Below are 57,079 nucleotides of genomic sequence, written 5' to 3' on the forward strand. Positions count from 1 at the left end.
TCCGCTGTAAAAAAGGGCCTGACAGGGATAAAAGTGACACAAAAATACCAACGAAAAAGCCGGTGATTTTTTGTGCGCTCGCGCAATGTCACACAACTGTAAGGCTGGCAGCGGATATACCACAGTTATACACAAGTCTATCCAGCCATTCTGTTAATAACGGCCGACCTGTGGAAATCACCCCAGAATCAGTGGTGTTTTTTTACCCATTAAAAGACCCCCTATGGAAACAGAGGCCTGAAAGTGGATATCCCGGAGTTATGCACAGGTCTATCCATGGATTCTGTTGGTAAGATTTTTTATGAAGAATAGTTCTAGAGTTTGTCTTTATTTGATACTGAAGTTAACGCCTATCCTTAAAGGAAGTTGACGCCACTAGAGACTCGTTTGTGTCCTTGTTCAAGATAATCATATTTATAGTTCTTCGAAGCGGATAATTTTGGTTTGCCGAGTTCTGGGCTCGTTAAAGTTTGAGGTCTCTTGATGAAAATAGTATTCGCTTGTTTGCTGGCTAGTCTGTTTGCAGGGGTTGGAGCCTCTAATGCAAGTACGCTGATTGTAGGCAATAAATATGAAGGTACAGTCAGCTTTATAGACCTAGAGAATGGCCAGGAAATAAAACGGCGGGAAACGGGGGGCGCACCTCATGAAATGATTCTTTCTCCCGATAAGAGCAAGGCAGTAGTGGTTTCCTATCTTGAAGACGGCTATGTAGGTGAGGAATTAAATGTTTTTGATGTGGCAACAGGCAGGCGCATTAGTGTCATCAAGATAAGCCCGCATATGGGTCCCCATGGTATTGCCTGGTTGGGCGAAAGTAACAATGTGATTGTCACAACAGAAGAAACCAATGATGTTATTAAAGTTGATATTTCATCGGGAAAAGTAATTGGATCTGTTTCAACAGATCAGATAGGCAGCCATTTATTGGCTCTATCACCGGATAGCAAAACCGCTTATGTCACCAGTCGCGGCTCTGATACTTTTAGTGTTATCGATACAGAGTCAATGAACCTGAAAACCACTCTTCCTGCCGGTGAGGGACCAGAGGCAGTTTGGGTCAGCCCCGATGGTAAGGAGTTATGGATAGGAAACAATCAGTCGGAAAATATTTTTATCTACGACACTGGTAGCCTCAAGAGGAAGGAGACCTTGGATGTAGGCTACTTACCTATTCGGATCCGCTTTAATCCGGATGGGAAGTTAGTCGCTGTGGCTGACCTACAGGGACATAGGATACTGATCTATGATGCTGCGACACGGAAAGAGATCAAGGCAATTGACGTGGGTGCTGTAGGTGCCCGTGAGCCCGCTTCTCTACTATTTTCTCCAGATGGGAAATTCCTATTTGCGGGATCTCAAAGAGATGGCAAGGTAGTAGAGATAGACACTGAGGATTGGTCTGTTGGAAGGATATTCAGGGCCGGGCAGGGAGCGGATGGTTTGGAGTGGAGCCCGGTAAAGACCAAGTCGCAATAAGACTAGCGGCGCAAATACTTAGTTTGTTCTGGGCCTGCTGTCTTAGAGCTCTCCCCTTAAGTGTTGCCTAAAGGGCTACAGTATAGATTTTGAGATCTTGGACTTTGCCATCAATAGTATAATAGTTGGCAACTGTATCAGTGTGGATCCCGCCAGCCCGCTTAGCTATGGCGATGCTCGCTTTATTTTCAGAGAGGCACTGAATACCCAGCTGCTGAATACCCTGACTATTTTTTAGATGCGCACATATTTTTTCTACTACTCTCGTCATAACGCCTCGGCCCTGGCAGTGGGCGGAGAGCCAGTATCCGATTTCGGCGTATTGCTTTTGGGGGTTTACCTCTTTAATACCAAAAATGCCTGAAATTTTTCCTTCAACGATAATTTTATACCAGGCAGCTCCGGTATTATTACTGTAAATACGTTGACGAAGATATTCCCTGGTGCTGGATAGATCCTTTATTGACTCTACCCAGTAGAGATATTTCGCCAACAGGGAACGATTTTGTTCAATAAGTAAATGGATTTCCTGCGCATCTCCATCTGTGAGGGGTTTGAGGAGAATATTTTTTGTTACAGAGATTTGCATAGTTACCAACTTTAACTAAATAAGCTGAATTTACCTACTTTGATAAGCGGTTAGGTAAATTCACCCAGGCCCTGCTGTCAGGCGCGATGATAAAGAGAATACGCATTCTCTTCAAAAGCATACGAAAATTTCTCCCCAGGTTATGATTTATACCACCGTAATGATAAGAGATTTAATCTTTTCCCTAAATGTGAATTAAAGCAAGTTCCACTACAGCCCTGGAATCAATTAGGTAATCGATAATTTACAGGCTGGTAATTGCCGGAAACCCAGTGGTGATGCTGCAAATTATATTTCCAGCATAAAAGTAACCGGGCCGTCATTCAGCAGGGAAACCTGCATATCTGCGGCGAAAACACCGCTGGCTACAGGAGAAAACTGGGACTTTGCGCGTTTGACGAAGTAATCATACAGAGCCTTGGCTTGCTGGGGGCTGGCGCCTCGGCTGAAGCTGGGACGCAAGCCGCGGTCAGTTTCGGCCACCAGGGTAAATTGACTGACAACCAGTAAACCACCACCGGCCTGCTGGACATTCAGGTTCATACGTCCATTTTCATCAGAAAAAACTCGGTAATTCAGTACCTTATTCAGTAATTTGTCCGCGCTCTCATGACCATCTTTTTCCTCTATGCCCAACAGAAGCAGCAATCCATTGTCGATAGCTCCCACTGACTTTCCAGCCACATTTACACGGGCGTGGCTAACCCGCTGGATCAATCCTTTCATCTCAGAACTCTTTGTCTCTATGGAACCTTGTGAGTAAATGGCCTAGATTAGCGGACTGGCTAACGTAGAGAAACCGAGAATACGGTATGAGGAAACAGTTAATAGCGCTCCTGGCTGGAGCCTTGACCACAGCGGCTAGTGTGCAGGCGGCAGACAATTACCCAAAGAGTAAAGCCGTCGAACATGTGGATGAATACTTCGGTGTCGAGGTGGCAGACCCCTATCGTTGGATGGAGGACATGTCCAACAAAGAGGTTAAAGAGTGGGTTAAGGCCCAAAATGAGCATGCTCTGCCGCGTCTGAAGGATTTACCTGGTTGGCAGAAGATCAATGACCGCCTTACGGAACTGTGGCGCTATGAGCGATATGGCGTGCCCTATAAGAAAGGTGACAGTTACTATTACGACTATAACAACGGTGACTGGGACCAGAATATTTTCTACCGCACCCCAGAGCTTGCCCAGGACGGCAAGCCAATGCTGGACCCGCGCAGCCTGAGCGAGGATGGCACTATTGCAGCCAAACGCCTCAAAGTCAGTCCAAAGGGCCGATACCTGGCTTACGGTATCTCTGATGGTGGGACTGACTGGACCGACTATCGTATTCGCGATCTTGAGACAGGCAAGGACTTGGGGGAGCAGCTGACCGGTATCAAGTTTAGTGATACCAGTTGGGCTCCGGATGAGTCTGGTTTTTACTATAGCCGCTACCCGTTCAACAAGGATGGCACTGCAGATGATAGCAAGCAGGTAGCAGTCTATTTTCACCGCCTGGGGGATGCTCAGAAGCAAGACCAGTTGATATACCAAATTACGGATCATCCCACCCGCAACCCTGGAGCAGCGGTAAGTGACGATGGGAACTACCTGTTATTCGGTATCTTCGATGGCTATGACTCCAACGGCTTCTACTATCGCGACTTGCGCGATAAAAGTGGCAAGGTCGTCAAGCTGCTGGATGACTGGGATGGTCTGTACCAGTATCTTGGCAATAAGGGGAGCACTTTCTTTTTTGAGACCAGCGCGGGAGCACCACTGGGGCGTGTGATCGCTATCGACCTGAATAGGCCGCAACGCAAGAACTGGCGTGACCTGGTGCCGGAAACAAACAGTGCCCTGCAGAGTGCCAGCTATATCGGCGATCGCTTCGTACTTCATTACCTGGAAGACGCCAAGTCGCGGGTATTGGTGACCGATACCAACGGCAAGAAACAGTACGAGCTGAAGCTACCCGGTGTGGGTTCCGTGAAGGGCTTTTACGGCGAGCCGGATGAAGTGGAGACCTTTTATTCCTTCTCCAATTTTATAACCCCGCCGAGCATTTACCACCTGAATGTGCAGACTGGTGAAACCAAGTTGTTCAAGCGGCCGAAATACGCGACAGATTTCTCTGGCTTAACCGTGAGCCAGCATTTCTATAAAAGCAAAGACGGCACCCGCGTACCTTTATTCCTGGTGCATAAGAAGGGCATGAAACGCGATGGCTCCAACCCTACGCTGCTGTATGGTTATGGTGGTTTCAACTCCGCTCAGTTGCCACGCTTCTACAATCGCTTTGTGGGCTGGCTGGATATGGGCGGTACCCTGGCACTGGCCAACTTGCGCGGTGGTAGTGAGTACGGCAATGCCTGGCATCAAGCGGGCACCAAAACCCAAAAGCAAAATGTATTCGATGACTTTATTGCCGCAGCTGAGTGGCTGATTGAGGAAAAAGTTACCTCTCCAGAGAAACTGGGTATCAGTGGCCGCTCCAACGGTGGACTGCTTGCGGGTGCGACTCTAGTGCAGCGCCCAGACCTGTTTGCTGCGGCATTACCTGTGGTGGGTGTACTCGATATGCTGCGCTATCATACGGCTTCCGCCAATGCGCGTCAGTGGTCAAGCGACTATGGCTTGAGTGAAAATCGTGAGGAATTTAAAGCGTTGCACGCTTACTCTCCAGTGCACAATACCCGCAGGGGTACCTGCTATCCAGCCACTTTGATTACCACTGCCGATCGCGATGATCGAGTGGTGCCCTGGCATAGCTACAAGTTTGCTGCCGCCCTGCAGAGGGACCAGGGCTGTAATAAACCTGTATGGCTCGCGGTGGAGACCCGGGCGGGGCACGGCGCAGGCAAACCGATATGGATGCAGGTGGAAGACTTTGCTAATCAGTGGAGCTTCCTCGCCTACCAGCTCGGTATGAAAATCGAGTAATCTTTCCAATTAATCCGACATAAACGATACCGAGGCCATTTATTGAGGCTCCCGGTATTAAAGAAAAGTTGGATGAATTTCTGGGGTCGTATCACTGAAGGATTGGGTGTGCGGCCCGCTCTGCCGGAGCAGCGGTACCGCCAGCCGGTTTGCCCTTCCGGAGGGTGGCGGTTTCGGCAGAGAACATCACTGGGTATGAATAACGATAACTAATCATCCGGTGGATTTATGAAACATGCGTTTGTAACCGGGGGCAGTGGCTTCCTCGGTGCCAATCTGGTGGAGCAGCTGGTTGACGATGGCTGGCGGGTGACCGCCATGCACCGGCGAACCTCAAATACGGATATGTTGCGCTCTATGGGGGCGGAATTGGTAGAGGCCTCGTTGGAAGACCTCGACTCTCTTCGCTCGGCTATCCCGGACAGTGTCGATGCTCTGTTCCATATGGCTGCTAACACCAGTATGTGGCGCGGTGGCAATGTCCAGCAATGGAGAGACAATGTCGAGGGTTCAGCAAATATTGCTAAAGTGGCTAGGGAAAAAAATGTAGGGCGTATGGTAGTCACCAGCTCTATTTCTGCCTACGGCTACCACAAAGATAAGATCACGGAGGAGAGTGCAAAACTGGCCGATGATCCTCGTCATCATTACTTATATACCAAGAAGCGAGAGGAAATTGCCGTACGCAAGGAAATTGATCAGGGGCTTGATGCGGTATTTCTCAATCCCTGTGCAATTGTGGGTAAATACGATACTTCCAGTTGGGCTCAGACTTTTTTTCTGATAGATAAAAACCAGTTACCGGGAGTGCCTCCTGGTTGGGGTTCTTTTTGCCATGCTGGCGCTGTAGCGCGGGCACATATTAATGCAGTGGAAAAGGGTCGCTGCGGAGAAAATTATATTCTCGCTGGTACTGACGCGAGCTTCCTGGAATTTTTCGGAAAAATAGCCGAGTTGTTACACAAGCCTGTGCCCAAGCGTACTACTCCCGCCTTTGTTATTCAGTCTATTGCCTGGTTTTCTGATCTCTGGTCGCGAGTGAGCGGCAATGAGCCGGTCATTACCCCGGAAAAGGCTACCCTGGTTACACGCCGGGTTGTAGCCAGCAGCTCCAAGGCAGAACGCGAACTCGATTATCAATCACAGGTGGCATTGGATACTATGTTATGCGAATGTCGTGATTGGTTAGTACAGCAAAATTTATTGGAGTCAAAGTGAATCGCGGTAATATTATTTTTATTTTGGTCGCCTTATTACTGGTTCTGCAATTAATTCAGTATTACTTTTTCTCGGGCGCCCATTAGCGCCCCACCTCTGTATCTACCAAACGCCAGTATCCAATGATTTATCTCCCGATTTTTGGTTTTTTTGTATTAATGGCAATTTTTTAGGAGTCGATAATGGAGGAGAAGCGCTGCGGTTGGTGTCTGTCAACGCCATTGTATCAGCAATACCATGACGAGGAGTGGGGGCGCCCGGTTACAGATGATAAAACCCTGTTCGAATTCCTATTGTTGGAAGGTGCCCAGGCCGGACTTTCCTGGATTACAGTTTTGAATAAAAGGGAAAATTACCGCCGCTTGTTTGATGATTTCGATGTGGGAAAAATCGCGCGCTATACACCCAAAAAAGTGGAAAAGTTACTACTGGATCCGGGCATTATTCGCAACCGCCTGAAAGTGGAGTCCGCAGTAAAAAATGCTCGCGCCACCCTGGCTTTGCGAGAAAAGGGGCAATCCCTATCGGAGTTCCTGTGGCAATTTACTGATGGCCGCGTCATAGTGAATCGTCCGGCCTCCCTCAAGCAGGTACCTGCCAGTACGGTAGAATCTGATGCTATGAGCAAAGCGCTAAAAAAAGCCGGTTTCAGTTTCGTAGGCTCTACCATTATGTATGCCCATATGCAGGCAACAGGAATGGTGAACGATCACCTGCAATCCTGCCCCGCCCACCAACGCTGTGTAAACGAGGCGGAGGGTGCGGGGCTTTTGTAGGGGGATAACAGCAGGGGGTGAGTGCGCCACGCTCACCAGGAAGGCGCCCATGAATCCGGATAATCTGGTTACAGAATACTGGCCCCTGGCGATCACCGGCCTTCTGCGCCTGGGGGCCGCTTTATTGGTGATTGCGTTGACTCTGGTTGCGGTGCACTTGGTCCGCCGTGCCATTGAGCGCCTCCCCAGTCGCCTCGATGCCACCCTGGTGCCGGTGTTGCGAAATATCACCACCTGGGCGATTTATATTGTTGGAGCGCTGGTGGTACTGGATATCTTTGGTATCAACACCACCAGCCTAATCGCCCTGCTCGGCGCCACTGGGTTGGCAGTGGGATTTGCGCTAAAAGATACCCTTCAGAATATTGCCGCAGGATTTATCCTGTTGGGGCTCCGTCCATTCCGTGTGGGTGATGTCATTCAATTCGAGCAGACTCTGGGAACCGTGCGTGAGGTAGGCTTCTTCACTACCGAGCTGGATACCCCAGACGGCCTGCATGTCAGTGTGCCCAACAGCGTGATCTGGGGGCGGGTACTTACTAACTTCAGCCATAACAAGACCCGCCGTATTGAGATAGTGGCGAGTATCGCTTATGGGGATGATATAGAGGCGGGTTTGGAAGTGTTGCGTAAGCTGGTAGAGCAGGAGCCTCGAATTCTCGCTAAACCGGAACCCAGTTATATGGTGCGTGCATTGGCCGATAGTTCTGTGGACCTGCAGTTGCGAGCCTGGACTGGAACTGACCAGTACTGGAGTGTTTACTGGGAGCTGATGGAGCGCCTTAAGCCGGCGCTGGAAGAGGCTGGATTAACAATTCCCTTTCCCCAGAGAGAGCTGCGAATACTGCGAGAGGATGTGTCCAGGAGCAAGAGTCGTCCCGCGAATTCGCGGGGCGCTAACACGGGACCTGGATAACGCCTTTTACTGGGGTGAAATAACCTCTTCTCCCACGGCTCAACGCACAGATATGGCGTTTGAAAGAGCCTGAATCGACAGTTCAAAGATTTCGTGTCAAAGTTAGCGGCGTTTTTTTGTACAACTTTTGACCGAGATAGGAAAATGCCGATTAAGCTGAACAACCCTTTGATCCCCAGCCTGATGGCTGTCGCTATCCTCGCGGGCTGTCAGGGCGATAAGGCCGCTCAGGCAGGAGCGAATGCCGACAAAGCTCAAAGTGCCGTTGCCGAAGCCCCTGTAGCCGTTGATGCGGTGGCTGAGACCAAGCGCCTGACGGAGTGGCTGGATGCGCGCTATGAAGAGCAGCTGCAGTTCAGTCCCATGCAGTTATCCTATCTCGGCCGCAAGGAGCAGTACGACCAGATCGACGATATGAGCGAAGCCGCCGAGGCGCGCCAGCTGGCCTGGAAGGAAAAGGCCGTTGCGGAACTCAAGAAGAATTTTGACTACGAAAAGCTCAGCCAGGAGGGGAAAACTTCCTACGATATCTGGATCTACCAGTTCGAGCAGGCCAAAGCCGCCGAGCCCTTTAAGCGCCACGGTTATATTTTTGAACAGATGGGCGGCGTACAGTCCCAACTGCCAAACTTCCTGCTGAACTTCCACAAGGTGGACAATATTGAGGACATGCAGGCGTATATCGCCCGTATCGGCGGCATTTCCCGCGCTATCAACCAGTTACGTGAGCGCGCAGAACAGTCCTCTAAAGAGGGTATCCGTCCGCCGCGCTTCGCTTACGAGGGTGCGATAGAGCAGTCCAGCAAGCTGATCGACGGTGCCCCCTTCTCCGATGGTGAGGACGCCCCCCTGTGGGCCGGTGCCAAGGGCAAGATTGCTGAGTTGCTCGAAGCCGGTAAGATTGACCAGAAGCAGGCTGATAAGCTGACGGACAATGCTCGCAAGGCTTTGGAAAGTGAGTTCCTGCCCGCTTATGAAAATCTGATCGCCTGGTTGAAGAAAGATGTGCAGAAGGCTTCCGCGGAGCCCCAGGGTGCCAGCAGCCTGCCGAACGGTATGGCCTACTACAACCAGCGTCTGGCAAATACCACCACTACCAGCCTGACCGCCGATGAAATCCACAGTATTGGCCTCAAGGAAGTAGCGCGCATCCGCAGCGAGATGGAGACCATCAAGAAGCAGGTGGGCTTCGAGGGCAACCTGCAGGAATTCTTCACCTTTATCCGTGAAGATGGTCAGTTTTACTACCCTAATACCGACGAAGGCCGCCAGGGTTACCTGGATGACTCCACGGCTTTTCTCGACAATATCACCAAGAAACTGCCGGAATACTTCGGCTTGCTGCCTAAGGCCGAGCTGGTGGTTAAGCGGGTGGAATCCTTCCGAGAGCAGGATGGTGGTGCCCAGCACTATTACCCGGGCACTCCAGACGGCTCACGTCCGGGCATCTACTATGCGCACCTTTCCGATATGAGTGCCTACTCTACCACCGATATGGAGACGGTGGCATACCATGAGGGCAACCCCGGCCATCACATGCAGATTTCCATCGCCCAAGAGCTTGAGGGTATCCCACAGTTCCGCACCCAGGCGCACTTTACTGTATACGTAGAGGGCTGGGCGCTTTACTCAGAGAAGTTGGCCAAGGAAATGGGTGCTTTCGAGGACCCCTACAACCTGTTTGGCCACCTGACCGCCGAGATGTGGCGCGCTATCCGACTGGTAGTGGATACCGGTATGCACGCCAAGGGCTGGAGCGAAGAGCAAGCTGTAGAGTATTTCCTGGAAAACTCCGCAATACCCGAAACAGCTGTACGCTCTGAAGTGCGTCGCTATCTGGTATGGCCAGGCCAGGCTACCGCTTACAAAATTGGTATGTTGAAGATCCAGGAGTTGCGTAAGCAGGCTGAAGAGCAATTGGGCGATAAGTTCGATATCCGCGGTTTCCACGATACCGTTCTGAGTGGCGGCGCCTTACCGGTACCGGTTCTGGAAAGCCGTGTAGCTGCCTGGGTGGAGTCAGTTAAGCGCGCTTAATAGATACTGCTAGCAGCAAAAAAGCCGGGCTATGCCCGGCTTTTTTGTGTGTTCTCATCTGATAATCGTTTACTAATGGAAGGGGGTAAACCTTAGTTTTCCTTCGTTTGGGGTTTGGGGTTTGGGGAGTTTTTAATGGATACAAATATTTACAGCGCACCAGAGGCTGAATTACATACAGAGTTCACGGAGGAATTTGATTTCTACGTAGTGTCCAGCGCTAAATTTTGGGTGATGAACCTTGGCACTATGGGGCTGTATTCTGTCTACTGGTTTTATCGACAATGGAGGGAATACAAGCGCGCAAGTGGTGAAAGCTTATGGCCTGTTATGCGTGCGATTTTTTCAATATTTTTTACCCATTCACTTTTTATTAAAATACAGAGCCACTTAGAAGAGGCAGAAATAGAATATAAATGGCGCCCTAAACTGATGGCTGCGATTTATATAGTTCTTGCGATTCTGGGCTCAATTATCGATAGAATTTCGTATCTTTCTGATGAATTCTCTTTGATTGATATTTTTAGTCCGGCGTTATTGCCTCTGACGGTTTGGCCTCTCTTTGAGGGACAGAAGGCAGCAAATACTCTCAGTGGTGATATCTCGGGCAAAGTAAATGCAAAACTAACGCCGTTGAATTTTTTGTGGTTAGGAGTAGGGGCCTTATTGTGGGCCATAGTGGTTTTTGGAGCTTACATTGTCATCAGTGGCGAATAAAAGGAGTTTAGAGGTGAGAAGAATCGTTATTTTAGTGTGTGCCTTAGTAGTGCAGTTTTTTACCACTAATCTGTGGGCTGAAGTGACCTCAACTGAAATTACTGTGCGAGCCAAGGCCAAAGATGCCAAATTTATTGGCTCCTCAATCGGGGGGGCTATGGTGATTATCCGTGAGGCGGATACCGGAGAAATCCTGGCCAAGGGGCTTACCCAGGGCAGTACCGGTGATACCGGCAAGATCATGAAGACACCACGCGAACGTTATGCTCCTATCGCCGGGGGAGCTGCGCATTTTACTGCTGCGCTGGATATCAGTGAACCGGTATTTCTTACTGTAGAAGTGCTGGCCCCTTACATTAAGAAGCAGGCTCGTGTGGTAGCACAAACACAGACTTGGCTTGTGCCAGGCAAACCTATCAGTGGTGAAGGCTTGGTCGTGGAGATACCGGGTATGGTAGTGGACTTGCTCAGTCCACAGACTCACCTCTACACCGGCCTGGATAAGAGCCCATTCGAAATACGCGCTAATGTAGTGATGATGTGCGGCTGCTCCCTTACGGATGGTGGTCTGTGGGATGGTAGCAAGATAGAGGTTACTGCCCTGGTAAAGAGGGATGGTCGGAAATTCGCTACGGTTCCGCTGAAAATCCAGGACACCATGAATACCTTCAGTGCGCCTTTTGCCACCGATTTACCCGGCGTCTACGAAATATTGGTTTACGCCTATGATGCAAGGACCGGGAATACCGGTGTCGATAGGAGTAGTTTTATCGTGAAATAAAGCAATTGGTAGGGAGGCGCTACGAGTATGAAAGGCAGGGAGGAGAAATCTAAACAATCCCGTCGCGCACTGCTCGAAGAACACCGCCCCGAGCGAATTCACGCCCGCCTGGGTAAGGAGCCCAGGTCCCAGAGAGTGTCGGATTTTGTCCTCGGGGCTATCGATGGTTGTGTTACCACCTTTGCGATAGTTGCAGGCGCTTTTGGTGCTGGATTCACTGAGTCGGTGGTGTTGGTAATGGGCTTTGCCAATCTGATCGCTGATGGATTTAGTATGGCGGTTAGTAACTACGAGGCAGTGAGTGTAGAGCGGGATCAGGCAGCGGCGGCTGCCCGCACGGAACGCCAACATATTGATTTGGTGCCGGAGGGAGAGCGAGAGGAGATCCGCCAGATTTTTCAGCGCAAGGGCTTCCAAGGGCAGGTGTTGGATGAGGTTGTCGCAACTATCACTGCCAATCGCCAGCTGTGGATTGATACCATGTTGGCGGAAGAGTACGGCATTAGTCGCTCGGCACGAAGGCCCCTTGGCTCTGCGATAGTGACCTTTCTGGCCTTTATTGGTGTGGGCGCAGTCCCGTTACTTCCCTATCTTATCCGTCCGCTGGAAACCTCTGAGCAGTTCTATAGCAGTGCCGCTTTGGCTGCTTGCACTTTTTTTGCCATAGGCCTTTGTAAGGGGCTGGTGTTCTCACAGCGGGTACTGGCAGCGGGCGCCAAGACACTGGTGTTTGGTGGGGGTGCGGCCCTGCTAGCCCTGGCAGTCGGTTTTTTCCTGCGAGATATCATCAGCTGAGAGGTATCGTTCTCAGGCGGCCACTACCCGGTTGCGGCCACTGTTCTTGGCTCGATACATGCGTTTATCGGCTTCAGCCAGTAATTGGTTGTGAGGGCTGCCAGTACTGCTGCCTTCAACCAGGCCGAAGCTGATAGAGACTTTCACTGACTGTACATAGCGACGGCTAAGGGCCTCTACCTTTCGCCGCAATTTTTCCGCCAATACGCTGCCACCACGTACGTCGGTATTGGGTAGCAGCAGCAGGAACTCCTCACCCCCCCAGCGTGCCACAATATCCTCTGTACGAGTATTGTCCCGAAGGATCTTGGCTACATCCTGTAAAATACGATCGCCAAAAGCATGTCCATGGGTATCGTTAATCGCTTTAAAGTTGTCCAGATCGCCAATCAGGATCACATACCGGTCACGCAACTCCTTGTTACGGCGCTCCATATCGTGGATAGCACGATAGGCCTCACGGCGATTGGCGAGGCCGGTTAGGGTATCGGTGGAGGCGTTTTTCTCCAGCTCTCCGGTTAATTTTTCCAGCAATTGTTGGGTGTGATGGCGACTGCTGTCGAGTAGTGCTGTCAGTGCCGTGAGAGCACCAAAAACGGCGATAAAGCGCGCGCGGTAGGCGGTATCATATTTGGCGGTAAGGCCTGGAAAATCTGGGTAGAAAAGGACAGTGGCTGTAACTATGCCAATGGCGATGAGTGCGGCGGTACCGGTCTTGTAACCGTATAGATTGATAAAGCCAGGTACCAGCATTACCGCCCACATCAAACCGGTATTATTTACTCCGCCGGATAACAGCAAATAAAAATAGAGCACTAACAACAGGATACCTACCAGGAGAGGCGTCTTCTCACTGGGACCCATTACATTGATTGTCACATAGGAAAACAGGATTACTACTGCCGCTGCAGAGAGGGTGATGGCCTGAAGGATATCGGCTGCTGTCAGTGCAATGACTGCCATGGCTCCCGTTACTGCCATGGCAAATATCAGCATATAGGAAGATGCCATGATACGACGACGCAAATCTATACGTTCCAATTCCTCCACTGGTGAGACCAGTGCGGGATTATGTTGGTTATACCCTGGAATCATAATTATCTCGATTGCTCTTCAGGCTGAGGCTTTCTGCTGGCGATAAAGCGCCAGGTAGCGTCACTATATTCATCGGGGAGTGAAGCAGCGCTGAGTATAGGAGGATTCGTTCACCGACCAAAGTAGCAAGCTACAGTATCTGTAAACCAAACTTTAGAACTGAGAAACTGTGACACAAATTATTCTGACTTGGGGCGATATTCTGACATTGCGCGGGGATGCACTTGTGTGTCCTGCACATAAACATCTTATTTGCGGTCGAGGGCTCTCTGCCCAGGTTTTTGCTCTGGGAGGTAAAGATCTCGAGCTGCAGTGTAAAAAACAACCGGAATGTACAGTGGGGGAGGCGCGTATCACCGATGCTTTCCATATGCCGGTAGATTATTTGCTTCACACTGTTACTCCACAGTGGAGCAGTGGTGATCAATGGGGGGCTCAAGCGATTAAGCAGCTCCGCTACTGTTATGAAAGTGTATTGAGCTTGGCGGGGAAAAAAGGTTTAAAATATATTCTCTTTCCGGCATTGGGTGCCGGCACCAACCGCTTTCCCCATGCAATTGCCGCGCATGAAGCCCTGGAAGTTCTTAATGAATATTCCAGTCAGTTTGATCAACTTACTGTTTGCCTGCACTCTCCCGCTGCCCTCGGAGAGTGGAAACGGGTTGAGCGGCGTTTCTTCACCGTGTGAATTAATCAAACATTATTAATGTACGATGGTGCCAGTAAGCAGGTAGCTAGAGTATTCGCTGAAAACGATGAAAGAGGCCTCAGCTCCTAAGTATACTTTTCATCGCTTTTATGGTTGTAAGTAAAGGTATTGAAATGTCGCCTGGGGAGGGCATATTTCTCTTACTGATAAAACGAATCTGGAATATGACAGTAGGAAAGCTCATCCACAGGGATTTTTCATTCACAGAGAAATTGTGAAAGGGATCTGTCAGTTTGAAAAATCGTCCAAAAAATTTTGTGCCTCCATATCCAGCCTGGGAACTGAATCTTCCGCCGACTTCCCGATATGTACAGTGCCAAGTTGCCTTACAGTTTGTTGGTGGCCATCGGGACGATTCACTATTTCAGCTATTGACTGAATCTCTGTCCAATACCCGAGACCTAATGCACTATGAGCGGGCAGGTCACATTGATGCTTGGGGTGCGTATAACGATATTGCGATTGCCTACTGGTCCTGTGAAGAGTCCATGATGACTTGGTTGAGGGAAGGTTTTACTGATTTGCAGGGGGTAGTTCGGGGCAAATCGGGGTCATGGTATGAGGCATTGACGGCTCCACGTACTCATTTCGAGGTTTCTGCCTCTACACCTGAAGCTGACTGGGGGATCTTTCGCCACTTTGATACTTGTGATCAGCATGATCATGCCTACTGGGGTGCGATGCGGGATCGAATAAGCGCTGCAGAAAATAGTGGGCTTCCAGGCCAATTACAAAGCTTACAGTTGCTACCTGCCGCAGAGCGATCGGACAAGGAAATATTCCTGCCCGGTAATTTATGTATGATTCGCACGGTACAGGGCTATTCTGCTGCCAGCCCTGAAGAACGGAATGCCTACCAAAAATCTCTGCGTCAGAAATATGAACAGGGAATAAACTACTTGAATAAACATCCGGTTCAGTCGCGTTGTCTCAGTGCTCGACTGTTAAGTGATGAGCAGCCGGCACCGGGTAGACCAGATACTGAAACAATTGCCTGGTTTGCCTCCTTAAAAGACCTTGAAAACTGGGTGCACCATCACTCCACTCATAAGGCTATCTACGCCTCCGCACAGCAATATGCGAATCGATTTTCTCCTGGAATGCAATTGCTGCTGAGCCACGAAGTAGCCGTAGTGCCTCCTGGTAAGGGGCGGGCCGCTTACACGGATTGTCATCCCGATACAGGGTTGCGACGTTTTTTAAGGTAATAAAATAATTGACGCTGAATTTAGTAGCTTGGGATAGAAGGTGACTGGGGTGTGCTCAATGTGATTTTTTATAAGGCTTAAGATTGATCCCTATAAAATCGATGATATAGCTCAAAAAGTGTATAAATACTTAAACCTCGTGAATATCTTGATGAGGAAAACCGTTGCCTGCAAGAGTCGGTCGAAGAGCGCTCAGCGCTTATTGAGTTCGGTTGTGGCAATTGTCGTCACCTTAAGATTTTGGAGGCCGTCTCGAGTTTTTATCTGGGAATAGATTTTGACCCTGGTCACATTAAAAGTGCATGGAATCTTAGCAAGAATAAAAATTCTCAGATTTTTACTTGCTGAATAATGAGTCCTATCTATCGGAGTGCAGATATTCAATTTAAGCTCTAAAATTTTTTATTATTGGAATTTACTAATGAGCTTGCCTTTGTAAAAAATATGATAGAAATGAGTGACGAGGATATATATCTAGACTTAAATTGGATATGCAAAGTAAATACTACTTGCTGATATGTGAAACAAATTAAGGTGAGTATGTGATGTTTAGATCCTTCAGGTACAAAGGCATGGAGATTAGGTATTACGCTGCAAAACAGTGAATATCTGATATACCGTAGTTGGAGAGCTGTGGTAACGAAAGCTTTCATGGGTGGCTTACTTGGAGTTTTTGTCTATATGAGGTACATCCATTGCCTGCACCGCTGGAGAAAGACTGGGCCCCCAGTCCGTAGAAGACATGGGGATCTGTGAAGTAGATGGTGCCTTCTTCGTCATTCTAGGCAAAGGCGTATTGCACATGGGCCAGTTTGGAGAAATCCACATTGTCGTGGGTGATGGAGGAATCGGCCCAATACTCCCAGTTGGCCCAATAGGCCGAAATACGTTTGATCTCCTGAGCATTGATATTGACGGTTAAAGCGAGTGCCGTGGCAAGCGTTACTACTTTTTTAAGCATTGCGACATCCCTCCAATATCCCTATTCGTTCCTGAGATTGCAGAGAAGAAATATGACAATGACCTCCCAAGAGCCTTGGTGATGATGAAACCAAGTATTTTAGAAGTGAGTTTTATAGTTGAGGAAATTGGAAAAAATTGGGGGATAAAAGTTCCGAATGAAGCTAGGACAAGCGCTGAAATTAGATAATTTTTCTCGATAATTTGTGCAAGGAAAGTGAAGAAGCAAAAAAGTAAACTACTTATTTCAAGATAAAATCAGTTTCTACGACATTGAGGGCAATATGGTGAGCTCTTAAAATGATTCAAGAATTAATTTTTATGATGTGAGCAAAAAAATAACAATAGTATTGATTGGGGTTATGCACAGGGGCAATTTTCCAGGTAAAAATTTAAGTGCTGGTGAAAAATAAATAGCAATAAACACTGCCTATCCGAATAAAGAATTTTTTCGAGGTTGCTTAAATTTCCAGCGCAGGCTTGTCTTCAAGAGTAAAAATAAAAAGGGCCCTATCAGGGCCCTTTTTATGCTGAAGAGAATACCTGTTATTTCTTCGCACGCTTGCGCATGTTTTCCTGAAGGATTTTTTTGCGTATACGGATATGGTTGGGGGTTACCTCAACTAGCTCATCCTCTTCGATAAACTCCAGCGCCTGCTCCAGAGTGTGGCGAATGGGCGGAGTCAGGGTCAGGGCTTCATCGGTGCCGGCAGCGCGGATATTGGTGAGCTGCTTGCCTTTGGTGGGGTTGACCACCAGATCGTTGCCGCGAGAGTGGATACCGATAACCTGGCCTTCGTAAATATCTTCGCCGTGGCCGAGGAACAGGCGTCCGCGATCCTGCAGGGCAAACAGGGCGTAGGCCAGCGTCTTGCCATTGACCATGGAGACCAGTACGCCGTTGATGCGCTTGGCCACTTCACCCTGTTTTACCGGGCCGTAGTGGTCGAAAATACTGGTCATGATGCCCGAGCCGCTGGTCAGGGTCAGGAACTGGTTGCGGAAACCGATCATGCCGCGTGAAGGTACAATAAAGGTCAGGCGCACACGTCCTTTGCCGTCCGGCTCCATATTGGTGAGCTCAGCCTTGCGCAGTCCCAGCTCTTCCATAATCGGGCCCTGGTGTTGGTCTTCAACGTCGATCACCACTTCTTCGTAGGGCTCATGGATTTCACCGTCTACTTCTTTCTGAACCACTTCCGGGCGGGAGACTCCCAGCTCGAAGCCTTCACGGCGCATAGTTTCGATCAGCACTGACAGGTGCAATTCTCCGCGGCCGGATACTCGGAATTTGTCCGGGGAATCGCCTTGTTCCACGCGCAGGGCTACATTGTGGATCAGTTCCTGGTCCAGGCGTTCCTTGATATTGCGTGAGGTGACGAACTTGCCGTCCTGGCCGGCAAAGGGAGAGTCATTCACCTGGAAGGTCATACTCACGGTGGGTTCATCCACGCTCAGGGCGGGTAGGGCTTCCGGGGTTTCCGGGTCGCACAGGGTATCGGAGATATTCAGTTCGCCCACACCGGTGATACATACGATGTCGCCAGCACTGGCCTGCTCAACCTCTGTGCGCTCCAGGCCCAGGTAGCCCATAACCTGTAGAACCTTGGCTTTGCGGGAGTTGCCGTCGCGGTCCAGTACCAGTATCTGTTGGTTGGGGGTCAGAGTGCCGCGGGTAATGCGGCCTACGCCGATAACGCCCACGTAGCTGGAATAATCCAGGGCCGAAATCTGCATCTGGAAGGCGCCTTTGGGGTCTACCCTGGGCGGCTCTACCTTGTCCACAATCATCTGGAACAGCGGCGTCATATCGTCGGCCAGGTCGGTATCGTCGAGGCCGGCAATACCGTTGAGGGCGGAGGCGTAGACAACCGGGAAGTCCAGCTGCTCATCGGTGGCGCCAAGGCTGTCGAACAGGTCGAATACCTGGTCCATCACCCAGTCGGGGCGCGCGCCAGGGCGGTCAATTTTGTTGATGACGACAATAGGGTTCAGACCCTGCTCGAACGCTTTCTGGGTTACGAAGCGTGTCTGTGGCATTGGGCCGTCCACTGCATCAACCAGCAGTAGTACCGAGTCCACCATAGAGAGTACACGCTCTACCTCACCACCAAAGTCGGCGTGTCCTGGGGTATCGACGATGTTGATGCGGTAGTCATTCCACCGGATGGCGGTGTTCTTGGCGAGGATAGTAATACCGCGTTCTTTTTCCTGGTCGTTGGAATCCATAACCCGCTCGGCGCCTTCATCGCGACGGTCGAGAGTGCCGGATTGGGACAGCAGCTTGTCCACCAGGGTGGTTTTGCCGTGGTCTACGTGGGCGATAATCGCAATATTGCGCAGATTCTCTATCACTGGGGGCCTCTGGGCGTTAAATCTTGGTAAATCGGGGCGGGGGCCTGCGGGGTTTCTACAGCAGCATTCCGGCCAAAGGCGGCGATTATAGGGGGGGCGCATGACAATTGGGAGTGATTTTGAGTAAAAAATCACCGCCCACTGTGGAAGTGTCGGCTTGAGGGGGTAAGAGGGGAGCGCGGATAGCGGGGCTGTCCGCGCCCGGGAATTATTTCTTGATGCTTTCCGGCCTGTGGGGGATCTGTGGGCGCAACACGCCCACGTTGCGGTATCCCTCATCCATCAGGTGGGAGGCGTGCAAGCGGCTCATGACACCACGGGCGCAGTAGAGCAGGTATTCGCGCTCCTGGTCCAGTTGAGCGAAGCCGTTATTCAGACGGTAGAAGGGGATAGTCTGTACTTCACAGCCCTCAAGTTCCAGCGGGTCCATTTCCTCTTCATCCGGGTGGCGAATATCGATTATCACCGCATTACCGGGCTCTTCGCGAATCTCAACTTCAGGTGCCTGTCCGTCTACTTCTTCAATCACTTCATCGATATTTTGAATAGAGCGATTGCTGATAGCACGATCAAGGACGGTAAAATCAAAGCGGTTCTCTTCGGATTCCACTTTCTCGATTTTTGCGCGTGTGGTGGGTTTTACTGAAATCACACCGCAGTATTCGGGCATATTCGCGGCAAATTCCTCTGTGCCGATCTCCCGAGAGGTGCGGATAATGTCGGTTTTATCGGAGGTGATCAGTGGGCGCAGCACCAGGGTATCGGTGACGCTATCGATTACTGCCAGGTTTTTCAGGGTCTGGCTGGATACCTGGGCAATAGCTTCACCAGTCACCACCGCGTCCACCTCCAGTTCCTTGGCGATTACACTGGCAGCGCGCAGCATCATGCGTTTGAGGATTACACCCATATGGGAATCGTCGACGCGTTCGAGGATTTCCGCTACCACCTCGTCGAATGGCACAGTGACAAAGCGCACCCGGTGGGATGCGCCATATTTATTCCACAGGTAATAGGCGACCTCCTTAACGCCCAGCTCGTGCTGGCGTCCGCCGAGGTTGAAGAACAGGAAGTGGGTGCGGATACCACGCTTCATGGTCAGGTAGCTGGCCACGGTGGAATCGAAGCCACCGGATACCAATGAAAGGACTGGGTCCTGGGTTCCCAGGGGGAAGCCGCCGAGACCGGGGTGCTGTTCCTCAATCACATTGAGCTTGTCGTGGCGAATTTCCAATTTCACCGTGATATCGGGGTTCTTCAGCTTCACTCCAGCCGCTTCGGTATTTTTGTTGAGGCCACCGCCCACATACTGCTCAACATCCAGGGACTGGAAATCGTGCTTGCCGGTGCGTTTTACCCGCACACAAAAAGTCTTACCCTTCAGGGCCGGGCCCCATACAGAGAAAGTCTTTTCATACATATCGTGCAGATCGCCCAGTGGAAACTGGCGTACACGGGAGAAGTTAGCGATACCGGGGGTGTGGGAAAGAACTTCCTCAATTCGGTCGCCCAGGTGTGCTACAGCGTCCGGGGCGATCACATCGATCTTTTCCCAGTCCTTGCGCACCTGGATACGGTCGTCCAGCTGACGCAGCAGGCGCTGTAGGTTGTCCTTGAGCTGGCGCGACATACGTTTGCGCACAGGGTTGCTCTTAATGGTGATCTCGGGGAAAAACTTGACGACAAAGTGCATGGGAATCCGTCGGGTACCGCATGTTGATAGAAGGTGCGGCATTATAAACTAGCCGGAGGCAACTTGGTTGTGCACCGTTACCGGGCGATACTGGGGTAAAGTTGCGTCATTATGGTGCGCTTTTCTGTGGCCGCTCGGCCACAATGCATTTATCCTGCCCCAGTCGGCCCAAAGCTGCCGACCGCACCGGCGCCAACCGCCGCAGCGATGCAGTTGCCCTAATTTGGCACACTCCTTGCTTTATTTCACGCCAGGTAAAGAGTGAATGCCGGCAGCAAAGGCATAGCGACCAATTACTTTTCAAGACCTGGAGGACAGCAATGTCAGCGAAAACGCTCGGTTTGATTAATGAGAGTGAAGCAAAATGGGTGGACCTGCGCTTCACCGATACCAAGGGTAAAGAGCAACACGTTTCCATCCCCGTATCGGAAATTGACGGAGAGTTCTTCGAAGAAGGCAAGATGTTTGATGGTTCCTCCATCGCCGGCTGGAAGGGCATTAATGAATCCGACATGATCCTGATGCCGGATGACGAGACGGCTTTCCTCGATCCCTTCACCGATGAGAGCACCGTTATTATTCGCTGTAATATCGTAGACCCGGTCACCGGTCAGGGCTACGAGCGCGATCCGCGCTCCATCGCAATGCGCGCCGAGGAATACCTGAAGTCCACAGGTCTGGGTGACACCGCGCTATTTGGCCCAGAGCCCGAGTTCTTCGTATTTGACGATATCACTTGGGGTGCCGAAATGGGCGGCGCCTTTTACAAAATCAATTCCGAAGAAGCGGCTTGGTCCTCCGGTCATAACTTCAGTGAGGGCAATATCGGCCACCGTCCTGGTGTGAAGGGCGGCTATTTCCCCGTTCCTCCGGTTGATTCCCTTCACGATGTGCGTGCCGCAATGTGTTCCGCTATGGAGCAAATGGGGCTACAGGTGGAAGTACATCACCACGAGGTAGGCACTGCCGGTCAGTGTGAGATTGGTGTTGCAGCCAACACTCTGACCAAGAAAGCGGATGAGGTTCAGATTCTTAAGTATGCCGTACATAATGTAGCGCACGCCTACGGCAAGACCGCAACCTTTATGCCCAAGCCCCTTGTTGGCGATAATGGCTCCGGTATGCATGTGCACCAGTCCTTCACCAAGGATGGCGTAAACCAGTTTGCCGGCGATGCTTACGCGGGTCTGTCTGAGGCTGCTCTCTACTACATCGGTGGTATTGTGAAGCACGCGCGCGCCCTGAACGCGATTTGTAACGCGTCTACTAACTCCTATAAGCGTCTGGTACCGGGCTTTGAGGCGCCGGTTATCCTGGCCTACTCTGCGCGCAACCGCTCCGCTTCCATCCGTATTCCTTACGTAACATCGCCTAAAGGCAAGCGTATCGAGACGCGCTTCCCGGATCCGACTGCCAACCCTTACCTGGCGTTTGCTGCCTTGCTGATGGCAGGTCTAGATGGTATCAAGAACAAGATTCATCCCGGAGATGCCGCCGATAAGGATCTGTACGATCTGCCCCCGGAAGAGCTGGCCGAGTACCCCACCGTAGCTGCCAGTTTGGAAGGAGCGTTGGACGCCTTGGATAAGGATCGTGACTTCCTGACCGAGGGTGGTGTTTTCACCAATGATGCAATCGACGCTTACATTGAATTGAAGCGCGAAGAAGTAGAGCGCCTGAACATGACTACTCACCCGGTTGAGTTTGACATGTACTACTCCGTGTAATAGCGAACGGCATCACACTGGTGCCGCCGAGTTGTTCGCGAAAAGCCCGCGCCGTCCTGGTGCGGGCTTTTTTATTGCGGGTAAACTGTCTATTGGGGAGGTTGATTCTACCGACTGCGAATCTGGTACTTTGAGAAGCAGTTGCCCCATTCAATTGAGGCCCCGACTGGGGCAAGAGAAAAGGAGCGTCCGCGTCGCGGTCGATCACGTTATGGGATTTTTGAGATCGTTTCAGGCACTTTTCCTTGTCGCCCCCCTGATGGCTTTTGCCGGTACCGATGGTGGCAGCAGCTCCGGTGCTATCTACAAGACTGTCGGCCCCGACGGGCGCGTGACTTTCAGTGATACTCCACCAGCCAGTGGAGAGGCGCAAAAGGTAGAGCTGGCCCCAATCAATGTCCAGCCTATCACCCTGCCTCGCCCTCTGCCTTCACGCAAGCTATCCCCTAAAGATGATGTAGAGGATGACGGCAGCAAAGAGAGCTATGCAGGGCCGATGTCAATCCAGATTGTGAGCCCCCTGGATGGCGCAACTATCCCCCCGGGACAGCGTTTTATTCCGCTACAAGTGGATGTGCAACCGTCATATCCAAAGGGTGCCAGCTTTTATGCGGTGGTGGATGGTCAACCCTGGCGCGGCAATTCAACCGGCTCCAGCTTGGATATCTCAGCGCTGGAGCGCGGTAGTCACAGTGTGCAGGCGGTACTTATCGATGCCAGTGGGCGCATTCTGGCTCAATCAAAAGTCATTACTGTTTATGTGCAGCGCCCCAGCGTTGCCCAATTGGATAGCTCTATCCTTCGGGCACCTCAGTCAACCAAAGTGTCACTTGGGCCCAGTTTGGCCCAGTCTCAGCCCTGATTGGTTTGTATTACCGCTATCGTCAAGGGCGTCAGCGGGTCTCCGCTAACAATTCACAGCCCGCCTTTCCCTCCCCAGGCTGATTAAATTTTGACCTTCGCACCATTGTGGTGCATTCTCCTGGCTGAGCTGTGCAGCTCCAATGCTCTTGGGGGTGATTAGGCAAATCCTATCGATTGCGCACTGTAAATGCCCATCAGAAGCAACCAATGTGGGCCTGAATAGCCCTGTGCGCCATTTTGGTTTGCTTTTTGCACTGGCTAGATACAAGGGCTTATCGCGCCGGGTGCTAACCCTACCCCGGCCGCCGCAGAGAACCGGAAACCACTGAATGCTCAATGATCGCCAGCTGCGCCAGCTGTTAGACAGTCTCACTTCAGCCGTTATGGTGCTGGATGACACGTTATCACTCTGTTACTTGAACAATGCGGCCGAGGATTTGCTGGCGGCATCCAGTGCAAGGGTCAGCGGATTGCCGCTGGAAGAGGTCGTGCGAGAATCTGCAGCTGCGCAAAAAGCCATGCGTGATGCGCTGGTCAGTTGTGAAAAATATACGGTGCGCCGCGCTCGTTGGCGTCTGCACAACCTGGATACGCGCACTGTGGATTACTCGGTGAGTCCTGTGCCAGAGCTAGGTGTTTTGCTGCTTGAGGTGCAACCTATGGACCGCCTGCTGCGCATTGCACGTGAAGATGCATTGCTCAGTACCCAGGAAACTGCGCGTAACCTGGTGCGGGGCATGGCACATGAAGTGAAGAACCCCCTCGGCGGTATCCGCGGTGCGGCACAACTGCTTCAGAGAGAGTTACCAGATGCCTCTCTGGAAGAGTACACACAGATCATCATTGAGGAGGTGGACCGCCTGCGCAATTTGGTGGACCGCTTGTTGGGACCGCGTCAGCCGGTGAAACTGGCGGAGACCAATGTCCATGAAATCCTGGAGCGAGTGGCACAGCTTCTGGAGGTGGAATGTGATGGTGAACTGAGTATCCGCAGGGATTACGACCCCTCTATCCCGGATGTACCAGCGGATCGCGAACAGTTGATCCAGGCACTGCTGAACATCGCCCGCAATGCAATGCAAGCGATAAATGAGAGTATCGGTCTCGCCAGTGGGGAGATGGTATTGCGCACACGGGTCCAGCGCCAATTCACAATTGGTCGTCGCAATTGTCCACTGGTATGCCGTATCGAAATTGAAGATAACGGTCCCGGTATTCCCGAGGAGATCCGTGAGCGGATCTTCTTCCCGATGATATCAGGGCGCGCGGAGGGCTCCGGCTTAGGGCTATCCATATCACAGAACATTATCAGTCAGCATCGCGGCCTAATTAAGTGTGACAGCCGTCCCGGTCGCACGGTATTCCAGATCTATTTGCCGTTGACTATCGAATTAGCCAATACAGGAACCTAGAGAATGAGTAATCGCGTTTGGATAATTGACGACGACAGATCTATCCGCTGGGTGCTGGAGCGGGCGCTTTCTCGGGAGGGGATAGAAACCCAATGCTACGAGAGTGGCGACCGTGCCCTGGATGATTTTTACAGCGATTCACCGGACGTGGTGATTAGCGATATTCGTATGCCGGGCTCCGATGGGTTCAAGTTGCTTCAGCGCTTCCAGGCGGAACGTCCAAACATGCCGATCATTATTATGACTGCCCACTCGGATCTGGATAGTGCTGTCGCCGCCTATCAGGGCGGTGCCTTTGAATATCTGCCTAAGCCTTTTGATATTGATGAGGCTGTAGCGGTTACACGCCGCGCCCTGGTGCACGCCAGTGAGCAGGCGCAGGAAGAGCGCATTGAACAGGATAATGGCACCGAGAATAAAGAAATCATTGGTGAAGCGCCGGCGATGCAGGAAGTTTTCCGTGCGATCGGCAGGCTCTCTCACTCAAATATCACTGTATTAATCAATGGTGAGTCTGGCACTGGTAAGGAACTGGTGGCTCAGGCGTTGCACAATCACAGTCCACGAAGGGAAAAACCCTTTATCGCCCTGAATATGGCCGCGATTCCGAAAGACTTGATGGAGTCTGAATTGTTTGGGCATGAGAAAGGCGCTTTTACCGGGGCCAGCTCCCAGCGTGCCGGGCGTTTTGAGCAGGCCAATGGCGGTACCCTTTTCCTGGATGAAATTGGTGATATGCCGGCAGAAACCCAGACGCGGCTTCTGCGAGTATTGGCGGATGGGGAGTTTTATCGGGTTGGCGGACACACTCCGGTAAAAGTGGATGTGCGGATTATTGCCGCCACCCATCAAAACCTTGAGGAGCTGGTACTGCAGCATAAATTCCGCGAAGACCTATTTCATCGCTTGAATGTAATCCGCATTCATATTCCAAGGTTGGCCGATCGCCGTGAAGATATCCCAAGGCTGGTGCGTCACTTCTTCAATGCTGCCGCAAAAGACCTCGGGGTGGAACCAAAAATCCTGACTAAGGAAACAGAGGGTTACCTGTCAGGTTTGGATTGGCCTGGAAATGTACGGCAGCTCGAAAATACTTGTCGCTGGATTACCGTTATGGCCTCTGGCCGTGAAGTACATATCGAAGACTTGCCCCAGGAACTGCACCAACAAGGGCAGGAGAGCGAAACCCCACTGGACTGGCAAAAAGCCCTACGTATTTGGGCTGATCAGGCCCTGTCATCCGGGCGGCGCGAAATACTCAGTGAGGCAGTTCCCGCATTTGAGCGTGCCCTGATCGAGATTGCTTTAAAGCATACGGCCGGGCGCAAGCGTGATGCCGCAGATTTACTTGGTTGGGGACGAAATACCCTGACAAGAAAATTAAAAGAGCTGGAGATTAGCGGCAATTAAGAACTATTTTTGTGCCTCCGGCTATTTCTGACAAAGATGAAATAAGAATTTTCATGTTAATACTCAATGAATGATAAAGGCAAAACCTCCTTTGGCTTTTACACTTGCATTTATTAATGCAGTTCAAATATGAATGTAGTGGCTGGAGATGGAGTTCTATGAACGCTGAAGAGCTTAGAGTTGTTGATAATGTGCCGTTTCTTTTTTGGGTGAAAGATCAAGATGAAAAATATATTTGGGGTAATCGCAAAATTTGCGAGTTGGCCGGTGAGGATGTAGTGGGAAAAACCGACGCTCAACTAACTTGGGCGGAAAATGCTCAAGCTCTGCGAGAGGCGGATAAGCGCGTCTTTGCTTCCGGTGAGCCGGATTATTTACTAGAGCACGTAATTAAATCCAGTCGAGGTGAGGCTACGTTAAGTGTTTGCAAGTGGCTTGGGGATTTTGAGGGGGAGAAGTGCTGCTTTGGCATTTCTTTCGTAATAGAATGATGTCATAAATTAAGTTGAGTCGGATAAATCTGGCCCTGAGTGCTTCGGGCCAGATTTATTAATATTTTTAGGGCTCACTCTTTTCTATGCCTAGTTTGGCCAGGTTTCTGGCAATATCCTCTGCACTGGTGGCAGGGTTAACGTCTTTATCAATTTTCAGGACTTTCCCATCCTTACCGATATAGACAGTAATACGCCGGGCAATATTGATCATTGGAACTAGCACACCGTAAGCCTTGGCGACTTCACCTGAAGGATCGCTCAGGAGAGGGAAGTCGGCTTCATTGTGCTTAGCGAAGCGTGTGTTTTCATCAATATCATCGGTGCTTGCCATAAAGTAGGCAGCATTGAACTTGCGAATCTTGTGTCCATTTTTTGCCAGTGATTTGCACTCTATCGTGCAGCCCTTGGTAAAGGCACGTGGATACCAGGCGATTACTACTGCATTTCTATTTTTGTGTTCAGCGAGTCTGTGTGTATTGCCGTCTGATCCTTGAAGAGAGAAGTCCGGTGCTCTGTCACCAACCTCAAGGGCCATCAATGGCAGGCTGATCAGCGTAGTTAAAACCAGGGTAATCCAGTATTTCATAGTATGTTTGCTCTCGGATATGTTGCGCCTATGCTACCGCTGCCATATGGTACAAACTAGTAGGTTCATTATAAATACGCCACTTCTTTAGCCCTGCAGAGAGCCTGGAAAAACTGGCCAGTGATACCCCGCTGGGCCAGACTTTCCTCAGTCTGTGGGGACTCTTATGCACTCGGGTAATATTTTCTATTTGCTGCCATTGCCCCTGATATATCTGATTACAGTGGCACTGGTTCTCTGCGCTTTGGCGTTAGGGGTATTCTGGGGGCATAGGCGCCAGAGAAGAGAGAGCGTTGCTGGTGAGTCGTCGATTGGCAGTGCTGTTGCGGCAACGCTTGGTTTGGTGGCATTTGTTTTAGCGTTTACCTTCAATATGACCGCGGACCGCTTTAATGAGCGCAAGGCTCTGTTGTTGCAGGAGGTTAATACTATCCTGGCGGCCTACCTGAATGCGGACTTTCTTGAGAAAACGAAACGTGAGCGCGCCCGTGGATTGCTTGCGGAATATGTGGATCTGCGTGATTTTGATCCCTCTACACCGGTAAGCTCTGCTGATATCAAACGCAGTGAGGAAATTCAGCGGCAGCTGTGGCAACTGGTACAGAGCCATATTGCCCAGGGTTACAATGCGGATTACCTGCGCCAATTTTCCGATCCGGTAAACACCCTGATGGACTTGCATCGCGCAAGGGTGGTGGTGGGCCTGCAGTATCGTATTCCCGCCCCCCTGTGGCTGGCGCTGTACTTTATGACAATACTGGCCATGCTGGCGATTGGTTACCAGCTGGGGATCAGCCGCGGTGGTTCGGTGCAGGTTGTACTGGCACTGGCTCTCACCTTTGCCACGGTGATTTTGCTGATCGCCGATTTAGACAGGGCCAACCAGGGGGTGTTACTGGTTGACCAGGCGCCGATGAGTGATCTCAACCAGCGCCTGAAAGCGCTACGTCAAAGGGAGTCTCAGGCTCCCACAGAGCGTTAAAGAGTCCAGGTGAGTTTTACTCGCTATCAGGTCTGGGTGGCATCAGCATATCTTCCGGGTGCACAAACTCCCGCATAAAAATTTCCCAAAAGGCGATGAACAGCGCGGCGAGTAGCGGGCCTATGGCAAAGCCGCTGACACCAAACATAAACAGGCCGCCCACAGTGGAAAACAGCACCAGATAGTCTGGCAGCTTGGTATCCCGCCCAACTAAAATCGGGCGCAGTATATTGTCTACCAGGCTGATCACAGTAAATCCGTAGGCGAGCAATATAGTGGCTTTAATGGGTTCCCCTACCCCGTATAGGTAAATGGATGCGGGGAACCAGATCAATGCTGCACCTACTGCTGGTAGCAGTGATAACAGTGTCATCAGGACCCCCCACAAAAGCGGTGCAGGTAGGTCTAGGACCCAGAAAATAATACCGCCCAGGGTGCCTTGGGTAATGGCGACCACCAGGTTGCCCTTGATGGTTGCACGGGTGACCTCGGCAAACTTGGCCAGAAGCAGGTGCTCGCGCTCATCGCCGAGGGGAAGCGCGTGTATTATCAGGTTAACTAGCCGCTCACCATCGCGGATTAAAAAGAAGGTGAGATAGAGCATCAGACCCAGCATGACAAAAAAGTTAACAGTGTTTTGGCCCACCTCGATAGCATTTCTGGCGACAAAGCTGCCCGCATTCATTACTCCGCCGAGTAGGCGCTGCTTGGCCTCCTCAATGTCCACTCCTATGCTCTCAAGCATATCGTTGACCCGTGGGAAGGCGCTGCGCACCTGCTCCAGAGATTTGGAAATATCAATCTCACCGTTTTGTACTTTGTGATAAAGCGTTACCGCCTCATTGATAAAAGAAGTGGCCACCACCAGTACCGGTATCACCAGCAGCACAATACACATGAACAGGGTCAGCAGCGCCATGGAATTGGGCGAGTTTGGAAAACGCTGCATCAGAAGGCGGTATACCGGGTAAAAGATCAGGGCGATGGCACAAGCCCAGAAAATCGGTGTGAAAAAAGGTTTTACAAGTAGCAGGAAGGCTACTGAAACCAATAGAAGTGAAAGGATAAACGAGCGCCTTTCCAATTTTTCCTGCACGGGAACTTCCTCTGCTTCTGCAAAAGCCCTGTGGTATCGGGCGCCTTATTTGCGCTCTATCTAAGCAGAAGCAAGAGGGATTTACCAGCGCCTGTAACCGCAGGTGTCCACATGAAAGCGAATACCTTTATAGATGCCCAGGCCCATATTCCACTGTTGGCCGTTGTACTTATGGATATTCTTCAGTACCGGTACCAGTTGCTCGCGAGAGAACTTTTTCTGCGGAACTATATCCAGTCCACAAAAGTGCAGGTGCTTGCTGCCCCTGGAGCCGCCGGCCTTACTGTTATAGCTGGTGGTGCGCCAACCGGAGACTACGGTGACGGGGCCGATAATTGGTACGATTTCACGCTGCACTGCCCGCAGTGTGTATACCATGGTTCCCCAGTTTCCTACCGGGGGAATGGCAAATGGCGGTTCATCCAGATCCTGCCAATCGCTGCCTTGGCGCAACAATTCAAACGGGGGCACAACCTGGTCTACCTGATTAATGCGCAGGAAATCTTTCAGCTTGGAAAACAGGATATTGTTGTCTTCCTGTTTAAGAAAGCGGCTGAAGAGCCGCTCAGATGCCGCTGGATACCCCTGAATATCATAAATATCGGGGATTTCTGGTAATGGTAGTAAATCGATGGGGCTGATTAAACGCTCGCCGAGCTCCCGTGTTTTCTCTGAAGTAAAAAGTAATACGGTAATAATGGCTGCGATGAGAATGGCAGCAAGCAGCAGTAATCGGCGACGCGGGCTATTGGTTTCGGTAGCTTTGTTGTCTTGAATATCCATGGGCATCTCCGCCAATTACCAGATGCGATAGCCGCAGGTGTCTATATGGAAGCGCACTCCATCGCTGAGGCCGAGGCCGAAATTGCTCTCCGGGCCGAGGCGCGCGTGAAGGGCGCGCAATTCCTCCACTAGCTCCCGGTGACTGATATTCGATTTGGGGATCAGGTCCAGGGCACAAAAGTCTCGATGATGGGCCTTGTCACTGTGTTCCAGCTTGCGGTTATAAGCGTCACTGCGAAATCCTGCGACCACATCTACAGAGCCAATTAGAGGAATGATCTGATCCCGCAGTAGTGTCAAAGTTTTGACTATGTTGTGCCACTCGCTTTGGGGTGGAATAGCAAAAGGAGGTTCTCTCAATTCTATCCATCCGCCGCCCTGGCGTAGCAAGCTACTTACCGGGACAACATTTGCTATACCCCGGCTCGCCAGGTAGCGACTGAGAGCCTGTACCCGTTCCCGGTTGTCGCCGTAGCGCAGGAATCCATCAAAATTATCTGCGCTGGCAACACGATGGCCCCTTATCTCCACATAGGGCTTATCCAGGGACTTTTGGTAGAGAAAAAGCCACAGTATCAGCAATATTGAAGCCAGCAGCAGTGTCAGGAATACAACCACCACCCGGTTAACCCTGCGACCGGGCGGCCGGTATGGGTACAGTATGTTGAAACGTATCAAAAATTTGTCAGCGGACATGAGCTGAGACTTCTGCTCCTGGAGCTGTACTGCGAAGCGGGGCTTCGATCCGCAGGCGCCCAAATCGTCGGCGTTTGTTTAAACACTATAGCCGCAAAATTCGGCGGGGCAGTTGCGTAGGGTGGGCTGAACTGTGCATAAAAAAGCCCCGAGGCCTTGCGGCCTTGGGGCTTTTTAGACTCCTCAGCGATTTGATATCGTTGTGGAGTGTTCTGGGAAGTGGAACTTAGGCCTTGGGACCGGCGTTCTTCACTTCATCGTTCACATTGAATTTCTCAATGTTTTCGGCAAAAAGTTTGGCCAGCTTGCCGGCCTGGTCGTCGTAGGCTGCCTTGTCATCCCAGGCTTCGCGTGGGTTCAGGTAGGCTTTGTCTACACCCGGTACTTCCAAAGGAATGTCCAGGTTCAGGGTTTCCAGGTGCTCGGTGGCGGTGCCTTGTAGCGCGCCGTTCTGGATAGCGGCAACTACTGCGCGGGTTACTGGGATCGGGAAACGTTTGCCATTATTGCCTGAACCACCAGTCCAGCCAGTATTGACCAGGTAAACCTTGGAGCCGAAGTCCTCGATGCGCTTCATCAGCAGGTCGGCGTACTCGCGAGGAGCGCGCGGCATAAAAGGTGCGCCGAAGCAGGTGGAGAAGGTCGGGTGAATACCGGCTTCTGCACCTAGCTCGGTAGAGCCCACGCGCGCTGTGTAACCAGATAGGAAGTGGTATGCCGCAGCCTCTTTGGAGAGGATGGATACCGGGGGCAATACACCGGATACGTCACAGGTGAGGAAGATTACATTTTTCGGCTCTCCGGCGCGGTTCTCCAGCTGGCGCATTTCCACGTGTTCCAGTGGGTAGGAGCAGCGGCCATTTTCGGTGAGGCTGGTGTCGCAGTAGTCAGCAGTGCCGTGTTCGTTGGTTACCACGTTCTCAACGATGGCCCCGAAACGAATGGCATCCCAGATTACCGGCTCATTCTTCTGGCTCAGGTCGATGGTTTTCGCGTAGCAACCACCTTCCATATTGAATACTGCACCCTTGGTCCAGCCGTGCTCATCGTCGCCAATCAGGTAGCGTTCCGGGTCGGCGGATAGGGTGGTCTTACCGGTGCCGGACAGGCCAAAGAACAGGCAGGTGTCGCCGTCTTCACCAACGTTGGCAGCGCAGTGCATGGGCATTACGTCTTTTTCCGGCAGGAGGAAGTTCTGAACGGAGAACATTGCCTTCTTCATTTCACCGGCGTAGCGCATGCCAGCCAGCAGAACTTTGCGCTGGCCAAAGTTGATAATTACACAGCCCTCGGAGTTGGTGCCGTCGCGCTCAGGCTCACACACGAAGTTCGGTGCGTGCAGGATGCGCCATTCTTCCTTGCCCTTGGGGTTGTACTTCTCAGCGCGGATAAACATGTTGCGGCCGAACAGGTTGTGCCACGCGGTCTGGGTGGTTACGACAACCGGCAGGTAGTGATCTTCGTCCTGGCCAACATGGAGCTGTTGCACGAAGCTGTCACCACCGGAGACAAATGCCTCTACACGGTCCCACAGGGCATCGAATTTATCCTGCGGAAAGGGGCGGTTCACATTGCCCCAGGCGATGCTGTCGGCGGTGGAGGGCTCTTCCACAACGAAGCGGTCCGCTGGGGAACGGCCGGTACGGGCGCCGGTTTCAGTGACCAGCGCGCCTGTGTCAGATAATTTGCCCTCGCCGCGCGTAAGAGCCTGCTCTACCAATTGTGCTGGTGATAGGTTCTTGAAAACCAGCGCGGTGTCGTCGATCTGTGCCATTCGTCGATTACCCGTGAATGTTGGATAGTAAAAATATTAGGGCTGCCCAAGTATTAGGCAGCCAGGCAAAATTTGGGGGGCGCATTATGGCAAAATTCAAAATAAGCGGATAGCAAAGACGGTCATTTTTTGCGCTTTGACAGCGCTGTCACCATAAATTAAGCAATTAATCATCAGCTTGATGTATGGGTTATTGTTGTGGAATTTGCCTTGTGAATAATGGTGGTGCTAATAACCCTATTTTGTAGATAGTAATTGGCGGGGGATGGAGCCCCCGCCCGGGCAGCCCACTCAGTGCAGAGTGTGGGGGGGGGCGTTTAGAAGGGATTCAATCTGGTCGCGATCAAAGCGGTATTGGGCATTGCAAAACTGGCAATCTGAAACAATCTCGCCGTTCTGCTCATCCAATAGCTTGAAAACGTCCTCGGCACCCAGGGACATCAATGCCCTCGCGCTGCGCTCCCGTGAACAGCTGCACTTGAAGCGGATGCTGTCGGTACCCAGGGTGGCAGGCTCCAACTGATGAAACAGGCGGTGAATCAGTTCCTCGTGGGGAACTGTAAACAGCTCTTTATCAGTTACCGTATCGGCAAGGTGCAGAGCGGTTTCCCAGGCATCGCGGTTTTCCTCTGCACTAGCGGCATTATTGCCTGGCAACACCTGCAGCATAATGCCGCCAACACTGCTGCTATCGCATTCCAGCCAGAAGCGGGTATCCAGTTGTTCCGACTGGGTAAAGTAGTCTTCCAGGCACCCAGCCAGGTTCTCTTTTTCCATGGGCACTACGCCCTGGTAGCGTTCACCCCGTTTAGGTTCCAGAGTAATAGCGAGCGCGCCGCGGCTGCCGATCATTTGGCCCAGGGTTGCGTCATCGTCAATCTGTGCATCTTCGGCCACTCGGGCGATACCCCGCAAGTCGCTGTGGTGGGTACATTCAGCCATGATCAAAGGTAAATCCCCTTCTCCACGGGCTTGTATGCTGAGTACACCATCGAATTTAAGAGTGGTTGAAAGCAGGCAGGCTGCGGCCAGGAATTCACCCAGCAGACGCGCTACCGGTGCCGGTAGGGGGTTGTGCTCCAGCACTTCGCGATAGGATTCAGTTAGGGTCACCATCTGCCCGCGAATATCGTGTTTGGAGAAGATAAAGCGTTCCAGCTGATCGGACATAGATCGAGTGCCTCGGTGTTTAAACCGCGGGATTTTAGAGGTGGATATCCCTAAATGGTAGCTGGCCTGGGCAATTATGGCGCCGGTACAGGGAATACCGGCTGAATGCGATAGCCTGAAAAGTGCTCAGCCACAACGACTGGCGATCTGGCGCTGGAGCTTTTTGGCCATTTCCTGGCGCTCGAGCCCCGTAACGTGTACTTCTTTACCATTTTTGTCAATAAAGGCAACTCGTCCGTTGAGGGTCGCCAGGCGCTGGCGCGCCTTGGCGCAAAGCTGCTCCATTTCCTGCTGGCGGGCTTGCTGTTCCTTCTGTTGGCGCTGTTCGTACTCCCGGTCAATACTGGCTGAACTGGGGTTGAACAGACTTTCCCGTTTCCGTGTGGCTTCGGCTGAGTTGATGGGCCCCAGTTTACCGGAGATATTCTCGGCCTTGCCCGCTGCGGGGGCACGGTCACTGAAGTGCACTCGCCCATCCTCATCTACCCAGCGGTAGAGTTCTGCAGAGCTCACAGCGGCAGCTATTAGCATGCCGCCGAGCCAGACAGTAAATAGAAAGGTTCCTCTTAGCGGCTTCACTGTATCTCCCTGGCCCAGGTAAGGGCCTTATTTTTCTTTATTGGCCAGCTGGCTGAACAGCCCTTGCGAGTGTCGCTGGGGGATATGATAGGTCTGTAGGATCAGCGGCTCTTGTTCCTGGGCCTCTGCGGCATCCAGTACCATGCGGTAGCCGGAGCGATCTCGCAGCTCCACGAAGTCGGATTTATTGGTTTCCATTAATTGGGCGAATTCGTCGAAGTCAGCGACGCTGTGACCATTCACCGAGTCAATAATCCAGTTCTTCCAGTCGTGGTAACCCAAATTGACATTAGCGGGCAGTACCTTAAGGGCTACCACCAGCTCGCGACGGTTTTCCTCGCTCCATTGGTTGCGCGCATAAAGGTAATCAATAGGGGCCTTGGAGTGCCAGTTGTTCCCCCAGCGCTTGATCAAATTCATATTAAGGGGCACGAATACCACACCACCAAAAATGTAGTAGCGCGGCTGTTGGTCGAATTGCTCACTGAGTACCAGTGCACGGGAAGGGGGGGCAGCCGCCAGAGTCACTTGAGCGGTTTGCTCCTCGCCGTTTCGGGAAAAGCGCACAGGCAGTGCGTCTCCCACGTGGTGACGGTCTACGGCATAGTGGTAGTTGGTGCGCTGATTTTCACGCCACTCTACTGTGCGATCGGCGGCCACCTTGAAGCCATCCACTTCCAGCAGCACATCGCCAGGTTTCAACACTTCCGCCACCGGGGCATCACTGAATACCTTTACTACCATGGCGCCATCCTGATCTTCACTGAGACCGGCGGCTTTTTTCATGGAGGGGCTCTCGAGGCTTTGGGTAACTACTCCCAGCTCTGGAAAGCCCTGATGAACGCCATCTTTCGCATCTTCGAGCACATGGGCAATCACGCTTGGGGGTACGAAGTAGCCCAGGTTTTCGGCGCTTTGGTTGGTCTGCATGGCCACACCGACAATACGGCCATTGGAAATGACTGGACCGCCGCTATTGCCGGGGTTGATGGCGGCATCGATCTGGCCGGCCATCAGGTAACTTTCTGCGTGGGCGTAATACTGGTGCTCTACCCTGGATAGCACACCGCGGGTAATCGATAGGGATTTACCACCGATGGGATAACCATAGGCAGTCACTTCCTCCTGCAGATCTGGCAGCTTGCCCAGTGTTAGGGGGCGGGTATCGGTAAAGAAGCTTTCATCGTCCACTGTCAGCAGTGCAAGATCGGCGTCGTGGGAGACAAACTTTACTCGTGCGCGGAATTTCTTCGCATCCCCATGGCGCTGCACCTGGATAAAACTGCCATTGGCCACGACATGGGCGTTAGTGAGGATCTGTTGATCGCGGATAACTGCACCGGAACCGGATAGCTGCTTGGGGTTTAACAGGGCCCAGGGATTAAAGTAATCCGGGGCAGCGGCAGTGGTGTAAATCTTGATGATTGAGCGTTTTAGTTGTTCGTGTTCGCGGCTGTCTGCGGCAGCGGTCTGCATACCGAGCAGAAGCAGCAGGGAGATGGCGATCAGTCGTTTCATCATGGCTGTTTTCTATCGGGTTAAGTTGGGCCAGTGTAGCAGCTATAAAAAATGATGGCGGAATTTTCACCACATTGATTATTTGGGCCTACTTCTGCTCACGCAGGAAACGGTGAATCTGGCGGCGCTGCTTCTTATTGGGGCGTTCACGCTGGATACCCGCATTGGCTGCCTGGCGCTCGCTGCGCTCGCGTTCACGTCGGTCGATACTTTCATCGGTCTCGCGGTAAAGGGTGCGGGCGATGTCGGCGCTGCGACGCTGGTCGGATAGTGCGATAACTTCGACCTCAAGCTGGTCCCAGCCCTGGCGAATACTCAGGACGGCTCCAACGGAGACTTCCTTACTGGCTTTGACTCGCTGGCCATCGGCGTGCACCTTGCCCCCATCGATAGCTTGCTTGGCGATACTGCGGGTCTTGAAGAAACGTGCGGCCCAGAGCCACTTGTCGATACGTACTTTTTCCATTTAATCCGAAATTTTACTGAGTGCGTTGCCAGGGTGTTGCTTTATCCCTGGCCGGTATGAGTGGCGCCTGTCTCCAGGGCCATTATTTCATCGAAGTGATGGATGGCCGGGAAGTCGGTTACTTCCCGCCTGGGCCCCCGGCTATCCGGCTGGCGAATGCATAGCAGGTTGGCGATGCCATAATCCTGTGCCGCAGCCAACACACTTTGGTTGTCATCCACGAAGAGAGTGCGCTCGGGATCAAATCCCACCTCTTTGCGCAGGGCGTGCCAAAAGTGCTCGCTTTCCTTGGCATGTCCATAGTCATGGGAGGAAATAATATCGTCAAACCAGCGGCCGATTCCGGTGATCTCCAGCTTATGGTCGAGCCCCAGGCGGTGCGCATTGGTGACGAGGAAGGTGGGTTTTTGAAGCTGTTGCAGGCCCTGTAGGAAGGCCTCTGTGTGAGGGCGCAGGGCAATACGTCCTTCAATCTCACGCAGTATGGCCAGGATATCCAGCTGCAACGCTTCAGCCCAGAAGTCCAGGCAGTACCACTCGAGAGTGCCGCGGCGTGCATCGATCTCCTTCTCAAGCTTTAGCTGTGCCTGCTTTGGGTCCAGACCGTGTACCTGCGCATAGCGCTTTGGCAGATGGTCGAGCCAAAAGTGGTTATCGTAGTGCAAATCCAGCAGGGTGCCGTCCATATCCAGTAATACGGTGTTGATACTTCGCCAGTCGAGCATGCGGCCTGTCTACCTCCTTATGGTGAGGGCGGGAAGCCAAAGTGTAGCTGGCTTGCGTCTCCTCCCAATGACAGGGCCTATTATGCCTGCGCCCGACGGACTCCGTACAGGATGGCAAGTTGCGCACTGTAATAGGTAAGCATGATTGCCGTATCGGCAAAGGGTAGCGGCGTGATGAACTTATTCAGGGCGATCAGTGTATCGGACAACAGAAAAACAAGTGCCCCAGTGAACAGCAGGCCAGAGTGCCCACGGTGAGCTGCGGCTGCGAGAGCCATAGCGACGATTGCAAGCAAATAAACCAATACCGCCGGCGCCAGCTCTCCCGTAGCTGGAAGAATCAGTTGTGCCAACAATACCGCTGCAAGGATTACTGGCACAATACGCAGCAGGCTGCGCCTGTTACGGAAGTTCGCAAAGCGCAGGAAGTTTGCGACATAGACCAGTTGCGCTAATAAGAAAGCCCCAAGGCCAAAGACAAACTGATTATGAAAATCCATTTCCAGCAGCACATCGCCCAGGGCGGAAAAGGACAGGGCCACGAGGGTTAGACGGCGGGTGAGGCCACCCAGATGGCGCAGTGCCATGAGACCGAGTATCGCAATAGGCAGGGCTTTCAGCGAAGCCATCCACAGGCCCTGAACCCCTAAACCTTCTAGCAGCATAAAGAGGGCTGCGCAAAGGATGAATGTGGCCGGAGACAGATACTCTGACTGTGAAGTGGTAGTGGCATTGATGGTCATAGCGGTACTCTTTGAGATCTGTTTATTGTTATCCGATGTAATCCCCGGAGGGAATCTAACAGCTTTCTCAGCAGTCTTGGATTTTTACCTGTGAAATCTCAGGATGCGCAGCATCTGGGTTAATATTCGCGAACTGACATTTATTGTCCCGGCAGGTTGGTTTGTATGCCGTGGACGTCATTAACGGAGAGCTTCATCGATGAAGGCAGCCAATATTCTGGAAACCATCGGCAATACCCCACATGTAAGAATTAACCATATGTTCCGCCCCGATATTGAGGTGTGGATGAAAGTGGAGCGCTTTAATCCGGGGAGCAGTATTAAGGATCGTATTGCCCTGGCGATGATTGAGGATGCAGAACGCCGCGGTATTTTGCAGCCTGGCGGCGTTATTATCGAACCCACTTCAGGCAATACCGGTATAGGTCTCGCGATGGTGGCAGCAGTAAAAGGGTATCGTCTGATCCTTACCATGCCTGAGTCCATGTCTTTGGAGCGCCGCCAGGTAATGAAAGCGATGGGGGCTGAGCTGGTCCTGACGCCCAAGGAGCAGGGTATGGGAGGCGCTATTGCCAAAGCTGAGGAGCTTTTATCCCAGCATCAACATAGCTGGATGCCACAGCAATTCCGCAACCGCGCAAATGCTCAGGTGCACAGGAGTACCACTGCGAAAGAAATCCTGGAAGACTTTCCCGAAGGTTTGGATTACCTGATTACCGGTGTTGGTACTGGTGGTCATATTACCGGTTGTGGTGAAGTCCTGAAGGAGAGTTTCCCCAAATTGCAGGTTTTTGCGGTCGAACCGGAAAAGTCACCGGTAATCAGCGGTGGCGAGAAAGGTTTACACCGCTTGCAGGGCATTGGCGCTGGTTTTATTCCGGAGGTGCTCAATACCGAAGTACTCGATGGCACTGTTCTCGTGAGTGAGGAAGACAGCTTTGAAATGGCGCGTCAATGTGCGGTGAAGGAAGGAATTTTCATTGGTATTTCTTCCGGCGCCAGCCTGGCCGCAGTGAAAAAGCGTGAGGGCGAGTTTGCTCCGGGTAGCCGGGTACTGGTGTTCAGTTACGATAGCGGGGAGCGCTACCTTTCAGTAAAAGATTTGTTTTCCGCCTGAAACCCTATTATGGCGGTCACTGAAAATAGGAAGTTTTTTTAATGAATAAGGCATTATTGGAGCAGGTGATTGAAAGCTGCAAACGCGCCGGTGAGGCGATTTTAGAGGTTTACCACAGCAATGCTGAACTGGAGATCGACACCAAGGCGGATGATTCACCGGTTACTGCAGCTGATCTCGCTGCGCACAAAATACTGGCCCCGGCATTGGCAGGGCTGATCGAGGGTGTGCCAGTACTATCTGAAGAACAGGAAATGCCTTCTTTTGCAGAGCGCAGCCAATGGCAACGTTACTGGATTGTCGACCCTCTGGATGGCACCAAAGAGTTTATTCGCCGTACTGGAGAATTCACGGTAAATGTGGCTTTAATTGAAAATGGTGAGCCAATTCTGGGGGTGGTACACGTGCCGGTTTTGGAAATTACCTATGCCGGTTGCAAGGATTCGGGAGCCTTCAAACGCACCGAGTTGGGCGAATCAGAAATCCATGTACGGCCGCTGAAACCGCGCCTGGATGCTGGTGAGGCAGTTGAACTGGTTGCCAGTCGCAGCCATGGTGCTGGCGCCGTGGATCAGTTAGTGGAGCGTATAGAGGCCAAGCTGGGAACAGTGGCTTGCAAAAATATGGGCAGCTCCCTGAAATTGTGCCTAGTGGCAGAGGGCGCAGCGGACCTCTATCCGCGTCTGGCTCCAACTTGTGAGTGGGATACCGCAGCGGCGCAGGCTGTAGTTGAGGCCGCTGGTGGCACTGTGATTGACGAGCAATTTCAGCTTTTGCGCTACAACAGCAAGGACTCCCTGCTTAACCCGTTCTTTTATGTCATTGGAGATAAATCTTTTGACTGGCAGGAACTACTCGCGAGTGAATCCTCGGTGAACTAATCTTGCTTTGCCCCGCGTTTCTGTAGCGGGGCGCTTCCAGAATATTTATGCGTAAGTGCGCAATTTCAAAAAGGCCGTCATCATGTCCAATAAGGTGAAATCGGCGGTTAGCCAAATCAATGATATACGCTGTCTACGACGGCAACTGGAGCAGGAAATTGATTGGTTACAGCGTCGCTCAGAAACACTTGAGGATGGATTTTCTGAAACTCAGGATTTACTGAAACGAACCTACAATGGCATGGTTTTTTCCCGCCGAGCCTTACTGGGGCGTATGCCCCGTTGAATATTACGTTGATTTCAAACTGCTAAAATCCCCTTAGTGACATATTTGCACTTTCGACGGGGCAATATTTATCAATAGTTCCCCCTTTATAAACTCCCTTGGTAGTCATAAAAAAGTACTGGATAGATTTCTGGATATCCTATTTTATTTTTCCAGTAAGGGGTTTCATGGGGGCTTGATAGTGGAATTATTTCCTTAGTCCTCTCAGTTTTTGTACGGAAAAACAGCCAGAAATTTTTCTGAAAAAATCGTTGATTTCTATTACCAAAAAAACTCCATGCAATAGAAACCCGTCTACGCTTTGGAAAGTTAATGCATAAGAGTAATTTCCAATGCGCTATCCGGTTGTGCTTCACAATATTGAATACGCCGGCTTTGGTGCCATAGCGCCAGACCTTCCGCATTGTCATTGCTATGCCGAAACTCTTGATGGCGCTTTGCAGAAAATGGCGGAGACTATCTTTCAGCGCCTTGAGGAGCTGCGTCGAGCAGGAGAACCGGTGCCCAAGCCTCAGGAGATGGACAGTCTGAAGGAAAACCCGGCTTTTGCCGGTGGCATTTGGGCCATTATTGATGTCGAAAGTGCATAGATTTTTACTATGCGCTTGTATCGGGGATGCCTTACAAGGATGGTGGTAATGAGAGTGGTTCTGTGTTTTCTATCCATGCTGCTTGCCCCTTTAGCCAGTGCGGTAGAGTGGAACAACCCCTTCGATGGAATTGAATCTGGGGAGTACCGGGTTATTGGCACCTTGGGACTGGGCTCTGGAGAGCTGCAACTCAATAGTGACAGGGATTTCTTTGGATATGCCAGCGTTGGTATTACTCCGGCAGTGGGGGTATGGCAGGTAGAACTACGTGCCTCACGCTTCGATGATAACCATGTGGATATTAGCCAAATTGGGCTTAATTTTAAGATTGATTTCACCCTGAACTGCTATGTGCAATGCCTCTACTGGATGGCGGGCTGGAATTATGCAGATATTGATCTAAATGATGTGCGCAAATATGGTTACTGGTATCACCATGAAGACAAATGGCACTTTGGGGATCGGTATGATGAATGGTATTACGATGGTTATTATTATCATGTCATCGATGCCAGTGGCAGTGATACCTTCTGGAATCTAGGGGTTGGTTACCGTTTTATGTGGACCCAGGATTTTGATACTTCACTGGAGTACAACTATAACGATATTGGTTCTGTTTACAGAGTAAATTTAGGACACCTGCGCACGTTGACTTTGAACTTTTCCTATCGTTTTTAAAACAATAAATTTATTCGTTTTTGCAATACGTTATCAATAACTTAATGCCGGCTGCTATTTTCCTCTTTTCCACCTGTATTAAGTCGTAATCATGTGACTGGCTTTGCAAACTCCAGGTAGAGAGATGGGGCTCACAAGGAGCCCCGAATCTCAGATTCGATAAACTGCCTTTAGCCAAAAAGTACGACCAGGCTCATTTACCCTTGATATCTGTGGAAAGTTGGGAATTTCTGCACCGGCACGGCTGACATGCTCCGCGTAGGTTTCGTCCAGTAGGTTGTCGATACCGGTAGTGATCAGCAAACTTTTACCGGGCCGCCATCCTGCATTAATAGAGAGAACATCGGCAGAATCCGTTGTGCCAAAATCCTGGCCGATAATATTGCCTTTGCCGATATCCACGCGATCCTGACTGGATATGGCCCGCCACAATACGCCAGCAGACCATTGGGGCTGCTCATAATGCAGGCCCAGGCGGGTTTCCAATGGTGGAAGTTGGGCCAGGGTGGTTTTGTCTGTGTCGTTGGCGCCGCGTACAGATGTAAGGGTTAACTCCGTGCGCCAGTTTTCACTCAGCTGGTAACTGGCATCCAGCTCCAGCCCCCAGGTGCGGGCTTGCACATTACGGACTACGGCAGTGGTACGGATATCTGTGCTTTCCCCCATGTCCATATCACTGCTCATAGAAGTCATGTCACCCATCCCCATGGGTACAGCTGCTTTCTGATAATCGTTTTGGACCAGTAGATAATCTCGAATGTCACTGGTGAAGGTAGATATACTGGCGGATAGCTTTTCGCTACGATAAATATATCCGATATCCAATTGGGTGGTTTTTTCCGAATTAATATCGAGCGCACTGTAGGAGTTTTCTCCTTCTCGGGCGAATATTTCCCAGTAATCCGGGAAACGCTCACTGTATCCGAGTCCGGCATAAAGAGTGGTAGAACTGTTGGGGGCACTCGGCAGCGCCAATTCGTAGCGTATAAAACCGCTATGTAGCTGCTCGGAGCGACTCTCTCCAGCGGTCGGGTTATCTACTTTGGACATCATAGAGACCGAGATGGTCTCTCGTAGATCTTTCACTTCCCAATCATCCAGTCTGGCACCGGCGATCCAGCGCTGATCGGGAGCAAACTGCCAACTGGCTTCGGAAAAAATGCCCAGCTGGGAAAATTCCGCATCCGCATCCCAGTTGAGTTGGCGGTAATCGAGCCTCGCCTGGTTCATGCTCATACGACCACGGTGACGGTTTTTCCACATGTCCAGCCCAGTAGCCAGTTCGATATTATCTACAGGGGTAAGTTGTAGGCTTACTTTGCCTCCCAGTGTTTCGCTGTCTAAATTCATCGCGATGGGGTTAGCAGTCATTCCCGAGGGTTCACGCAGACTGTAATTATCCATTATGTGGTCGATATAGTTGTAATACACCTGCACTTCGACGGCATTCAACAGATCGCCGATATTACTGTGGCGGTATTTGGCTTTATAATTTTCACGCGCAAATTTACTGCCATCCACGCCACGGTCGGCATAGGCCGCCTCGGCATCGCTGAAAGCGCTGTCAAATTCCAGGCGGGTATCGTCATCAGGAGTCCAGGCAAGGTTTACCATGCCGCTCCATCGCTCATAATTGGAATGCACTTTGTTACCATCGCCATCTTCATAATCGTCAGCAGAGGCTGAAGAGCTTGACCCACGTAGAGAGAACTGTGGAGTTTTATAGGCGATATCGAGTAGCCCATCCTTTCTCTCAGCATTGCCGGCGAGCAGACTCGCGTGCATATCCCATTCATTTTTTGTGGGGCGTTCCTGCAATTGCTTGAACAGCACTACCCCCGCGGAGTTACCGGGACCGTGTAAGACAGTTTGTGGTCCCTTTACTACTTCGATTTCATCGAGACTCTCGGGAAATATATAAGCAGTAGGGGGGTCCATACGGCCAGGGCAGCCTCCCATCATGGATTCACCATCCAATAGCATCCCCAGTCTTGAGCCACCCATGCCGCGAAGCAATGGATCGCCACTGGTTCCGCCTTTGCGCACTACAGTAAATCCGGGAATGGTTTTCAGATAATCGGCACCATCATTAGCAGGTAATGGCTGACGCGGTTTTTTCGGATCTGTCACCAGGTTTAAGGGCAGCTCAGTTTTTACCCCAGTAACAACCATCTGCTCCATTTCCTCATCCTTGCTCTCAGTTGTCTCACTGGCAAACAGGCTGCTTGGGTAGGCACAACTGGCAAAAATCGCAAGTGCGAGCGGAGTGGGCAGGTGAAATCCATCGGATAATTTCTCTGCAGTTTTTTTCTTGAGAGGCTTGGTTTTAATCACTTTTTGCATTCTGATCTATCCATCATTTGCCTGCATCGTGAGCACAGGCATTGGCGCACCCATTTTTCAGGTGAGCGCGGGTTTCTCCCTGCTGGCAAATAGGGCCAGCTGGAGCTCCTTTTCCTCTGAGGCTATATGTGCGGACGCAGGTCAAAGCCACATACTGACAAGCAGTGGTTATGAATTACGGAGCCTCAGGAAATTACGACATAAACAGTCGAAAAATATTTAAATAATGGATGGTCGGGGAGGGGCGCGAATAAGGGGTAAAGTGTAGGCGACGGCAGAAACTAAGTTGAAGCCGGGGGTTGAAGTGCGAGGTGTTTGCCCTTCAGAAAATAAATCCAAGTCTGCTACTGGGACACTGGCAACAGTAGCAGCGGCAGAAAAATTACAGTGATTGTCGGCAAACGAATGCGCGGTCAACGCATCGTGATTATGGCCACTACTGTGTTCAGCCTGGTGATTGTGATGGTGCTCAAGGGTAGGTGGGGTAGCCAGCGCATTTAAAAGCAAGGCGCTGCGACTATCTCCATGGCACAGGCCATAGGGCGTACCAGCTGCAAAAGCAGCTGGCATAAATCCAGCCGGTACCAAGCCGCGAACGCTGAGAAATACCAATAAAAGCAACAACGTCTGCCATCGGGACAGGCGCGGACAGCTTTGAAGGGTGCGCTTACGGCTCATAAATAGCGGATCTGTGATTTGCCGGGATCTATTTTAGTTTCCCGGTGCCAAGTGGCAACAGGTTTTCCTGCTGGAGAGGAAAATTCCATCACCGGATAAATAATGTTATCGCCGTTTTTATCCTTTGACTTGATATTTATCAGTTCATAAAAATGTTTTTGCTAAATTAGCGAAATATGGATTTCAATTTTGCACTGATTCCATGGAAAAACTGGTGCTTGTTTTTTGCTCTATCGCCGGTAAGGAAGTTGATTTGGATTGACTGCCGCTTGCCCTCATAGCTTGGGTAGCCGTGCCAGCAATTGTCAGTCACCTTGAAAGCCAGTAGAGAACCCGGGCCAGGGATCAGCTCATCGGTATAGTCCTCCATATCATCCCCATTGCGTAGAATACGCAGTCGCCCGGTGGGCGATGGCCATTCCTCATTAAGGTAAATAAGCACAGTAATTAATTTGCTCTTCGAATCTGTATGAATCCGTCCGTCCTTTGCTCGGGAATATCCTCGCAGAGTTGCCATCATGGGTTTATCAGAAAGATCCAGATCGAACTTTTCCCCAAGTATTTTTCGTATCTTGGCGCTGTCGAACTGTTGGATAAAATGGCGCAGGCGATCCGAGGCCTCCACATCTGCGATATTGAAGCTACCGCCCTTTTGTAATGATGGGAACTCTTTGATAAGAGCAGTAGCATCGTCAGAGGCCAGAGATCGCTCCAGGTAGAAATGAGGATAAGGGGAGGTTTTTACCTCTGCGCGGTCGAGTTGGTCGATAGTGAGCCGGGACATGTTTGTGTTACGCTCCCTGCGTTTGGGAATTGTTGTTTTTAGTACATCGCTATTATCCCTTAACTGGCGCTACTTGTCTCAGGCCGGAAAATTTCCCCAAAGGGTTACCGATTAGATTTTGCCGCTACGCTTAAGGCACCAGTAGGCTTCCACCAAGGCTTGGTGGAGAAGCTCCGGGCGTGAATCTACAACCAGTACATTGCAGGCCTGTAACTGTTGAAGCAGGCGAGCGCGTCGGTGCAAGAAATCCTGTGCAGCGGCCCCTTTTATAGCTCCGGAAAAGTCTTCGATAGGTTTTTGGGCAAGGCGGTCCACAGCGGTTTCCCTTAAACTTGCCACCATCACAAGGTGATTACGGGTGAGAAGCCGCACTGCGGCGAGTAGCTCCACACTGTCTTCATCGCGCAAGTTGGTGATCAGGATAACCAGTGAGCGACGCTTGTGTTTGGTCAGGAGCTGTTGGGCTGCGCCGCTGTAGTCGGCACTACCGGTTCCGGAGTGCAGATCGTAGACATTATTCAGCAGCAGATTGATCGCGTTTTCCCCTTTGACTGGTGGCAGCTGCCCCCCAGAGCTGTCTTGGCCTGCGGCGAAGGCGTGCAGACCAACAGCATCTCCCTGCTTAATTGCCACATAGGCGGACAATAATAAACCGTTCAATGCGTGGTCGAAATGACTCAGCCCCCCGTCTTTGGCGTGCATACGTCGACCGCAGTCGAGCATATAGATAATTTCCTGGTCGCGCTCGTCCTGATATTCGCGACTGATCAACTTGCGCAGGCGTGAGCTGGCCCGCCAATCCACCTGGCGTTGGCTGTCACCCTGGCGGTATTCACGCAATTGGCGAAAGTCCATGCCCTCTCCACGGCGCTGTTGCTGGTGCAAACCGAGCATACGCAGGGTCTGCTCTGTGGAAAGGGCCTGCAATGAGGAGATACCGAGAAAGTTGGGGTAAACCTTTACTGACTGCTCTCGACCCAGCCATAGTCGGGTTTGCCACAGGCCCCAAGGGGAATCAGCGAGGATCTCTATCCGACCGAAATTGGCACTACCACGGCGATGCGGTACCAGGGAGTATTCAATAGAGACCTCCTGTTCCGGCTGTAACTTTGCCCTCCGCGGTAGACCAGTAGTTGCCAGTTGTTGTGGCACGCTGTCACAGACGGAGAGTTGTAAAGTACGCGGGCCGTTGTTGCGCAATTTCAAGCGTGCGCTGTTGCGCACGCCAAGGGCCAGGTTATTTGGCAGCCGGCGTTCGCCCTCAAGCCCGGTGATTCTGCGGCCGGTAAGGAAGTCCAAAAGTGCAGCACCGATCAGCAGGGTCCCGCCTGTCCACCAAGCTGTCTCGATCAGTGCCGCTGCTGCGGGTATCCAGATGCGCGCAATACTGATCACCAGAGCGGCCAGGCACCAGTAACTGAGGAGTTTCACTAGGCGTTGGCTGGGTCCCGGATGACCATGCTGAATTGGGGCAGTTTGTGCCTCTGTGGCGGCAGCACTTTGGGTCACAGCCGAGGCGCCTCGACACTGTCGACAATCTGCGTCAGGGCGCTGTCAGCGGTTTCACCGTCGATCTCCATATCCGGGGATAAGCTGACACGGTGGCGCATTACCGGAATTGCCATCGCCTTGATATCGTCGGGCAGAACGAACTCGCGTCCCTGTAACAGGGCGCTGGCGCGGGCCGCTTGTAACAAGCCAATGCTCGCTCTTGGGCCCGCTGGGCTGCGCAGCTGGGTGGCCTCCCGTGTGGCACGAACCAACCGCACTGCATAGTCCAGTACTTGCTGGTCCAAGGCTATCTGGGGGACCAGTGTTTGTAGTTGCTGCAGCTGCTCGATGGTTATTTCACCGGTCGGCTTTTCCTGCAGGCGCTGTTCTATACGCCCACTACTGGCAGCAGCAGCCAGTCGCAGCTCCGCCTCCAGGCTGGGGTAATCGATCAGGACCTTGAGCAGAAAACGGTCGAGTTCCGCCTCTGGCAGAGGGTAGGTGCCCTCCTGCTCGATAGGGTTCTGTGTGGCGAGCACCATAAAGGGGCTGGGGACAGGCAGCGCTGTGCCGTCGATAGTGACCTGTTTCTCCTGCATCACCTCGAGCAGAGCCGCCTGGGTTTTGGCCGGCGCGCGGTTGATTTCGTCTGCCAGCAGCAGATTGGTGAAGACCGGCCCGCGGCGCACTTCGAAGCGACTCTCGCCCATGTTGTACATGGCGTGGCCGGTGACGTCCGCTGGCATCAGGTCTGGGGTGAACTGAATACGGCGGAAACTGCCGCCAAAACAGTTGGCCAGGGTACGTACCAATAGGGTTTTACCGAGGCCGGGCACGCCTTCCAACAGTACATGGCCGGAAGCCAGCAGGGCCACCAATACCTGGTCAACGACTTGTTCCTGGCCAATCAGCAGGCGATTGATATTGTTGCGCAGTAACTGCAGTTGGGCTGAGGCGGCCTGCCAGTCAGGCGTGTCGCGGTGGGTTTGCTGTTCTGGTTGAAGGGTAGTATCGCTCATAGGGCTGCCTCGATTCGCTGCAGATTGCGCATTTGTTCAGTAAAAGTTTCTTCGCTGGTAGCCGGTGGGCCCCACAGGCTGGCGATGATTTTGTGTTCGCTTAGGTCCGTAGCGGCACTGAGTCTCACGGCCAGATTGTGCCGGTCCGTGGAATCGGCATCAGTGGCCCTTAGGAGGCGTAAAAGTTCAGCGCGCCGACCGCGCAATAGCTGTTCGCAGCGATCATGGCGCCAGTAATAGTGGCCACAGGCAGAGATATGTTCCAGCAGGGACCGACGCGCGGTTTCCGGTGCCGGTTGCAGGGGGCCAAAGCGGCGCGCGCGCAATAACAGCCAACCGAGCAGGGCCAGGGCACCGGCGAGGAAAAACTCTGCGGCATACTTGCGCGCCAGGTAACTGAGAGAATCAAAGCGCGGGCGGGTCAGGAAGACAAATTCCCCATTACCTGCTAACAGTTGTAGGAAATAGGCGTGATCGAAGTGTCCTATACGGTGAGATTGCCAGATTTCGCTGTCAGTCAGCAGGGTAATAACTCCGCGGCCACGCTCGAATTGTATAAAGGGAACAGCCTCGTCGTCGCGCCACACCCTGGCCCAGAATACCGGTGCCCCCGCGACAGTATTGTCGTCCAGCCCTGGGTGATAGAGCAGGTGGCTGGCATTAAAATGCAATTGGATCTCGCCACTATTATCTGTGGGTAGATTGACTAGGTCTTCCGGCCCTACATCCGGATTGCGGGGTTTCTCTCCACTGGTCTCAGCTTTTTTCTCTTCTGGGAAATCGCCTTCGTCAATTCTGCGGTTGTATTCGCGCATGGCTTCGCCAGGGCTCTGTTCAGGGCTCAGCTCTGCGTCCTCTCCGAGCAGCTGTTGTAGAGGGTTGTCGAAGAAGTACTCCCCATGCCCCTCCATGATGGAGACATCCAATGCCTCCAGTAGCCAGTCGCGCTCCTCGCTGCGCTGCTCCTCAAAATCAAAACCCTCCGTGCGTGCCACTACAATGGCATGGCCGCCACTACTCACCCAATCCAGCAGCTCATCCACTCGTTGTGGGTTGTATACCTGGGATGAATCGGAGATAAATAGGGTGGCGTCCGGGGAGAGTTCATTCAATACGGAAATGTTTTCCGCCTGGCGAGGCTCCAATCCTAAAGCTGCCAGGTACTGCTCCGCTGCCAGGAACCAGTTGCGCCTCGCCTCCGGGGCCCAACCGCGGTCCCGCTCTTCGGTGTAGCGCTCAAAAAGCGTTAAAAACCCCCATACCATCAGCGCACAGAGTAGCAGTGGGATACCGATCAACAGACGTTTAACTGTCATTGCGGAATACCTCTTGCCATTCCTGGCACAATGCCCTCATTCGAGCATCGACCGGACTACGGTGGGCATAGGCCAGCTGCTGCCAATCGCTGGTGAGCTGTTGTACAAACTGGCTCAGTGGAGCCGTCACTGAAGGCAGGTCTTCCGCGGGCTCGCTCTGGCGCCGGTGTACCAGCTGGGCACATTCTGCTTCGGTGAGATGATCGCCAAAGTGAAACTGGAAATCCTCAATCAAGTGGGACAGGGTGGCTCGATACAGTAGACCGAGGCCAGCTCGCTGTTCCCCTGTCTGCCACAGGCGCAGCACTTCTGCGCACACATCGTCGGGCAGGCTCGACTGGCGTACATCGAGTCCGAACAGGGTTTCTGGCACGGCGGCTTTTGGCTTGGGTTTGCGCTGCCAGCGCAGATTCTTCAGGATGGTGTCGTGATGGCGCCAGCCCAGGTAGATCACCCCTGCGATTACACCAATCCATAACAGGATCTCGATGATACGGGCAATAGTAGGGCCCCAGCTGGAAGTGGAGGCATTGTCGTCATCAGGAGAGCGGTTTAACAACCACTCAATAAATTCAATCAGCCACTCGGGAATTTTCTGTTCCCTGCTTTCCCTCTCCTTCAGGCGCCAGCCACTGATCTCCTCCACCCGGTGAAAATCCTCGCCTGCGAGAATCTCATCGATGTGCTGTTGCGCTTGCTGAGGTGTCTCCAATGCGTCTGCCTTGATATCCGGTGCTGAAGCCAGGAAGCCGAAGGAGAGCGTAAAAACCAGGAGTAATGCGGCCGAGTTTCCGGTAATGCCGCGTTGACGCGGCCGATGTTCGCGCTGGTGGCGCTGAACCAAATCGCGGAACTGGATTTCAATATCCCAGCCCTCAAGTTCAATACGCCGGCCTATATAAAGACAGAAACCCGAGACGATGTAAAACGGAGCTACCGCTGCCATGATAAACAGGTAGAGCACGTTAGAGATCCACTCCAGCCCCAGAGTTTCGCCTCTAAATATCGGCTGCCAATCGATGTTGGCCGCTATCTGCTCGGGAATAAACAGGTAGATCAGGATAAATGCAGCCACCAGGAAGAACCCTTCCAGGTGGACACCAGTCAACGTCAGCCAGGTGGCGGCGCTGGAATGCTTGCGGTGCAACATGCTGATACGGGTGCTACGCGCTTTGCCACTGGATTGCTCTAATACGGTGACTGGCAGATCAAAAGAGCGGGTTGGGCTCAGGCGGCGCAGGGTAATCCAAAGCAGCCAGTCGTGACGGTTCTGCGTGAAAAACTGTTTGAGAGCGGCCGAGGCCGATATCGGTGAGCCGAATAGGGCGCGGCTGATCATAAACAAAGGCAGGCGATCGAAAACCGGTTTAAGCCACCACACAGCAAACATCGACCAACCGGGAGCACCGGGAAATAGCATTGCCAGTGCACCCATTAACAGGGCGGCCGGTAGCAGCCACACCAGGAATAAAGGCAGCCAATATTTTCTCGCCAGCGCCGTCCCCAGGTCGATGGATTCCCACTGAGACCGTAGGCGCGCCTGCACAGCCAGGTTTTTAACCTGCATTGTTTTCCTCCCTGCGCCCAGCCAGGGTGAAGTAAGCAAAAACCAGTAACCACAGCAGGCCGCCGACACCCAGCTTGATACTGATCCGAGTCGCCGTACTGGATGACCAAAAGGCCTCGAGGAAGGCGGCAATGACCAGCATCAAGAAGGTGCCATACATGATTTTCATTGCCTCGATACTGGCCAGGCGCAGGGCTACAGCACGACGGTGTTGCCCTGGGTCTACCAGCGATCGGCCGAGAAGCAGACCGGCGGCACCGGCCAGGACTATGGCGGTTAGTTCAAAGGCGCCGTGGCCGATCACAAAAGGATAAAAAGTGGAGACAAAGCCGACCCGCGTTATGTGGCCGAAAACCGCGCCGAGATAGACACCGTTGAAAACCAGGAAAAAAATGGAGCCGAGGCCGAACAGGATGCCACCGGCAAAAGTGCGGAAAGCAATACCGATATTGTTCTTGATATAAAAACCGAACATGGCCAGATCGGTGTCGGAGCCACGCTCGCGACCCAGCACGCGGTTGCCTGGGTCGTACATGGACTCCAGGGATAACACGTCCCCCGGTGACATCACTGCATAAATCAGTGCGTCGTTATTGTAGGTGCCGATGCCCATTACCAGTGCTGGCAGCAGGAACAGGGCACTGGCCAGTGCTACGACTCGGCCGTTGGCGCGCACTGCCTGGGGGAAGCCCGACAGTAAGTAGTGCAGCCAGCCTTTGCGACGCAGGGTCTGCTGGCGGTAGACCTGGTGATGGGCTGCCATTACCAGCTGGTTGAGGTGGTCAATTAGACGGTTGGAGTATTGTCGCTCCTTGGCCACCGCCAGCTGTTGGCATAAATCGCGATAGGCTGCGGGTAGGTCCAGTGTGGCTGCATCAGTATTTTTGCCACTGCTTTTTAACCAGGTTTCCAATTGCACCCAGCTATCGCGATAGCGGTTTTCGAAGTCTCTCTGTCGCATAAATCGTTAGCCCCTGCCACCCAATAGCCAACTGCCTACTGAGCGCAGATAACCCAGCGCGGCGCCATCCCTCTTATGGGTAATTGGTTCGAGTAAATTGGCGAGCTCCTGTTGGCGGGCTTCACTGAGGTCATTGTGGCGTTCCAACAGGCTGACCAGGGCCCGTTGATCTTGTTGTTTTAGGTTGCGTGGTGGCGGCACAGGTGAGCTGTCCGGCAGGGCTATGGGTGCCTTGTCCTCTTCCCGGTAGACAACCAGGGTGCCCGCAGCCAAGTCGCCGAGGCGTTGGAAGTGTCGCCCAATCGTCATGGCGATAACACCGGTAGCATAGGCAAAGGGGAGAAAATCAGCAAAGCGCAGCAGGTTGCGCACTATGGAGGTGCCCCAGGAAATAGGGGTCAGGTTGTCGTTTACCACTATCAGACCAAAGGCTTTTTTCCCCGGTGTCTGACCGCCGCGCAGCACTTCAAAAAATACCGGGTAGAACCACTCCAACAGGAAGGAGCAAACGAGCCAGATACCAATGCCTGCAGTATCGGCAAAGGCCAGGGCTATACCGAGCCCAGCCAGTATCAATGTGCGATAAAACAAATCCACCGCAAAGGCGAGAATTCGCGGCACGGGCCCCGCGGCCCGTGCACGCAAGTCGATTCCCTCGGGGGTTTCGACGTTGTAGGTGGTATCCAGCAAGCCACCGCTCCTGTCAGGTCGAATGGATTATGTCCCTTGGGGGCCGCCAAAGACTTTGCGATAGGCGACGCCGTATGCAATAGAAGCCAGCGGTATAGCCCAGATCAGACCTATCAACAGTGCCAGACCACCCGCAAGGTAGATAAGAAGCAATACGATAAAGAAACCTAAAAAAGCAAACCAGTTTTTAGTAATGGCTTTGCGGGAGGCTTCCAGAGCTTTCCAGGGCCCCAGATTTTGATCTATTACCAGGGGGAGAGCCATCATGTAGGCAACAGCCAGATAAATTCCCGGAATCACCAGCAAAAGGAAACCTATAGCCATCAGGATACTCATGATGATGTAAGTCACACACAAGGGCACTATTTTGTCGAAGTGGGCGAAGACTTCGGTACCAGAGGTCTCTTCTTTACGAGCGATCTTGATGCCCACCATCATCATCCCCACAACCAGAGGAACCCCTACGATTGCAGTGATCAGGTTATAAATGATTGTTGATGAGAGAGAAGCGTTGCCGGCCTCTACTGGATCAAATGCCGGGTAACCAGTAAGAAGGCCGGCAACAAAACTGATTGCAGCAATTGCGATGACATAGAGAATAATGGCAAACCATACTGTGCGCTTCTTGCCTTTCGATAGCTGCCAGCCCTCGCTGATGGCTTCACCAATAGAAAATGAATAATCCCCGGCAATGCCTTTCTCAAGTGATCCAGAGTCGCCAGTTCCACCCTCTCCAGCAAGCTCGGCCTCGGGAGCTTTGTAGATATCACTCATCCTTATATTGTCCTCATTAAAGGTTTATTTTGTAGGCGTGCAGAGTCTTGGATGCGAATATCTCACAGGCGCGATGTGGGAACAATGCCACGCCAGCACAGTGGCGGATTAGGTGATGAACCTTTCTCAGCATAAAATCGACTTATAGGTTGAGAGGAAGGTGATAATGAAGAAAACACTGTGGTCTGGGGCTGTGGTACTGGTGCTGCTGATTGCGGGTTACGTGATGTTGCCCTTTCATGCGCTCGAACAGCTGCAGCGGGCAGCTCAGATGGCTGTGGCAGATGAGCCTGAGACAAGGCGAGAGAGTATTGATACCTTGGAACGCTATGTGGATTTTCCGGTATTACGTGACAATTTAAAGCTTCGCCTGCAAAGTCAGCTGCGCTCCTCCATTGGCAATTCGATACCACAGGAATTTGATGAACTAGTGACTGCTGGGGCCAATTTCTTTATGGGGCCATTGCTGCAACAGTTTATTACCCCGGAAGGTGTTGCCAGATTACTGCGTGGTGGTGAGGACTTGCAGGCTTTTGAGCGGGAGCTGTTCGCCCAGGATTCTCAGCAAGAGGCTGCCCCTGTCCTGGAAAATGACCAGGAAACAGGAGGCACTTCCAATAGTAGCTGGCAACGCATGAGCTGGCGCTTTACTGATATCAATCACCTGAGTGCCGAGTATGGCGAGAACGATCGCGCCGAATTACGTGTGCTTATGCAGCGCAATGGGCTGCACTGGCAGTTGGTGGATATCGAACTAATCAGTGACCAGGGCCGGGAGGGTTAATTATGGAAATGGACAGCTCGGTTAATGTATTCGGTGATCCCTTAGTTCCTTGTAGCCTGGAGCCGACGACCGGTTTTTTTCGCGATGGCTGCTGCAACACCTGTAAAGAGGATCAAGGCTCCCACACGGTTTGTGTGGAAGTGAATGATGAGTTCTTGGCGTTTTCCCGCAGCCGTGGCAACGACCTGAGTACACCGATTGAGGAGTACGGGTTTCCGGGATTGGCTCCGGGAGATCGCTGGTGCCTGTGCGCCGCCCGCTGGTTGGAGGCCCAGCAGCAGGATAGGGCACCGAGAGTTTTTTTACAGCGTACCCATGTGAAAGCTCTGAAGATAGTACCTCTGCATCTACTGCGACAATACGCTGCAGATTTGAATTAATCAGTGCGTAAGAGAAATTGGCACAGCGGACAAGCTTTAAAGGTTTGCTGCGCTGTGCCAATGTCATTTATCCATAATCCTGATCAGGATGGCAGGAAGTCGATAGAGTAATTGCGGGTTGTGGCTTTAACATCCGCAGCACCAAAGTTAATCATACGGATTCTCGCCAGCAGCTTGCGCTCCAGGGCGGGGTTGTCCAGCTCACTCTCTATCAACTTGATGGACGAAATAGTGCCGTTTGCTTCAATGACCAGCTGCACGGTAATTTTACCCTGCAGGGTGGGATCACGGCGTAAGGCACGATCGTAGATCGCATTGATTGCCGCCTTGTTGGCCTCCATTATCCCGCGAATGGCATTGTCGGTTCGCGCCAACTTCTCACCCCTGACTCTCCTGGCTGCCTGCTTGGCGGAGCCCTTCGCCTGGGCCTGCTCAACCCGGGTGGTTTGTCGGCCCGCCAATGAGACGCCTCCCGTGTCAGTGCTGATGCTCCCGGCCCTGACACCGCCGCTCGAAGTTTTGGATTTGTCGCTGATCATATTGCGCTGTGTTTGTGCGGCAGTGGCGTTACCGGCACTGAGCTGACCGCGGGTAACCTCACCCGTGTTAAAACTCTCACGCATATCCAATAGATCGTCGGCCAGGGCGTTGATGCCGCTGCTCGCCGCTTTTTCCCGCGCCTTTTGTATAGTGGCAACAGGGGGTGCCTCTACTTTGCTGGGCTCGGGTTTGGGAGCCGGTTTCGGCTTTTCCTTCTCGACTTTTTTTGGTTCCGGTTTTTCTTTGGGCTTCTCTGCCTCAGGCTTTTTTTCCTCAGGCTTGGGTTTGGCCTTGGGTTTGGGCTTAGGCTTTGGGAGTTCCTTCTTCTCCAGGATAACCTTGGCCAGTTGTGGTGGCACTCGTTCTGCCTGTTCTCTAGTCAGCTCCGGCACTGGAGCAAAGGTAATGACGGAACCACAAACGGCGAAGACAATAAGCCCTGCACGCAGGAATTTTACAAAGCGCTGGTCTTCCTGGTTGGAAGCAGACCAGGGCAACAGGGTTTCCTGTAGTTGCCAGGGGGCATAGCGGCTGGTTGCAGTGCTCATATCAGCTTTCCACCCCCGCAGGATCTATTGGTGCTGTCTGCTCTACAGCAAAAGAGATATCGCGGTAATCTGCCTGGGCGCAGGTCTGCATAATCTGTTTGAGTAACTCATAGGGAACCTGCTCGTCGCCCATAATGGTGACCGAGCGTCCCCTTTGCTTTTGCTCGTCGCTGAGTTCACCGGCGCGTTCTGCGCGGTACTCCAGTTCCTTCAAGAGGGGTTCAATATTTTCCTTACCAGCATCAATATTATTAATGCCCACGATCATGCGATCACCAACGAATAGTTGCTGGTTATTGACCCTCACAACCGTAGTGACCTCCGGCTTTTGCTGGGAAGTGGACTTGGGTAGCTTGATGGTTTTGTCTGTTTGCAAAACCTGTACATCGCTAGTGGAGTTCACCAACAGGAAAAATACCAGGATGGTGAAAATGTCCATTAGAGAAACCAGATTGAGCTTCGATTGCTGTCGTTTCTGTCGCTGACGCCGCTCCTGTAATTTGGCGGCTGCGTTAAGCATCATTTTATTTCCCCGCTACGGTTGTTTGCTGGGGGGCATCGCCCAGGGAAATCTGTGGGAACAACTCGGCATCGACGACTGATGCGGCAACTACTGCTCGATAACTGCGTGCGGTATCCATTGCTGCCACCAGGGTTTTATAGGATGTACCTTTTTCCGAAAGAATGACCAAGTCGTCTTTCTCGATGGATTTTTCCCTTAAGTTACGCTTTATCTGCTGCAGTATCAGGGAAACAGTTTCCATATCTGGTTCACCATCGGTATTCTCCACTCGCCTGACTAGTTGCCCGGCCGGGTAATTGATATCAACATGTGCGGTGCGTAATACCAGTTCCAACTGTCGATTTTCCTGTTCAGTTGCACTACTGCTTCCATCACTGATGCCAGGAAGATTGAGTTTTAAAACTGAAATATGGGAAAACACCATATTGAGCAGTAGTACAGGAACCAGGATAGTCATCAGGCTCATAAAAGAGGTGATGTCCAGCTCTGCTTCCTCGTGTCCACGGCGACGAATATTTAATTTCAACATGGCGAGAGCCCTCAGGCATTCACTGCGCGCTGCTGTTCCGTTTTTTGTGGGCGGCCCATAGTCAAAAGGTTTAGGAACTTTACTCCGGCCATCTGCAGGCTATCTACAATTTCATTGGTCTTGTTTTGTAGCATGGAATTAAATAGCAGAAGGGGAATTGCTGAGATAAGCCCGAATGCGGTGGTATTCATTGCTACGGAGATACTGGTAGACAACATAGTGGCTTTTTCCGCAGGGTCGGCAGCGGCTACAGCGGTGAATGCTGCGATAAGGCCCATAATGGTGCCTAACAAACCGAGTAGGGTAGCAATATTGGCCAGGGTAGCCAGGTAGTTGGTGCGCTTTTCCAGGCGCGGTACTGCTTCGAGGATGCCCTCTTCGATTGCCAATGCAATATTTTCCTCGCGCTTGGCGAATTGCAGGGTATTAATACCGGCGGCGGCAATGCGACCCATCGCAGCATCGTTGTCCCGGGCCAGTTGTAATACATTCTGGTAACTGCGTTTTTGTAGCAGTGGTAATACCTGCAGATAAGCGCGGCGATTGGCGCTCTTAGCGCGGGAAAGAAAAATCCAGCGTTCCACTACCATGACGAGGCCGATAACCAGCACCAGGGCAATAGGGTACATAAAAGGGCCGCCAGTCTGGAAAAAGCGCAATAACGCCTGAGTAAATTCCATGATGAGTGTCTCCACAGAAGAAAGTGTTTAATTAGCGATGTTTTTTTGCCAAACGGCCATTCCATGGACATCGGACATGATACTGATGAATATTGTGGGGCCTGATGAGGGCTCGACAATCATCTCCTGATAAGTGAAATACCTGTGGTGGCTTATCCCTGCTCCACTGGAGTGCTGAGTTTCAGCAAAAAAGCACGATTACATTAGTTTGTGGTGCTTGATGAGTATTATTATTTTTTCTATTCATTTTTTGCTTCAATAACCGGCTTGGCACTGAGCAGTTGAATTTCCCGTTTCAATTCTGAGAACTCCTGGTGCTTGAAAACGGTATTAAAATTTTGAGCCAGAGAACTATCAAGGCGCTGCAGGCTGTCGGCTTGCTTCCAAGGGATGATATACAGCACCTTGGGCTGTTCCTGGCTGCCGATTACCGTGGATTCCAATGTGGTGATTTCTTCGGCACGGGCGGTGAAGCAGGTGCATATTACGGACATTAGAATGATTAATTTATCTCGCATCAGAGTCTACGCTCCAGTTCCAGTATCCAAGCGCCGAGTAATTTGTCTTCTTGTTCTCGACTGCTCTGGGCCAAACGGTATTGCTGTAATGCCTCTTCCGGCCTGTTTAGATAGAGGTCATAGAG

At 51.9% G+C, this 57,079-nt stretch carries 58 protein-coding genes (1 of these 58 cut by a window edge); 25 read left to right on the forward strand and 33 right to left on the reverse strand.

The genetic code is table 11. The features are described from left to right. Positions 1–483: 483 nt before the first annotated feature. Complete coding sequence (locus tag G367_RS0115680; protein ID WP_020414102.1) at positions 484–1,479, forward strand: YncE family protein; 996 nt, start codon at positions 484–486, stop codon at positions 1,477–1,479. Between the two features lie 67 nt (positions 1,480–1,546). Here G367_RS0115680 and G367_RS0115685 read toward each other — a convergent pair whose 3' ends face one another. Further along, on the reverse strand, positions 1,547–2,068 hold the full coding sequence (locus G367_RS0115685) for a GNAT family N-acetyltransferase (RefSeq protein ID WP_020414103.1): 522 nt from the start codon (positions 2,066–2,068) through the stop codon (positions 1,547–1,549). 288 nt (positions 2,069–2,356) lie between these two features. Beyond that, on the reverse strand, positions 2,357–2,794 hold the full coding sequence (gene dtd, locus G367_RS0115690; protein WP_020414104.1) for a D-aminoacyl-tRNA deacylase: 438 nt from the start codon (positions 2,792–2,794) through the stop codon (positions 2,357–2,359). An 86-nt stretch (positions 2,795–2,880) separates the two neighbouring features. Between dtd and G367_RS0115695 the strand changes: the two genes are divergently transcribed. From G367_RS0115695 to G367_RS0115735, 9 genes are all read left to right on the forward strand, one after another. After that, positions 2,881–4,992 (forward strand): prolyl oligopeptidase family serine peptidase, encoded by a 2,112-nt coding sequence (locus G367_RS0115695; protein ID WP_020414105.1) that lies wholly within the window; start codon positions 2,881–2,883, stop codon positions 4,990–4,992. Positions 4,993–5,064: 72 nt separating this feature from the next. Continuing rightward, a complete protein-coding gene (locus tag G367_RS26185) occupies positions 5,065–5,205 on the forward strand; it encodes a hypothetical protein (protein ID WP_157533562.1) in 141 nt (46 codons plus the stop codon). Between the two features lie 15 nt (positions 5,206–5,220). After that, positions 5,221–6,210, forward strand: a complete 990-nt coding sequence (locus G367_RS0115700) for an SDR family oxidoreductase (protein ID WP_020414106.1) — start codon at positions 5,221–5,223, stop codon at positions 6,208–6,210. Between the two features lie 182 nt (positions 6,211–6,392). Continuing rightward, complete coding sequence (locus G367_RS0115710; RefSeq protein ID WP_020414108.1) at positions 6,393–6,986, forward strand: DNA-3-methyladenine glycosylase I; 594 nt, start codon at positions 6,393–6,395, stop codon at positions 6,984–6,986. 49 nt (positions 6,987–7,035) lie between these two features. Then, positions 7,036–7,902 carry a mechanosensitive ion channel family protein gene (locus tag G367_RS0115715; RefSeq protein ID WP_020414109.1) on the forward strand — a complete coding sequence of 289 codons (867 nt, stop codon included), beginning with the start codon at positions 7,036–7,038 and terminating at the stop codon, positions 7,900–7,902. Between the two features lie 144 nt (positions 7,903–8,046). Next, complete coding sequence (locus tag G367_RS0115720; RefSeq protein WP_020414110.1) at positions 8,047–9,939, forward strand: DUF885 domain-containing protein; 1,893 nt, start codon at positions 8,047–8,049, stop codon at positions 9,937–9,939. Between the two features lie 135 nt (positions 9,940–10,074). Then, positions 10,075–10,656 carry a hypothetical protein gene (locus tag G367_RS0115725; RefSeq protein ID WP_020414111.1) on the forward strand — a complete coding sequence of 194 codons (582 nt, stop codon included), beginning with the start codon at positions 10,075–10,077 and terminating at the stop codon, positions 10,654–10,656. Between the two features lie 13 nt (positions 10,657–10,669). Further along, positions 10,670–11,437: a hypothetical protein gene (locus tag G367_RS0115730; protein ID WP_211214945.1), complete on the forward strand. Its 768-nt coding sequence runs from the start codon at positions 10,670–10,672 to the stop codon at positions 11,435–11,437. Between the two features lie 27 nt (positions 11,438–11,464). Continuing rightward, the gene (locus G367_RS0115735; protein WP_020414113.1) at positions 11,465–12,232 is read left to right on the forward strand and encodes a VIT1/CCC1 transporter family protein; all 768 of its coding nucleotides are present in this window, start codon (positions 11,465–11,467) and stop codon (positions 12,230–12,232) included. A 12-nt stretch (positions 12,233–12,244) separates the two neighbouring features. Here the strand turns inward: G367_RS0115735 and G367_RS0115740 are convergent, their stop codons facing one another. Continuing rightward, positions 12,245–13,327, reverse strand: coding sequence for a GGDEF domain-containing protein (locus G367_RS0115740; RefSeq protein ID WP_020414114.1), 1,083 nt, complete (start codon positions 13,325–13,327; stop codon positions 12,245–12,247). Between the two features lie 169 nt (positions 13,328–13,496). On the opposite strand from G367_RS0115740, the gene G367_RS0115745 reads away from it, so the two are divergent. Next, positions 13,497–14,015: a macro domain-containing protein gene (locus G367_RS0115745; RefSeq protein WP_020414115.1), complete on the forward strand. Its 519-nt coding sequence runs from the start codon at positions 13,497–13,499 to the stop codon at positions 14,013–14,015. 254 nt (positions 14,016–14,269) lie between these two features. Further along, positions 14,270–15,244, forward strand: a complete 975-nt coding sequence (locus G367_RS0115755; RefSeq protein WP_020414117.1) for a phenylacetaldoxime dehydratase family protein — start codon at positions 14,270–14,272, stop codon at positions 15,242–15,244. A gap of 781 nt (positions 15,245–16,025) precedes the next feature. Here G367_RS0115755 and G367_RS0115760 read toward each other — a convergent pair. The 3 genes from G367_RS0115760 to thiI form a co-directional block, all read right to left on the reverse strand. Further along, positions 16,026–16,205 carry a hypothetical protein gene (locus G367_RS0115760; RefSeq protein WP_020414118.1) on the reverse strand — a complete coding sequence of 60 codons (180 nt, stop codon included), beginning with the start codon at positions 16,203–16,205 and terminating at the stop codon, positions 16,026–16,028. Between the two features lie 545 nt (positions 16,206–16,750). Continuing rightward, positions 16,751–18,559: a translational GTPase TypA gene (typA, locus tag G367_RS0115765; RefSeq protein WP_020414119.1), complete on the reverse strand. Its 1,809-nt coding sequence runs from the start codon at positions 18,557–18,559 to the stop codon at positions 16,751–16,753. 208 nt (positions 18,560–18,767) lie between these two features. Continuing rightward, positions 18,768–20,252: a tRNA uracil 4-sulfurtransferase ThiI gene (thiI, locus tag G367_RS0115770; RefSeq protein ID WP_020414120.1), complete on the reverse strand. Its 1,485-nt coding sequence runs from the start codon at positions 20,250–20,252 to the stop codon at positions 18,768–18,770. Positions 20,253–20,572: 320 nt separating this feature from the next. On the opposite strand from thiI, the gene glnA reads away from it, so the two are divergent. The 5 genes from glnA (at position 20,573) to G367_RS0115795 (ending at position 26,156) form a co-directional block, all read left to right on the forward strand. Further along, positions 20,573–21,979: a glutamate--ammonia ligase gene (glnA, locus tag G367_RS0115775; protein WP_020414121.1), complete on the forward strand. Its 1,407-nt coding sequence runs from the start codon at positions 20,573–20,575 to the stop codon at positions 21,977–21,979. 211 nt (positions 21,980–22,190) lie between these two features. Beyond that, positions 22,191–22,841: a DUF4124 domain-containing protein gene (locus G367_RS0115780; protein WP_020414122.1), complete on the forward strand. Its 651-nt coding sequence runs from the start codon at positions 22,191–22,193 to the stop codon at positions 22,839–22,841. Between the two features lie 331 nt (positions 22,842–23,172). After that, entirely contained in the window at positions 23,173–24,255 is a 1,083-nt protein-coding gene (gene glnL, locus G367_RS0115785; protein WP_020414123.1) for a nitrogen regulation protein NR(II), read from the forward strand. Between the two features lie 3 nt (positions 24,256–24,258). Next, positions 24,259–25,665 (forward strand): nitrogen regulation protein NR(I), encoded by a 1,407-nt coding sequence (gene ntrC / locus G367_RS0115790; protein ID WP_020414124.1) that lies wholly within the window; start codon positions 24,259–24,261, stop codon positions 25,663–25,665. Positions 25,666–25,823: 158 nt separating this feature from the next. Beyond that, positions 25,824–26,156, forward strand: a complete 333-nt coding sequence (locus G367_RS0115795; RefSeq protein WP_020414125.1) for a PAS domain-containing protein — start codon at positions 25,824–25,826, stop codon at positions 26,154–26,156. Between the two features lie 67 nt (positions 26,157–26,223). On the opposite strand, the gene G367_RS0115800 is transcribed toward G367_RS0115795, so the two are convergent. Continuing rightward, entirely contained in the window at positions 26,224–26,745 is a 522-nt protein-coding gene (locus G367_RS0115800) for a peroxiredoxin (RefSeq protein ID WP_020414126.1), read from the reverse strand. A gap of 166 nt (positions 26,746–26,911) precedes the next feature. Between G367_RS0115800 and G367_RS0115805 the strand changes: the two genes are divergently transcribed. Beyond that, entirely contained in the window at positions 26,912–27,727 is an 816-nt protein-coding gene (locus G367_RS0115805; protein WP_020414127.1) for a bestrophin-like domain, read from the forward strand. A gap of 16 nt (positions 27,728–27,743) precedes the next feature. On the opposite strand, the gene G367_RS0115810 is transcribed toward G367_RS0115805, so the two are convergent. The 10 genes from G367_RS0115810 to G367_RS0115855 all read right to left on the reverse strand — a co-directional run bounded on the left by G367_RS0115810 (position 27,744) and on the right by G367_RS0115855 (position 37,277). Beyond that, complete coding sequence (locus G367_RS0115810) at positions 27,744–28,823, reverse strand: AI-2E family transporter (protein ID WP_020414128.1); 1,080 nt, start codon at positions 28,821–28,823, stop codon at positions 27,744–27,746. Positions 28,824–28,904: 81 nt separating this feature from the next. Beyond that, on the reverse strand, positions 28,905–29,606 hold the full coding sequence (locus G367_RS0115815; protein ID WP_020414129.1) for a D-Ala-D-Ala carboxypeptidase family metallohydrolase: 702 nt from the start codon (positions 29,604–29,606) through the stop codon (positions 28,905–28,907). Between the two features lie 15 nt (positions 29,607–29,621). Further along, on the reverse strand, positions 29,622–30,302 hold the full coding sequence (locus G367_RS0115820; RefSeq protein WP_020414130.1) for a hypothetical protein: 681 nt from the start codon (positions 30,300–30,302) through the stop codon (positions 29,622–29,624). Positions 30,303–30,528: 226 nt separating this feature from the next. Continuing rightward, positions 30,529–32,076: a phosphoenolpyruvate carboxykinase gene (locus tag G367_RS0115825; protein WP_020414131.1), complete on the reverse strand. Its 1,548-nt coding sequence runs from the start codon at positions 32,074–32,076 to the stop codon at positions 30,529–30,531. Between the two features lie 291 nt (positions 32,077–32,367). Continuing rightward, complete coding sequence (gene hslO, locus G367_RS0115830) at positions 32,368–33,246, reverse strand: Hsp33 family molecular chaperone HslO (protein WP_020414132.1); 879 nt, start codon at positions 33,244–33,246, stop codon at positions 32,368–32,370. Between the two features lie 126 nt (positions 33,247–33,372). Further along, positions 33,373–33,825: a DUF4124 domain-containing protein gene (locus tag G367_RS0115835; RefSeq protein ID WP_157533564.1), complete on the reverse strand. Its 453-nt coding sequence runs from the start codon at positions 33,823–33,825 to the stop codon at positions 33,373–33,375. Positions 33,826–33,852: 27 nt separating this feature from the next. Beyond that, positions 33,853–35,346, reverse strand: coding sequence for a S1C family serine protease (locus G367_RS0115840; protein ID WP_020414134.1), 1,494 nt, complete (start codon positions 35,344–35,346; stop codon positions 33,853–33,855). An 85-nt stretch (positions 35,347–35,431) separates the two neighbouring features. Further along, positions 35,432–35,809: an Hsp15 family ribosome-associated heat shock protein gene (locus G367_RS0115845; RefSeq protein ID WP_020414135.1), complete on the reverse strand. Its 378-nt coding sequence runs from the start codon at positions 35,807–35,809 to the stop codon at positions 35,432–35,434. A gap of 41 nt (positions 35,810–35,850) precedes the next feature. Beyond that, on the reverse strand, positions 35,851–36,534 hold the full coding sequence (gene yrfG, locus G367_RS0115850; protein WP_020414136.1) for a GMP/IMP nucleotidase: 684 nt from the start codon (positions 36,532–36,534) through the stop codon (positions 35,851–35,853). Positions 36,535–36,614: 80 nt separating this feature from the next. Continuing rightward, positions 36,615–37,277 (reverse strand): lysoplasmalogenase, encoded by a 663-nt coding sequence (locus G367_RS0115855; protein WP_020414137.1) that lies wholly within the window; start codon positions 37,275–37,277, stop codon positions 36,615–36,617. Positions 37,278–37,476: 199 nt separating this feature from the next. Here G367_RS0115855 and cysK point away from each other — a divergent pair, with 199 nt between their 5' ends. From cysK to G367_RS0115880, 5 genes are all read left to right on the forward strand, one after another. Beyond that, positions 37,477–38,394, forward strand: a complete 918-nt coding sequence (gene cysK / locus G367_RS0115860; protein WP_020414138.1) for a cysteine synthase A — start codon at positions 37,477–37,479, stop codon at positions 38,392–38,394. 41 nt (positions 38,395–38,435) lie between these two features. Then, positions 38,436–39,275, forward strand: a complete 840-nt coding sequence (gene cysQ, locus G367_RS0115865; RefSeq protein WP_020414139.1) for a 3'(2'),5'-bisphosphate nucleotidase CysQ — start codon at positions 38,436–38,438, stop codon at positions 39,273–39,275. Between the two features lie 82 nt (positions 39,276–39,357). Then, the gene (locus G367_RS0115870) at positions 39,358–39,561 is read left to right on the forward strand and encodes a hypothetical protein (protein WP_157533567.1); all 204 of its coding nucleotides are present in this window, start codon (positions 39,358–39,360) and stop codon (positions 39,559–39,561) included. A gap of 332 nt (positions 39,562–39,893) precedes the next feature. Then, positions 39,894–40,151, forward strand: coding sequence for a type II toxin-antitoxin system HicB family antitoxin (locus G367_RS0115875; protein WP_020414141.1), 258 nt, complete (start codon positions 39,894–39,896; stop codon positions 40,149–40,151). A gap of 48 nt (positions 40,152–40,199) precedes the next feature. Next, on the forward strand, positions 40,200–40,829 hold the full coding sequence (locus G367_RS0115880) for an outer membrane beta-barrel protein (RefSeq protein ID WP_245556707.1): 630 nt from the start codon (positions 40,200–40,202) through the stop codon (positions 40,827–40,829). A gap of 150 nt (positions 40,830–40,979) precedes the next feature. On the opposite strand, the gene G367_RS0115885 is transcribed toward G367_RS0115880, so the two are convergent. The 10 genes from G367_RS0115885 to G367_RS0115935 all read right to left on the reverse strand — a co-directional run bounded on the left by G367_RS0115885 (position 40,980) and on the right by G367_RS0115935 (position 52,452). Then, positions 40,980–43,172 (reverse strand): TonB-dependent copper receptor, encoded by a 2,193-nt coding sequence (locus G367_RS0115885; RefSeq protein WP_020414143.1) that lies wholly within the window; start codon positions 43,170–43,172, stop codon positions 40,980–40,982. A gap of 219 nt (positions 43,173–43,391) precedes the next feature. Beyond that, positions 43,392–43,850, reverse strand: a complete 459-nt coding sequence (locus G367_RS0115890) for a hypothetical protein (protein ID WP_157533568.1) — start codon at positions 43,848–43,850, stop codon at positions 43,392–43,394. 166 nt (positions 43,851–44,016) lie between these two features. Further along, entirely contained in the window at positions 44,017–44,634 is a 618-nt protein-coding gene (locus G367_RS0115895; protein WP_020414145.1) for a 2OG-Fe(II) oxygenase, read from the reverse strand. A gap of 111 nt (positions 44,635–44,745) precedes the next feature. Then, positions 44,746–46,143: a DUF58 domain-containing protein gene (locus tag G367_RS0115905; protein ID WP_020414146.1), complete on the reverse strand. Its 1,398-nt coding sequence runs from the start codon at positions 46,141–46,143 to the stop codon at positions 44,746–44,748. Continuing rightward, positions 46,140–47,144: an AAA family ATPase gene (locus G367_RS0115910; protein ID WP_020414147.1), complete on the reverse strand. Its 1,005-nt coding sequence runs from the start codon at positions 47,142–47,144 to the stop codon at positions 46,140–46,142. Before G367_RS0115910 ends, G367_RS0115905 begins: the two co-directional genes overlap by 4 nt. Beyond that, on the reverse strand, positions 47,141–48,460 hold the full coding sequence (locus G367_RS0115915; RefSeq protein WP_020414148.1) for a DUF4350 domain-containing protein: 1,320 nt from the start codon (positions 48,458–48,460) through the stop codon (positions 47,141–47,143). Before G367_RS0115915 ends, G367_RS0115910 begins: the two co-directional genes overlap by 4 nt. Beyond that, positions 48,450–50,027 (reverse strand): DUF4129 domain-containing protein, encoded by a 1,578-nt coding sequence (locus G367_RS0115920; protein ID WP_020414149.1) that lies wholly within the window; start codon positions 50,025–50,027, stop codon positions 48,450–48,452. The genes G367_RS0115915 and G367_RS0115920 overlap by 11 nt, the downstream gene beginning before the upstream one ends. Continuing rightward, a complete protein-coding gene (locus G367_RS0115925; protein ID WP_020414150.1) occupies positions 50,017–50,988 on the reverse strand; it encodes a stage II sporulation protein M in 972 nt (323 codons plus the stop codon). Before G367_RS0115925 ends, G367_RS0115920 begins: the two co-directional genes overlap by 11 nt. 6 nt (positions 50,989–50,994) lie before the next feature. After that, on the reverse strand, positions 50,995–51,678 hold the full coding sequence (locus tag G367_RS0115930; protein WP_020414151.1) for an RDD family protein: 684 nt from the start codon (positions 51,676–51,678) through the stop codon (positions 50,995–50,997). A 27-nt stretch (positions 51,679–51,705) separates the two neighbouring features. Continuing rightward, positions 51,706–52,452, reverse strand: coding sequence for a hypothetical protein (locus G367_RS0115935; RefSeq protein WP_020414152.1), 747 nt, complete (start codon positions 52,450–52,452; stop codon positions 51,706–51,708). Positions 52,453–52,618: 166 nt separating this feature from the next. Between G367_RS0115935 and G367_RS0115940 the strand changes: the two genes are divergently transcribed. Then, positions 52,619–53,236 carry a DUF2939 domain-containing protein gene (locus G367_RS0115940; RefSeq protein WP_020414153.1) on the forward strand — a complete coding sequence of 206 codons (618 nt, stop codon included), beginning with the start codon at positions 52,619–52,621 and terminating at the stop codon, positions 53,234–53,236. A 2-nt stretch (positions 53,237–53,238) separates the two neighbouring features. After that, positions 53,239–53,616, forward strand: a complete 378-nt coding sequence (locus tag G367_RS0115945) for a DUF2237 family protein (RefSeq protein WP_020414154.1) — start codon at positions 53,239–53,241, stop codon at positions 53,614–53,616. An 83-nt stretch (positions 53,617–53,699) separates the two neighbouring features. Here the strand turns inward: G367_RS0115945 and G367_RS0115950 are convergent, their stop codons facing one another. From G367_RS0115950 to G367_RS0115975, 6 genes are all read right to left on the reverse strand, one after another. Beyond that, on the reverse strand, positions 53,700–54,704 hold the full coding sequence (locus G367_RS0115950) for an AgmX/PglI C-terminal domain-containing protein (RefSeq protein WP_020414155.1): 1,005 nt from the start codon (positions 54,702–54,704) through the stop codon (positions 53,700–53,702). 1 nt (position 54,705) lies between these two features. Then, a complete protein-coding gene (locus G367_RS0115955; RefSeq protein WP_020414156.1) occupies positions 54,706–55,227 on the reverse strand; it encodes a biopolymer transporter ExbD in 522 nt (173 codons plus the stop codon). Between the two features lies 1 nt (position 55,228). Next, complete coding sequence (locus tag G367_RS0115960; RefSeq protein ID WP_020414157.1) at positions 55,229–55,756, reverse strand: ExbD/TolR family protein; 528 nt, start codon at positions 55,754–55,756, stop codon at positions 55,229–55,231. Positions 55,757–55,767: 11 nt separating this feature from the next. Next, positions 55,768–56,436 (reverse strand): MotA/TolQ/ExbB proton channel family protein, encoded by a 669-nt coding sequence (locus tag G367_RS0115965; RefSeq protein ID WP_020414158.1) that lies wholly within the window; start codon positions 56,434–56,436, stop codon positions 55,768–55,770. A gap of 239 nt (positions 56,437–56,675) precedes the next feature. Beyond that, positions 56,676–56,954: a hypothetical protein gene (locus G367_RS23995; RefSeq protein WP_020414159.1), complete on the reverse strand. Its 279-nt coding sequence runs from the start codon at positions 56,952–56,954 to the stop codon at positions 56,676–56,678. Next, positions 56,954–57,079, reverse strand: partial view of a tetratricopeptide repeat protein gene (locus G367_RS0115975; protein WP_020414160.1) — the 3' portion only. Its footprint extends 525 nt past the window's final position; only the last 126 of its 651 coding nucleotides appear in the window; its start codon lies beyond the right edge, outside the window — the gene reads right to left on this strand; its stop codon occupies positions 56,954–56,956. Before G367_RS0115975 ends, G367_RS23995 begins: the two co-directional genes overlap by 1 nt.

The sequence above is a fragment of the Microbulbifer variabilis ATCC 700307 genome, assembly GCF_000380565.1.
Classification (GTDB): domain Bacteria; phylum Pseudomonadota; class Gammaproteobacteria; order Pseudomonadales; family Cellvibrionaceae; genus Microbulbifer; species Microbulbifer variabilis.

Bases quoted from the DNA above. Each gene is read 5' to 3' on its own strand.
- G367_RS0115680 (WP_020414102.1), top strand. From the start codon at position 484: ATGAAAATAGTATTCGCTTGTTTGCTGGCTAGTCTGTTTGCAGGGGTT.
- G367_RS0115685 (WP_020414103.1), bottom strand. From the start codon at position 2,068: ATGCAAATCTCTGTAACAAAAAATATTCTCCTCAAACCCCTCACAGAT.
- dtd (WP_020414104.1), bottom strand. From the start codon at position 2,794: ATGAAAGGATTGATCCAGCGGGTTAGCCACGCCCGTGTAAATGTGGCT.
- G367_RS0115695 (WP_020414105.1), top strand. From the start codon at position 2,881: ATGAGGAAACAGTTAATAGCGCTCCTGGCTGGAGCCTTGACCACAGCG.
- G367_RS26185 (WP_157533562.1), top strand. From the start codon at position 5,065: ATGAATTTCTGGGGTCGTATCACTGAAGGATTGGGTGTGCGGCCCGCT.
- G367_RS0115700 (WP_020414106.1), top strand. From the start codon at position 5,221: ATGAAACATGCGTTTGTAACCGGGGGCAGTGGCTTCCTCGGTGCCAAT.
- G367_RS0115710 (WP_020414108.1), top strand. From the start codon at position 6,393: ATGGAGGAGAAGCGCTGCGGTTGGTGTCTGTCAACGCCATTGTATCAG.
- G367_RS0115715 (WP_020414109.1), top strand. From the start codon at position 7,036: ATGAATCCGGATAATCTGGTTACAGAATACTGGCCCCTGGCGATCACC.
- G367_RS0115720 (WP_020414110.1), top strand. From the start codon at position 8,047: ATGCCGATTAAGCTGAACAACCCTTTGATCCCCAGCCTGATGGCTGTC.
- G367_RS0115725 (WP_020414111.1), top strand. From the start codon at position 10,075: ATGGATACAAATATTTACAGCGCACCAGAGGCTGAATTACATACAGAG.
- G367_RS0115735 (WP_020414113.1), top strand. From the start codon at position 11,465: ATGAAAGGCAGGGAGGAGAAATCTAAACAATCCCGTCGCGCACTGCTC.
- G367_RS0115740 (WP_020414114.1), bottom strand. From the start codon at position 13,327: ATGATTCCAGGGTATAACCAACATAATCCCGCACTGGTCTCACCAGTG.
- G367_RS0115760 (WP_020414118.1), bottom strand. From the start codon at position 16,205: ATGCTTAAAAAAGTAGTAACGCTTGCCACGGCACTCGCTTTAACCGTC.
- thiI (WP_020414120.1), bottom strand. From the start codon at position 20,252: ATGCACTTTGTCGTCAAGTTTTTCCCCGAGATCACCATTAAGAGCAAC.
- glnA (WP_020414121.1), top strand. From the start codon at position 20,573: ATGTCAGCGAAAACGCTCGGTTTGATTAATGAGAGTGAAGCAAAATGG.
- G367_RS0115780 (WP_020414122.1), top strand. From the start codon at position 22,191: ATGGGATTTTTGAGATCGTTTCAGGCACTTTTCCTTGTCGCCCCCCTG.
- glnL (WP_020414123.1), top strand. From the start codon at position 23,173: ATGCTCAATGATCGCCAGCTGCGCCAGCTGTTAGACAGTCTCACTTCA.
- ntrC (WP_020414124.1), top strand. From the start codon at position 24,259: ATGAGTAATCGCGTTTGGATAATTGACGACGACAGATCTATCCGCTGG.
- G367_RS0115795 (WP_020414125.1), top strand. From the start codon at position 25,824: ATGAACGCTGAAGAGCTTAGAGTTGTTGATAATGTGCCGTTTCTTTTT.
- G367_RS0115800 (WP_020414126.1), bottom strand. From the start codon at position 26,745: ATGAAATACTGGATTACCCTGGTTTTAACTACGCTGATCAGCCTGCCA.
- G367_RS0115805 (WP_020414127.1), top strand. From the start codon at position 26,912: ATGCACTCGGGTAATATTTTCTATTTGCTGCCATTGCCCCTGATATAT.
- G367_RS0115815 (WP_020414129.1), bottom strand. From the start codon at position 29,606: ATGGATATTCAAGACAACAAAGCTACCGAAACCAATAGCCCGCGTCGC.
- G367_RS0115820 (WP_020414130.1), bottom strand. From the start codon at position 30,302: ATGTCCGCTGACAAATTTTTGATACGTTTCAACATACTGTACCCATAC.
- G367_RS0115825 (WP_020414131.1), bottom strand. From the start codon at position 32,076: ATGGCACAGATCGACGACACCGCGCTGGTTTTCAAGAACCTATCACCA.
- hslO (WP_020414132.1), bottom strand. From the start codon at position 33,246: ATGTCCGATCAGCTGGAACGCTTTATCTTCTCCAAACACGATATTCGC.
- G367_RS0115840 (WP_020414134.1), bottom strand. From the start codon at position 35,346: ATGATGAAACGACTGATCGCCATCTCCCTGCTGCTTCTGCTCGGTATG.
- G367_RS0115845 (WP_020414135.1), bottom strand. From the start codon at position 35,809: ATGGAAAAAGTACGTATCGACAAGTGGCTCTGGGCCGCACGTTTCTTC.
- yrfG (WP_020414136.1), bottom strand. From the start codon at position 36,534: ATGCTCGACTGGCGAAGTATCAACACCGTATTACTGGATATGGACGGC.
- G367_RS0115855 (WP_020414137.1), bottom strand. From the start codon at position 37,277: ATGACCATCAATGCCACTACCACTTCACAGTCAGAGTATCTGTCTCCG.
- cysK (WP_020414138.1), top strand. From the start codon at position 37,477: ATGAAGGCAGCCAATATTCTGGAAACCATCGGCAATACCCCACATGTA.
- cysQ (WP_020414139.1), top strand. From the start codon at position 38,436: ATGAATAAGGCATTATTGGAGCAGGTGATTGAAAGCTGCAAACGCGCC.
- G367_RS0115870 (WP_157533567.1), top strand. From the start codon at position 39,358: ATGTCCAATAAGGTGAAATCGGCGGTTAGCCAAATCAATGATATACGC.
- G367_RS0115875 (WP_020414141.1), top strand. From the start codon at position 39,894: ATGCGCTATCCGGTTGTGCTTCACAATATTGAATACGCCGGCTTTGGT.
- G367_RS0115880 (WP_245556707.1), top strand. From the start codon at position 40,200: ATGAGAGTGGTTCTGTGTTTTCTATCCATGCTGCTTGCCCCTTTAGCC.
- G367_RS0115885 (WP_020414143.1), bottom strand. From the start codon at position 43,172: ATGCAAAAAGTGATTAAAACCAAGCCTCTCAAGAAAAAAACTGCAGAG.
- G367_RS0115890 (WP_157533568.1), bottom strand. From the start codon at position 43,850: ATGAGCCGTAAGCGCACCCTTCAAAGCTGTCCGCGCCTGTCCCGATGG.
- G367_RS0115895 (WP_020414145.1), bottom strand. From the start codon at position 44,634: ATGTCCCGGCTCACTATCGACCAACTCGACCGCGCAGAGGTAAAAACC.
- G367_RS0115910 (WP_020414147.1), bottom strand. From the start codon at position 47,144: ATGAGCGATACTACCCTTCAACCAGAACAGCAAACCCACCGCGACACG.
- G367_RS0115915 (WP_020414148.1), bottom strand. From the start codon at position 48,460: ATGACAGTTAAACGTCTGTTGATCGGTATCCCACTGCTACTCTGTGCG.
- G367_RS0115920 (WP_020414149.1), bottom strand. From the start codon at position 50,027: ATGCAGGTTAAAAACCTGGCTGTGCAGGCGCGCCTACGGTCTCAGTGG.
- G367_RS0115925 (WP_020414150.1), bottom strand. From the start codon at position 50,988: ATGCGACAGAGAGACTTCGAAAACCGCTATCGCGATAGCTGGGTGCAA.
- G367_RS0115935 (WP_020414152.1), bottom strand. From the start codon at position 52,452: ATGAGTGATATCTACAAAGCTCCCGAGGCCGAGCTTGCTGGAGAGGGT.
- G367_RS0115940 (WP_020414153.1), top strand. From the start codon at position 52,619: ATGAAGAAAACACTGTGGTCTGGGGCTGTGGTACTGGTGCTGCTGATT.
- G367_RS0115945 (WP_020414154.1), top strand. From the start codon at position 53,239: ATGGAAATGGACAGCTCGGTTAATGTATTCGGTGATCCCTTAGTTCCT.
- G367_RS0115950 (WP_020414155.1), bottom strand. From the start codon at position 54,704: ATGAGCACTGCAACCAGCCGCTATGCCCCCTGGCAACTACAGGAAACC.
- G367_RS0115955 (WP_020414156.1), bottom strand. From the start codon at position 55,227: ATGATGCTTAACGCAGCCGCCAAATTACAGGAGCGGCGTCAGCGACAG.
- G367_RS0115960 (WP_020414157.1), bottom strand. From the start codon at position 55,756: ATGTTGAAATTAAATATTCGTCGCCGTGGACACGAGGAAGCAGAGCTG.
- G367_RS0115965 (WP_020414158.1), bottom strand. From the start codon at position 56,436: ATGGAATTTACTCAGGCGTTATTGCGCTTTTTCCAGACTGGCGGCCCT.
- G367_RS23995 (WP_020414159.1), bottom strand. From the start codon at position 56,954: ATGCGAGATAAATTAATCATTCTAATGTCCGTAATATGCACCTGCTTC.